Raw genomic sequence first — 55391 nt, 5'->3', positions numbered from 1 at the left:
CCTCGGGTGTCCCTGCCACTTCGAGCACGCGGGCCCAGAGACGGCGGAGCGCTCGGAGCTTCGCCACGCCGAGGAAGAAATCGGCGTCCACGGCGAGTGCCATGCCGATCTGGCGGGCGGCTTCGGCGGCCGGGATACCGGCTTCGACCAGCGCTCGCAGGTAGAAGATGCCGCTCGCGACGGCGCAGGCGAGTTCCTGCGCCTCGGTGGCGCCGCCCGCGTGGTAGGGACGGCCATCGGCGAGGAAGGCGCCGACCTGCGGCCAGCGGGCCGCCACGGTGCGGGCGAGCACCAGCGCCCGGTCGTGCGCCGCCGCCGGGTCGAGGGCCTCGCCCTGCGCCAGAGCGCCCAGCGGATCGGCGTCGAGGTCGGCGCGGACCGCAGCCGGATCAAGCCCGCGGCGCTCGACCAGGGCGAGCAGCAGCTCGGCGGCTTCCGCAAAGCGCGCACCGGCATCGAGGCCGACCGGGGCGAGGTCGAGATAGACGCCTTCGAGCGTGCGTTCGAGCGCTGCGAGATCGTAGGCGACGATCCCGTCCGGTGTGGTGCCGCCGGCCGCGAGCGCACGATCGAAACGAAGCTGGATCGAGGTCACGCCGCGCTCGAGATCCTCCAGGATCTCGGCGTTGGCGATGGCAGGGTCGGGATGAGCGTGGCGCTGGCGCACGTCCCAGCCGCCGGCGACCGTGCCGGCGGCGGTGGCGCCGCGAAGGAAGGGAGCGCTGCCGGGCAGGCCCGCTGCGGCCCGTAAAGGAGCGGTCTCGTCGATGTCGTAGAGCGGCCGGACCGGAATGCCGTCGTAGGTCGTGCGCACGAGCCGGCGCTCGAAATCGGCGCCTTTCAGCACCTTGTCGACCAGCGCGCGCCATTGGGCGCGGTCGGCGGCGGGAAAGTCCGCTGTCAAGCTCAAGCCTTCGTCACTGTCCACCTGATCCATCCTGCGCTTGCCACGGGTCCTTTGGCCGGGACGATGCCACGCGCACGGCACCCGCTCCAGGGGACGTGCGGTCGCAAGCGCCGCAGGCGGCCGGAGAGGATGTGCGCTGCAGCAGGAAGATGGCTGCAGCAGGAAGATGAAGGCGAGGTCCTATCCAGAAGCAGGAACCGAAGCAAGCCGGCTGTCGGTAGTGCGTCACTCCGTCTCAAATCACCCGTTAGTGCCAGAATGTCGCAACGCTAGTCAGCCTGCGCGAGAGTATGTCACGCCCAAGGCGTTCGGGTTAGAGATTTCCGTACCTAATGCGATGGTATATATAGCCAGTCGATTGCATGCTGCCGGCAGCGCTCCTGCCAACGGCAACACCGCCATAGCTGGACGGACATGACCACCTCGCCTGCCCAAACCTACCAGCCTGCACCAGAATATTACCTACCGCAGGATGCGGGTATCGACATCAAGGATCTGCTCGCCATCCTGCGGCGTCGCCGCTGGGTGATCCTCTCGACGATCCTGGTGCTGACGACCCTGGCCGTGCTCATCGGCTTCCAGCTCACGCCGAAATACACGGCGAAAGCGCTGGTCATGATCGACCCGCGCCAGACCAAGGTGGTCAATGTCGAGCAGGTGCTGCAGGGCCTCGGCACCGACGCCTCGACGGTCGAGACCCAGATCAAGGTGCTGAAGTCGCGCGATCTGGCCGACCGGATCATGCAGAAGCTGGACCTCTACCAGGATCCCGAGTTCAATCGGGCTCTGGACCGCAAGGCCGGCGACCTGGCGCTCAACGTGGACGGGCCGTTCGCGACGGTCCTCGGGCTCCTGCCCAAGGAGTGGCTGATCGCGACCGGGCTCGCCGACGAGCCGCTCGATGCCACCGCCGAAGCCAAGCCGGCGCTCGAGCGCGAGGCGGCGATCGACAAGTTCGACGACAACCTGAAGGTCACGCAGGAGGGCCGCTCCTACGTGATCGGACTCTCCTTCACCTCGAAGGATCCCGAGAAGGCCGCGAAGATCGTCAACACCGTGGCCCAGACCTACGTCCAGGACCAGATCGACACCAAGCGCGCGGCGACGTCCAAGGCGAGCGGCTTCCTCGGCGAGCGGCTCCAGAGCCTGCGCGACGAGGTGCAGAAGGCCGAGGCCGCCGTTCAGGAGTTCCGCAAGAAGAACCAGCTCGTCAGCGCCGATGGCGTCTCGTTGAAGGAGAAGGACCTCTCCGATCTCAGCAAGGCGCTGATCAGTGCCCGGGCCGAACTCGCCGAGAAGCAGGCGAAGCTCAAGCTCGTGCGCGATCTGCGCGCGCGGGGCGGCGAGGAGCTCGACACGGTGGGCGACGTCATCGACTCGCAGGTGATCATCAACCTGCGCCAGCAGGAGGCGGCGCTGACCAAGGAGGAGTCCGAGCTCAAGACCCTCTACGGCGAGAAGCACCCGCGGATGCAGACGCTGCTGACCGAGAAGCAGAACCTGCAGAGCAAGATCGCGCGCGAGGTCGACCGGATCGCAAAAAGCCTCGAGAACGAGGTGAAGGTGCTGGCCTCGGGTGTCGCCACCATCGAGGGCGAGATCAACGATCTCAAGAAGCAGACCACGGCCGACAACGAGGCCAGTGTGCGCTTGCGCGAGCTCGAGCGGCAGGCGCAGGCGAGCCGGCAGCTCTACGAATCGTTCCTCGAGCGGTTCAAGGAGACCAAGGAGCAGCAGGACATCGTCGAGGCCGATTCGAAGGTGATCTCGGTCGCGACCCCGCCCGACAAGCCGAGCACGCCGGGTCCCGTATTGTTCGGTGCCGTGGGTTTCACCGCCTCCGCCATGCTCGGCACGCTCCTCGCCCTCCTGCTCGAGCGGCTCGACAATGGCCTGCGCGGCGCCAAGCAGGTCGAGCAGCTCATCGGCCTGCCCACCTTGGGCCTCGTGCCGCGGCTCGAGCGGCTCAAGCGCAACCAGAAGCCGCACAACTATCTGATCGCCAAGCCGCTTTCGGCCTACGCCGAATCGCTCCGCGCCATCTACACCTCGCTCCAGCTCTCGGATGTCGACCATCCGCCGAAGATGGTGCTCGTGACCTCCTCGCTGCCGCAGGAAGGCAAGTCGACGCTCTCGCTGAGTCTCGCCTGCTTCGCCGCCAACTCGGGGCAGAAGGTGCTGCTCATGGACGTCGACCTCCGGCACCCGAGCGTGCACCGCGACCTCGGCACCCAGCCGACCGCGGGCCTCATCGAGTACATGGCCGGCGAGAAGACGCTGGACGAGGTGCTGGTCCGGGACGAAGCGAGCGGCATCTGGTATCTGCCCATCAAGCGCCAGACGGCGAACCCGACCGATCTCCTCGGCAGCCAGAAGATGAAACAGCTCCTGGCCGAGCTCAGGGAGCGGTTCGACTTCATCGTGCTCGACTCGGCACCGCTCCTGGGTGTTACCGACAGCAAGGTCGTCGCCCGGCTGGTCGACAAGGTCCTGTTCGCCGTGCAGTGGGAGAAGACCAGCAAGGATACGGTGGTGAACGCGCTCGCCCACATGCGCGAGGCCAAGGCCAGCGTCGCGGGCGTGGTCCTGACCCAGGTGGATGTGCGCAAGCACGCCCATTACGGCTACGGCGACGTCGGCCAGTACTACGGCAAGTACCAGAAGTACTACGTGAACTGACGTCCCGGCGGTCCGAGCCGCCGCAGCGCCCGCCGCGAGCCCCGCTCCGGCGGGCGCCTTTCGTTCGGGAAGGCCGGAACGGGCCGGTAGTCGGCAAGGCGCTCGAAACGAGCTATAGCGGCAGAGCCGAGCGGATCGTCCGCCGGCATCCTGTTCGGTGCCGGCCACAGCCATGTCCGCCCGGCCCGAGAACGGAGGAACCGGTTCGATGCGTCTCTACGATTTCGGCGCCACCATCATCCTGGCCGCCGCCGTCGCCGCGGCGATCGCGCTCATCGTCGCCGCCCAGGTGACCTGAGGAGACCGTGGGCGGCGCTGCCGAGCGCCGCCCACGAGCATCCGGAGCGGCTCGTTCCGGCGCGAGGCTCGGGCCGGCAGGCAAGGGCCCGCCCTCGAAGGTGCGGGTCCGGAATCCTGCTAGGTACGAAGGAAAGGCGCTCCGCGGATCCGTTGAAGGCGCGGCGTGTAGATACATTTGGACTTACATGATCGGTCGGGGCTAGTCCATGCGCGCTTCGCTGGTACGGATCGGAAACTCGAAAGGCCTGCGCACCCCGAAGCCTGTCCTGGAGCAATGTGGATTCGGCAACGAGGTGGAGCTCCAGGTCGAGCCCGGGCGGCTGATCGTGCTGCCGGCGAAGGCACATCCGCGCGAGGGCTGGGAGCAGGATTTCGCGCAGGCCGAGGCCGAGCCGCCGCTGTTGCCCGAGGACATGCGCGCACGCTTCGAGGAGAAGTGGACCTGGTGGGTTTCGACCCGCCGGCGCGGTTCGAGGTGTGGCTCGTGAACCTCGATCCGACCGTCGGGGCGGAGATCCGGAAGACGCGGCCGGGGGTGGTGATCTCGCCCGACGAGATGAACCGCCATCTGCGGACGGCGATCGTGGCTCCCGCAAAGTGAGGGGCGGCAGCGAGGCTGCCGCCCCGGAGCGGATTAGGCCGCGCTCATACGGGCCTTCAGGTTCTCGTCGAGCTTGTCGAGGAACTGGGTGGTGGTGAGCCAGGGCTGGTCGGGGCCGATCAGGACGGCGAGGTCCTTGGTCATGAAGCCGGCCTCGACCGTGTCGATGCAGACCTGCTCCAGCGTGGCCGCGAACTTCTCGACCTCGGGCGTGCCGTCGATCCGGGCTCGGTAGGTGAGGCCGCGGGTCCAGGCGAAGATCGAGGCGATCGGGTTGGTCGAGGTCTGCTTGCCCTTCTGGTGCTCGCGATAGTGGCGCGTCACCGTGCCGTGCGCCGCTTCGGCCTCGACGGTCCTGCCGTCGGGCGTCATCAGTACGGAGGTCATGAGGCCCAAGGAGCCGAAGCCCTGCGCCACCGTGTCGGACTGCACGTCGCCGTCGTAGTTCTTGCAGGCCCAGACGAAGCCACCCGACCACTTGAGCGCCGCGGCCACCATATCGTCGATCAGGCGGTGCTCGTAAGAAAGGCCCTTTGCCTGGAACTTGTCCTTGAACTCGCTGTCGAAGATTTCCTGGAAGATGTCCTTGAACCGGCCGTCATAGGCCTTGAGGATCGTGTTCTTCGTGGAGAGATAGAGAGGATAGTTGCGCATCAGCGCGTAGTTCATCGACGCGCGGGCGAAGTCGCGGATCGAGTCGTCGAGGTTGTACATGGCCATGGCCACGCCCGAGCCCGGGAACCTGAACACCTCGATGTCGATCGGCTGCGAGCCGTCCTCGGGCTCGAAGCGGATGGAGAGCTTGCCCTTGCCCGGCACTTTGAAGTCGGTGGCGCGATACTGGTCGCCGAAGGCGTGACGGCCGATGACGATGGGCTGGGTCCAGCCGGGCACGAGGCGCGGCACGTTCCTGCAGACGATGGGCTCGCGGAAGATGGTGCCGCCCAGGATGTTCCTGATCGTGCCGTTGGGCGACTTCCACATCTGCTTGAGACCGAACTCCTTCACCCGCGCCTCGTCGGGCGTGATCGTGGCGCACTTCACGCCCACGTTGTGCGCCTTGATCGCCTCGGCGGCCTCGACCGTGACCCGATCGTCGGTGGCGTCGCGATTCTGGATGCCGAGATCGAAATAGATCAGGTTCACGTCGAGGTAGGGCAGGATCAGCTTGTCCTTGATCATCTGCCAGATGATGCGGGTCATCTCGTCGCCGTCGAGCTCGACGATCGGGTTCTTGACCTTGATCTTCTGCATCGGAAGCCTCCGCGCCCTAGCCGGGGTGAGATGGATATGAAGCCGCGCGGTGTGTAGCCCGTGGGTGGAGCCGCCGCAAAGCGGTGGTGCGTCGCAGCGAAGCAGGCCGAAATGCCGCTCAGCTATTCCAGACCGGGTTCTCGAGCTTGGCGACGAAGGCGGCATGTGCCGCCAGCTCCTCGGGCGAGGGCGCATGCGGCCGCGGCGGGCGCACCTCGCGGACGATGCCGCGGCCGGCGCTGCGCACGCCCGGACGGTCGAGCCCGAGCGCGGTCTGCCGGCCGCCGATCAGGTGCAGGTAGACCTCGGCCAAAAGCGCGCAGTCCACGAGCGCCCCGTGCAGCGTGCGCGCCGAGTTGTCGACCCCGAAGCGGCGGCAGAGCGCGTCCAGGTTGTTGGGAGCGCCGGGGAAGCGGCGCTGCGCCATGAGAAGCGTGTCGATCGCCCTGCCCGGCGCCAGCACCTCGCGGCCGTGGCGCGCGAGCTCGGCATTGAGGAAGCGGACGTCGAAGGTGGCGTTGTGGATGACGAGCGGGCTGTCGGCGAGGAACTCGAGGAACGGGTCGATCACCTCCCGGAACGGCGGGTAGTCGGCCAGGAACTCGGCGCTGAGGCCGTGAACCCGGAACGCCTCCTCGGGCATGTCGCGCTCGGGGTTGACGTAGCTGTGGAAGGTCTTGCCGGTAGGCAGGTGGTTGACGAGCTCGAGCGCCGCCACCTCGACGATGCGATGGCCCTGCTCGGGGTCGAGGCCGGTGGTCTCGGTATCGAGCACGATCTCGCGCAGCATCAAGAAGCCCTTGCCGCAAGTCGGACATTCCCGTACCGCAGCCAGCGCTCCGGCCAGGCCTTCGGCCGGAGCGTCAGCGCCGCACGGATCACCTCGCCGATCCGCTCGGCGAGGGCGCCACTGTCATAGCCCGATGCGATCACGAAATCAGCCCGCTTGCGCTTCTCGGGATCGGGAAGCTGCTTGGCGCGGATCTGGGCGAGCTTCGCGGGTGTCATGCCGGGCCTTCGCAGCGCTCGCTGCTCCTGCAGGATCGGGCTCGCCGAGACCACGGCCACGGCATCGACGCGGTCTTCCCCACGAGTCTCGAACAGGAGCGGGATGTCGAGGACCACGAGCGGCGCTCCCGCCCGGCAGGCGCGGCGCAAGAATCGGCCCTCGGCCGTGCGCACGAGCGGGTGGACGATGGCCTCGAGCCGGCGCAGCGCCGCTGCGTCGCCCAGGACATGCCGGCCGAGCGCCCCGCGGTCGATGGACCGGTCGGCGGCGAGGACACCCGGAAAGGTGACCGCGACGGGAGCGACCGCCGCGCCGCCGGGGGCGAACAGCGCATGGACGACGGCATCGGCGTCGAACACGGGCACGCCATAGGCCCGGAACATGGCGGCGGCCCGGCTCTTGCCCATGGCGATCGAGCCGGTGAGCCCGAGCACGATCATCGCAAGAGCACGCCCTGGTCGCGCAGGAACTGGAGCAGCGGCAGGAGCGGCAGGCCCAGGATGGTGAACCAGTCGCCCTCCACCCGCGCCATGAGCTGCGCCCCCAGCCCTTCGAGCTGGTAGGCGCCGACACAGGCCAGGATGTCGGGACCGGCGGCTGCGACGTAGCGGTCGAGGAACGCGTCCGAGCAGTTCCGTACCCAGAGCCGGGCCACGTCGACGTGCTGCCAGATGCGGGAGTTGCCACGGAACGCCACCACGCCGCTCACGAGCCGGTGGCGCCTGCCGCGCAAGGCGGCGAGCTGGGCCCGCGCGGCCGCGGCGTCCTTGGGCTTCTCGAGCCACGCCCCCTCGAGCTCGAGGAGCTGGTCGGCGCCGACGACGATCGCGGGCTCCGGGGCCTGCCGGGCGACGAAGGCGGCCTTGAGCCCGGCAAGAGCGATGGCCGCCTCCTCGACCGGCACGGCCTCCGCCTGCAGCGCCTCGCGCGCCGCGGCCTCGTCGACCAGCGCCTCGGCCTGGGTGAAGGGCACGCCCGCAGCCCGCAGAAGCTGCGCCCTGGCAGCGCTCTTCGAGGCCAGGATCACGGGCGGCGCGGCCGCCAAGGTGATCTCCATGCCGGATTCCTCCATTCTCAGCCGGGCATGCGTAAGATGGCCTTGAGCCCGCCCTTGCGCGACCGGCTCAGCTTCAGATCGCCGCCGTGCGCCAGCACCACGTCGCGGGCGATGGTGAGGCCGAGGCCAGTGCCCTCGCCGGCCTTCTCGTCGAGGCGGACGAAGGGCTCCAGCACCTTCTCGCGCCAGGCCTCCGGGATGCCGGGGCCGTCGTCCTCGACCGCGATCTCGACCATGTCTTCCTTCTGCCGCACCGAAATACCGATCCAACGCCCGTAACGGCAGGCATTGTCGACGAGATTGCTCAGGCAGCGATGGAACGCGGTCGGCCGCAGCGGCATGACGATGGGCCGGTCCAGCATGATCTCGAGGGTCGCGCCGCTGCGCTCGGCCCGCTGCCGCATGCTCTCGAGGATGGGGCCGAGGTCGGTGGGCTCGACGCTCTCCCGGCCCTCACCACGGGCGAAGTCGAGATAGACCTCGACCAGCTTCGACATCTCCTCGACGTCCTGCTTGAGGCCCGCCAGCACCGGATCGTCGCCCGTCCCCATGAGCTCGAGCTCGAGCTTCATACGGGTCAACGGCGTCCTGAGGTCGTGGCTCACCGCCGCCAGCATCTCGGTGCGCTGGCTGATGTGGCGCAGGATCCGGTGGCGCATGAGGTTGAAGGCGTGCGCCGCCTGGCGGATCTCGGCCGCTCCGCGCAGGCGGAAGTCGCCGACGTCGCGCCCCTTGCCGAAGCTGTCCGCAGCCTTGGCGAGCTGGCGGATCGGGCGGACCTGGAGGCGGAGGAAGTAGATCGAGATGGCGCTCAAGACCACGGAGCCGCCGACCATCCAGCTGAACAGGAGCCAGGCCGTGGTGCTGGTGAGGCGCTTTCGCGCCACGACCACCTCGAGGAGCCCCGGCGCTATCTGGACGAAGACGGTGGCTCGGTCGGGATCCTCGGTCTCGAGGTCGACCGCGAACGGGTAATGCAGCCGTTCGGCGAAGGATTCCAGGATCTTGTTGTCGATGTGGCCGACATTGGGGTTGATGTCGGCTGCCGCCACCGCATCCTCGAGCCGGCCGCCGGGCACGAGCGTGATGGTGAGATCGGTGTTGCGGCTGGCATGCTCGATCAACGCCTGACGTTCGGTCGCATCGGGCGCGTTCTCGATCATCTCGGCGAGCATCGCCACCTCGCCCGCCACACCGAAGGCGAGCCAGCGGGTCACGGTGTCCCAGTGGCGGTTGTAGAAGACGAAGGTGAGGATGATCTGGAGGATCAGAAGCGGGACGACGATGATCAGGAGCGACCGCCAGAACAGGCTGCGCGGCACGATGAGCCGGTTCAGGAGCCGGCGAAGCTGCCTGATCTCTGCCAGCACGACGCTCAGCTCCCGAGCCTGAGCACGTAGCCGGAGCCGCGCATGGTCAGGATGTAGCGCGGCTGGCGCGGGTCGTCTTCGATCTTGCGCCTGAGGCGTGCCATCTGCACGTCGACCGCTCGGTCGGATCCGGCCACGACACCTTTCTCGCCGAGCTCGGCCCGGCTCAAGGCCCGGCCGGGCTTGGCCGCGAGCGCCTGGAGCAGCGAGATCTCGCCGGTGGTGAGATGGATCACCTCCTCGTCGCGCTTGAGCTCGGCCGTGCGCCGGTTGAAGGTGAACGGGCCGAAGCGGATCACGTCGTCAGTGCGGGCGGCCTGCACGCGCCTGAGGATGGTCGCGATCCGGAGCAGGAGTTCGCGCGGCTCGAAAGGCTTCGGCAGGTAGTCGTCGGCCCCGGCCTCGAGGCCGGCGATCCGATCCTCGGGCGTTCCTCGCGCCGTCAGGAGCAGGATCGGCACGTCGCTCTCGCGCCGCAGCTCCTCGGTGAGCGAGAGCCCGTCCTGACCCGGCATCATGATATCGAGCACGACGAGGTCGAAGGCGAGGTTCTTGAGCTTGGACTTGGCCTCGACGGCATCGGCCGCCGCGGTGGCGTAGTAGCCGTTCTGGACGAGGTAGCGGTGCAGGAGCTGACGCAGCCGCGCATCGTCGTCGACCACCAGAATGTGAGGCGCTTCCTCTTCCGCCGCTGTGCTCATCGCGTCCTCATCCCCGCCGTCAGTCGCCGCAGGAGGTCGCGCCGCGGCTCGCCCAGAAGATCGAGGAGCACGCGCTGGAAGCCCTCGACCGCGGTAGCGCCGGCACTCTTGAAGGCGAGCCTGAGGCGCCGTTTCTGCAGCGCCTTGATCTCGGCCAGGAGCGCCGCCGCCTTGTCGGTGAGGCGCAGAGGCCGCTTGCGCCGGTCCTGTGTGGTCGTTTCCTGATCGATCAGGCCGCTCTCGGCAAGACGCTTCAGATGGCGCGAGAGGGTCTGCTTGCTGACGCCCAGGACGGCGCTCAGCTCCGCCAGGGTGATCCCGGGCTGGCGCTCGATCAGGAAGAGCGTATGATGATCGATCTCGTCGATGGCGCCTTGCGCGCGCAACGCCTGGGCATCGAGATTGAGCTGATGGCCGACGAAGTAGAGCAGCTCGAGACCGCGATCGAGCTCCTCCTCGCGCAGGAACAGGGGGTTCGGTGAAGCCATTTTCCAGCAGGTGCAGGCTGCGGCGCCGTTGATTGACACATATGAGGGGCGGTGATAGCGATCGCAATCCTCAAATCTTGCAGCATTTTAACCTCAACGTCGCCTTCCCGCGCAGGGGCCTTGCCATGTCGCAGCTAGTTCCGTTCGACGATCGTGACGGCTTCATCTGGATGAACGGCGAGATGGTGCCGTGGCGCGAGGCGAAGATCCACGTGCTCACCCATGGCCTGCACTACGGCTCCTGCGTCTTCGAGGGCGAGCGCTGCTACAACGGCAAGGTGTTCAAGAGCACCGAGCACAGCCAGCGTCTGATCGACAGCGGCCGCATCCTGGGCTTCGAGGTCCCCTACTCGGTGGAGGAGCTCAACGCCGCCAAGGACGCGCTGATCCAGAAGATGGGCTTCAAGAACTGCTATGTCCGCCCGCTCGCCTGGCGCGGCTCGGAGCAGATGGGCGTCTCGGCGCAGAAGTCCAGGATCAACGTCGCGATCGCCGTCTGGGAGTGGGGTGCCTACTACAGCGATCTGCGTCTCACCAAGGCGGTCTACGACCGGCCCGCCCCCAACACCGCTCCGGTGCACGCCAAGGCCGCGGGTCTCTACATGATCTGCACGATCAGCAAGCACGCGGCCGAGGCCAAGGGCTTCGGCGATGCCTTGATGCTGGATTATCGCGGCTACATCGCCGAGACCACGGGTGCGAACATCTTCCTGGTGAAGAACGGCGAAATTCATACGCCGAAGCCCGACTGCTTCCTCAACGGCATCACCCGGCGCACGGTGATCGATCTCGCGAGGAAACGCGGCTACGAAGTGATCGAGCGGCACATTCTGCCCGATGAGGTCCGTGACGCGCAGGAGATCTTCGTCACCGGCACCGCCGCCGAGGTGACGCCCGTGCGGGCGATCGACGATCTGAGCTACCAGGTGGGCCCCGTCACCCGGCAGCTCATGGAAGACTTCCACAATCTCACGCGCGGCGACGCCAAGGCCGCCTGACGCGCCGCTTCCGTCCTTCTCGCTCATAGGGGAGCGGCGTCTCGTGGCCTCCGCTTTCGGCAGCGGCGCCGGCTCCTCCGGCGCCGTGTTCAGCGTCGGCGTCTTTTGCGGCTCGCGACCGGGCAGCAACCCGGTTTACGCTGCGGCCGCGGAGACCCTGGGCACCGGGCTCGGCCGCCGGAGCTGGCGGCTCGTCTATGGCGGCGGCGATGTCGGGCTCATGGGAACCGTGGCGCGCTCGGCGATGGCGGCAGGTGCCACGGTGCTGGGCGTGATCCCCCAGCGCCTGCTCGATCGCGAGGTCGGCAAGCGCGACATCACCGAGCTCCACGTCACCCGCAACATGTTCGACCGCAAGGAGCAGCTCATCGACGAGTCGGACGCGTTCGTGGCGCTGCCGGGCGGCCTCGGCACGCTGGACGAGATCCTGGATGCCGTAACGCTGCGCCAGCTCGGCTATCACGACAAGCCGATCCTGCTCGTCGATATCGACGGCTTCTGGCGGCGCGTCCGCGTCGTGCTCGAGCATTTCGTCGCCGAGGCGTTTGCGGACGCCAGCGTTCTCGCGCTCTGCGAGCTCGTGCCGGACGTGCCCGGGACGCTGGCGCGGCTCGAAGGCATCGCCCGCGGGCGTTGACGGCTTGCGGCATGCCCCTCCCCGCCCTCCCGGGGAGGGGCGGAGGGAAAGCTCAGGCCTGGGCTTCGCCCGCCTGCTGCACGCGCCGGCGATAGAGCGTCACGAAGTCGATCGGGTCGATCATGAGCGGCGGGAAGCCGCCGTCGCGGGTGCAGTCCGCGACCACGCGCCGCGCGAACGGGAACAGAAGGCGCGGACACTCGATCAAGAGCAGCGGCTGCAGGCTGTCCTCGGGGATGTTCGCGAGCGCGAACAGGCCGCCATAGACGAGCTCGATCAGGAACACCGCATTCTCGCCCGACTTCGCCTCGATGTGCAGATCGAGGATCACCTCGAACTGCTCATCTCCGATCTGGCCCGCGCGCACATCGACGTTGATCTGGATCTCGGGCCGCGGCTGGTTGGGCTGAAGGCCGAACGGTGCTCTCGGGTTCTCGAACGAGAGGTCCTTTACGTACTGGGTGAGGATGGCGAGGCGCGGGCCCTGCTGCGCCGCGGCATCGTCCTGGCCGCCGCCATTGCCGCCTTGGGTCTGATCGGTCATCGAGGCTGCTCCTTCAGGTAAGGGATGCCGCCTCGGCCAGATCGAGGCGGATGAAATCGGTGTTGTGGAGCTCCGCACCGGTGAGGCCGCGGATAAAGCCCCAATGGCTTACCACGGCGACTTCGTGCCGGTCCGGCAGGAGACGCATCTTGGCACGGAAGGCGGCGCAGCGCGCACCCAGGCTCTCCCAGCTCTCGATCACCCCGCCCCACCACACCTCGTCGAGACCGGAGAAGTCGAGCTGCGGCCAGAGCCGGGCGAGCTCCGCGGGCGGGCTGCCGAGGTCGCAGGAGAAGGCGCAGCGCTCCCGTACCAGAGGATCAACGGTGATCGGCAGATCGAGCGCCTCGGCGATGATGAGCGCGGTCTGCAGCGTGCGTCGGTAGGGGCTCGCGATCAACCGGCGCACGCCTTCGTGACGCAGCCGCTCGACCGCCCGGCGCGCCTGCTCGATTCCGGCCGCGGTGAGGGGAGGATCGGGCAGGCCGACATCGATCCGGCTCCAGCCGAAATGCTCGTTCCACGCCGATTCCGCGTGCCGGATCAGCAGAGTCATGCGGTCGAGATCTCCTGCGACGCCCTCCGCCAGGATCGGGCGCCGGCTGCTCACGGCCCGCGAGCGGTCGGCGGTTTCGCCGTGCGCCCTGCGGTGGCCGTGCGTGGGCCTTGTAGAGAAGGGAACGGAGGCGACGCAAGAGGAGCCGACCCCCCTTGCCGCCCGGCCGGTTGGTTTTTGCGGCACGGGGACTATATAGTGAACGAGCACCGGGCCGCACGGGTGTCGTGCGCGGGCGGCCTTCCTCGCCACCCTCCGCCCTCGGCGGTCAGTGATCCAGCGTGATGTCCGACGGCTTCGCTTATCTCGACATCCTCTTCTTCGCGATGATTGCCGCGTTCATCGCGTTCCGTCTGCGCAGCGTGCTCGGCCGCAAGACCGGACACGAGCGGCCGCGGGTCGATCCGATCAGCCAGCGTACGGCTGCCCGGGCCGGCGAAGGCCGGAGCGCCCCCGACAACGTGGTGCCGCTGCCGGAGCGGACACCCGCCTCGCCGGTCGAGGAGCCGGCCCCGGGCAGCATCGCTAGCGAGACGGTCCGGGCCGAGCTCGCCGCCATTCGGCGTGCCGACCCGAGCTTCGATCCGCAGCATTTCCTGCAGGGTGCCAAGGCGGCGTTCGGCATGATCGTCGAGGCGTTCGCGAAGGGCGACAAGGCCACGCTGCGTCCGCTCCTGGCCGACGAAGTGTTCATGCAGTTCGCCGGTGCCATCGATGCGCGCGAGCAGGCAGGGCGCGTCCTCTCGACCGAGCTCGTCGCCACTCGCGATGTCGAGATCGTCGCGGCGGTGCTCGTGGGTACGCGAGCCAGGATCACGGTCCGGTTCACGAGCGAGCAGATCAACGTCACCCGTGATGCCGCCGGCGAGATCGTCGAGGGCGACCCGCGGCGGATCGACACGGTCGTCGACGTTTGGACCTTCGAGCGCGACGTCCGCTCGCGCGATCCGAACTGGCAGCTGGTCGAGACGGGCGTGTCGATCTGATCCGATCCGACGTGATCGGCCGGCTTCCCCTCTCCGCACGACTCGTCGTGGCGCTCGCAGTGCTGCTCGCGCTCGCCGTGGCCTGCACCGAGCGGAAGAAGGGGCCGCCCGCCCTCGAGCTCGAGCCCGTGAGCTTCACGGCCCTCCCCGGCTGGGAGGACGACGATCCGCGCGAGGCGCTGCAGGCCTTTCGCGCGAGCTGTGGCCAATTCGCGCGCCAGGCGCCGGAGACGCGCCTCGGTGGAGCCGGCGGCTTCGCCGGCAGCGTCGCCGACTGGCTGCCCGCCTGTGTGGCGGCGGATGCTGCCGCCCGGGTCGGGACGCCCGAAGCGGCGCGCGCGTTCTTCGCGGCCGAGTTCGTTCCCTTCCGGGTGACGGACCGCGGTGACCCCGAGGGCCTGTTCACGGGCTACTACGAGCCGCTGCTCTCGGGCTCGCGCACGCCCGATGCGCGCTTTCGCTACCCGCTCCTGAAGCGGCCGGCCGATCTCGTCACGGTCGATCTGGGTGCCTTCGATCCCGAGCTCGCCGGGCGCCGCATCGCCGGCCGGGTCGAGAAGGGCAGGCTCGTTCCCTATCCCGATCGGGCGAAGATCGAGAGCGGTGCCCTTGCCGGCCGCGACCTCGAACTGCTCTGGGTCGACGATCCGATCGCGCGCTTCTTCCTCGAGATCCAGGGCTCGGGCCAGATCCGCCTCACGGACGGCGAGACCGTCCGGGTCGGCTACGCCGATCAGAACGGTCATCCCTATCGTGCCATCGGCAAGGATCTCCTGGAGATGGAAGCGATCCCCAAGGAGCGGATGTCGATGCAGGCGATCCGGGAATGGCTCGAGGCCCATCCCGACCAGGCACCCGAGGTGATGGCGAAGAACCGCTCCTACGTGTTCTTCCGCGAGCTGCCGGACCTCGCGCACGCTTCCGGCCCTCTGGGTGCCCAGGGCGTGCCGCTCGTTCCCGGCCGGTCGCTCGCGGTCGACCGCAAGTTCCTGCCGCTCGGAGCACCGCTCTGGCTCGACGCGACCGCCCCCTATCCCGACGGCAACCGGCCGCTGCGTCGTCTCGTCGTGGCCCAGGACACCGGGGGCGCCATCCGCGGGCCCGTGCGGGGCGACCTGTTCTGGGGGGCCGGGCCTCTGGCCGAGCATCTCGCCGGCCACATGCAGAGCCAGGGGCGCCTGTTCATCCTCCTGCCGCGGCGGCTGGCGCCGACGAGCTGAGCGTCGGCTGTCCCTCGCGCGAGGAGAAACCGATCCGGAGCGCTCCTTGGTATGCTGACGGGTCCGGCACCGGGCAGGCTCCGACCGGTTATGCTCCGCAGCCACCACGATTAGGGAGCTTTCCCCATGAACAGGCTCTGCCACCGCTCGGTGGTGCGGCTCGCCCTGTTCGTCGCACCGCTGGCGCTCGCCGCCTGCGCTGGCTCGTCCTCGGATCACGGCCGCGGTATGTTCGGCCTCGGCTCGCTCACCGGGAGCGACGAAGGCCGCTCCATCAGCTACCGCTGCAACGACGACCGGAGGCTCCGCGTCACGCTCAACGAGGATCGTGACCGCGCCACCGTCGAAGCCGGCGACAGGACCTACCGGCTCCGGCTGCGGGACCGGGAGGGTGACGAGCGCCGCTACGGTGAGGACAACGTGCAGCTCACCGTGGGTGACGGAAGAGCCTATCTGCGGGTCGCGGGCGGGCGCGACTATGCCGATTGCAGGGAGATCTGAACGGGTGCGAGCAGCTGCGGCGGGCGCGGCCGACAGGCGGCGAAAGGGCACGCGCCGGAGACCATGGCAGTAATCGCGTACCCGGCGCTTCGTCTCCTGCGTCGGGCCGAACCCGCCACTGGCCCGAAGAGCCGAGGAAAGCTCGCCGGCTGAAGCCTCGACCACCTCGACCGTCTCATCCGCGGCCGAACGCTGGCCCGTTCACCCGATTGTCCCGGGCAGAGCGCGCCGCGCCATTGCCAGCCGCAGCCTGCCTCTCTACATAAGGTCGCATCTCATCGGGGTGTCCGGACATTCCGTCCGGGCTGAGAGGTGCTGCGGCACGACCCGTCGAACCTGATCCGGCTCATACCGGCGAAGGGAATTGAGATGCCGAATGCCGCCTTGGTCACCGATCCCTCGCCTCTTCGTCGCGCGAGGGAGGCATGACGGTCCCATCTGTGCCCGAACCGGCCGCGGCGGCGCCCGCCGCCGTGTTCCCGGCCGCAGCCGGGCTCCTCGCACGGGTGCGCGAGGAGCGGCCCATGGTCCATTGCCTCACCAATCCCGCAGCGCTGACGCTTTCGGCCAACGTGCTCCTCGCCGTCGGTGCCGAGCCCAGCCTGAGCGCCGATCCCGAGACGGTCCGCGACTTCGTCGCCGGAACGAGCGCTCTCGTCGTCAATCTCGGTATGCTCGATCCCGCACGCGAGGCGGCGATCCTCGCGGCGACCGAGGCGGCGCCAGAGCTCGGCCGGCCCTGGCTGCTCGATCCCGTCAAGGTCGAGCTGAGCCCGAGCCGGCGGAAGTTCGCCCGCCGCCTGCTGGCGCGCCGCCCGGCCCTCGTCCGTGGTAACGCGGCCGAGATCGCGTGCTTCGCCGAGGGTGGGGATCCCCGAACGCTCGCCTGCGCCGCCGGCACGGTCGTCGCCCGGACCGGACCTTCGGATCTCGTCACGGACGGGGCGCGCACGGCCGAGATCGCGAACGGCAGCCCGCTCATGGCCGCGGTCACGGCGGTGGGCTGCGCCGCTTCGGCGCTGGCCGGCGCCTTCCTCGCCATCGAGCCCGATTCTTGGACCGCCGCCGTGGCAGCGCTCCTCGTCATGGGCGTCGCGGGCGAGCTCGCCGCTGCCCGCGCGCGCGGCCCCGGCAGCTTCGCGGTCGAGCTTCTGGATGCGCTCTACCGGCTGGACGAGCGCGATCTCCTCGAACGGGGACGGGTGCGATGAGCCCACCGCTCGATCTTCGCGTCTACGCCGTGCTCGACCCGACCCGCTGCCGGGAACGGCCACTCGCCGCGATGGCGGCGGCCGCAGCACGGGGTGGCGCCACCCTCGTCCAGCTCCGCGACAAGCGCACCCGGACGCGCGAGGTGGTGGCGGCGGCGCGGGCCGTGCGGGCGGCGCTCGAGCCCTTCGCCGTGCCGCTCCTGATCAACGATCGGGTCGACGTGGTGCTCGCCGTGGGTGCTGCGGGCGTGCATCTCGGCCAGGACGACATGGCGCCCGAGGATGCGCGGCGCCTGCTCGGACGCAAGGCGATCATCGGTGCGACGGTCCATCATCCGGACGAGGCCGACCGGATCGAGTCCGGCATCGTCGACTATGCCGGCATCGGGCCCGTGTTCGTCACCACCAGCAAGGCGAGCGAGGACCCGCCGATCGGACCCGCCGGGCTCGCCCGGCTCGTCGCCCGGCTGCACGGCAGGCTGCCGCGCTTTCCCTGCTGCGGCATCGCCGGGATCACGCACCTGAATGCCCATGAGGTGATCGCCGCCGGCACCGACGGCGTCGCCGTGATCGCCGACATCTTCATGGCCGACGACGTCGAGGCCGCGACGCGGCGTCTGCGCGGCGTGGTCGACGAGGCCCTTGCCCGCAAGGAGAGCGCATGACCCCGGTAGCCCTCACCATCGCCGGCTCGGATAGCGGCGGCGGCGCCGGTATCCAGGCCGATCTCAAGACCTTCTCGGCGCTCGGCGTCTACGGTTGCTCGGTGATCACCGCCCTCACCGCGCAGAACACGCTGGGCGTGCAGGGCATCCATGCCGTCGATCCCGCCTTCGTTCGCCAGCAGATGGATTCGGTGTTCGGCGATCTCGCCGTGGTCGCGGTCAAGATCGGGATGCTCGGCACGCCCGAGATCATCGCCGCCGTGGCCGAAGGGCTCGCGACCTGGAAGCCGCGCTGGATCGTACTCGATCCCGTAATGGTGGCGAAGAGCGGCGACAAGCTCCTGCTCGACGAGGCCGTAGCAGCCCTGCGTGAGCGCCTGCTACCCTTGGCCAGCCTGATCACGCCGAACCTGCCCGAGGCCGGTGTGCTCCTGCACGAGCCGCCGATCGGCGAGCGGCGGCAGATGCCATCGGTCGCGGCCCGCCTGCAGGGGCTCGGCCCCAAGAGCGTGCTCCTCAAGGGCGGGCATCTGCCGAGCAGCGAGGAGAGCCCCGACCTGCTCCTGCACGGCGGCGAGCTCTACTGGCTGGAATCGCCCCGCATCCACACCCGCCACACCCACGGCACGGGCTGCACGCTCTCGGCCGCGATCGCGGCCCTTCTCGCCCGCGGCCGGCCGCTGCCGCAGGCGGTGGCCGAGGCCAAGGAATGGCTCGCCGCCGCCATCGCCGCCGGCGACACGCTCGGCATCGGCCACGGTGTCGGTCCCGTGCACCACTTCCATGCCCTCTGGCCACAACTGGAGATCGCCCCGTGAGCGCTGCCACCCGTCGCCGGCTGCTCGCGGCCGGTACTGCCGCCGGCACGCTCGGCGCACCCGCGGTGTTGCGGGCGCAAACGCCCTTGCGCTGGCGGATGGTGACCTCCTGGCCGCGCAATCTGCCCGGCCCCGGCATGAACGCGCAGCGCCTGGCCGACCGGATCGCCCGGATGAGCGGTGGCCGGCTCATGGTCCAGCTCTATGCCGCGGGCGAACTCGTACCGGCGCTGCAGGTGTTCGATGCGGTCTATTCGGGTGCGGCCGAGATGGCGCACACGGCCTCGTTCTACTGGGCCGGCAAGGTCAAGGCCGCCTCGTTCTTCACGACCGTGCCGTTCGGGCTCACCCCTGCCGAGCACGCCGCCTGGATCGAGCACGGCGGCGGGCAGGCGCTCTGGGACGAGCTCTATGCGTCTTTCGGCATCAAGCCGTTCATGGCCGGCAACTCGAGTTTCCAGATGGGCGGCTGGTTCAAGCGCGAGCTGAAAGGTCTCGCCGATCTCGAAGGGCTGAAGCTCCGCAGCGCCGGGCTCGGCGGCGAGCTGTTCCAGCGCTTGGGCGCGGTCACGGTTGCCATGGGCGTCCCCGACATCTACCCGGCGCTGCAGAACGGCACCATCGACGGGGTCGAGTTCCTGGGTCCGGCGAGCGACCTCGCCGCCGGCTTCCACCAGGTCGCGAAGTTCTATTACTGGCCCACCTTCACGAAGCCCAATGGTACCGCCGAGTGCCTGGTCGGCCTCGGAGCCTGGCAGAGCCTCCCGGACGACCTCAAGGCGGTGGTCGCCAACGCCTGCGCCGCCGAGAATGCCTACACGCTGGCCGAGGCCGACTGGCGCGACGGCCAGGCGCTCGCAACGCTGGTCGAGCAGCACGGCGTGCAGCTCCGCCGCTGGCCCGCCGATATCGTGGCAGCGGCGCGGCGCGCGAGCGAGGAGATCCTGGCCGGCTTCACCGCCGGCAGCGACCTCGACCGGCGGATCCAGCGCTCCTATCAGGAGGCGCGGCAGCGCATCGAGTCCTGGTCGCGCGTCTCGGCCGAAGCCTATCTCGGCTCGCGGGGTGGCGGTGCCTGAGCCCGGATCGGGAGCATCCGCTCCTACCGCGCCCGGCCTCACCGTGGGTGTGCGCAGGCTCGTCTACGACGGCACGGTTCTGTTCGAGAACATGCGCTTTCGGCTCGAGGGAGCTCTTTGGACCTGCCTGCTCGGGCCTTCGGGTGTCGGCAAGACCAGCCTCCTTCGCCTGATCGCGGGCCTCGCTCCCGGTGCCCTCGTCGTCACCGACGATGGCCGTGGGCTCGAAGGCCGGGTGGCGCTGATGGCGCAGCAGGATCTGCTCCTGCCCTGGCTGCCGGTGATCGAGAACGTCATCCTGGGCTACCGCCTGCGCGGCACCACGCGCGCCGAGCGGCGGCGCTTGCGCGACCAGGCGCGAGAGCTCCTCGCCCGTGTGGGCCTCGAGCGCCATGCCGAGGCGCTGCCGGCGGCCCTCTCGGGCGGCATGCGCCAGCGCGCGGCACTCGCCCGCACGCTCATGGAGGACCGCCCGATCGTCCTCATGGACGAGCCGTTCTCGGCGCTGGACGCCATCACCCGCCATCGGCTGCAGGAGCTGGCGGCCGGGCTCCTCGCGGGTCGCACCGTGCTCCTCGTCACCCACAATCCCCTGGAGGCGCTGCGGCTCGGCCACCGGCTCTACGTCCTGAGCGGCCGCCCCGCCACGCCGCGCGGGCCGCTCCTGCCCAAGGGCCCCCCGCCGCGCGATCCCGCCGATCAGGCACTCCTGGCGCTCGAAGCCGAGCTCCTGAGGGAGCTGACCCGCTCTGCGGCGCTTCTGGAGGAAGCGTCGTGAGTCGATTCTTACGCCCGCTCGTCACCGCCGCCGGCATCCTCCTCGCCTGGGAGCTTCTGGTCCGGGCGGCGGGCCTGCCGCCCTTCATCCTGCCGGGCCCCGGCCGCGTGCTCACGGCACTTGCAGCACAGCACGAGCTCATTCTGCGCCATGCCGCCGTGACGCTGAGCGAGATCGTGTTGGGCATCCTGCTCGGCAGCCTGTTCGGCGCGGCCAGTGCCGTGCTCATTGCCGCCTCACGTCATGCCCGGCGCTGGCTCATGCCGCTTCTGGTCGTGAGCCAGGCGCTGCCGGTGTTCGCGCTCGCCCCCCTTCTCGTGCTCTGGCTCGGCTACGGCATGGCCTCCAAGGTCGCGATGGCGGTCATCATCATCTTCTTCCCGGTCACGGCCGCCTTCCTCGACGGGCTGCGCCGCACCGAGCCGGGGTGGATCGAGCTTGCCCGCGTCATGGACGCGAGCGCTTTCGCCATCCTCACCCGCATCCGCATCCCGGCGGCGCTGCCCGCCCTCGCCTCGGGCCTGCGCGTCGCCGCCGCCGTGGCACCGATCGGGGCCGTGGTCGGCGAGTGGGTCGGCTCCTCCGCCGGTCTCGGCTACCTCATGCTCCACGCCAACGCCCGCATGCAGGTCGACCTCATGTTCGCGGCGCTGCTCGTGCTCGCGGTCATGGCGCTGGCCCTGTGGCTCGCCGTCGATCGGGGGGCTCGGGCGGTCGTGCGCTGGCAGCCCGAAACCCTCGCCCACGATCATCAGGGATGACCGAGAATGGCATCAGCCATTATCACGAAACGCCTGGCATTCGCTCTCGCCTTGTGTCTCGCGGCTCTTCCCGCCGCGGCGGCCGACAAGCTCACCGTCGTCCTCGACTGGTTCGTGAACCCCGATCACGCGCCGCTCGTCGTCGCCCGCGAGAAGGGCTTCTTCGAGGGCGAAGGGCTCGACGTCGAGCTCGTCGCCCCGGCCGATCCCAACGACCCGCCCAAGCTCGTCGCGGCGAAGCAGGCCGACATCGCGGTCTCCTACCAGCCGCAGCTCCATCTTCAGGTGCAGGAGGGCCTGCCGCTGGTCCGGATCGGCACGCTCGTCGCCACCCCGCTCAACAGCCTCGTCGTCCTGAAGGACGGTCCGGTAAAGCGGATCGAGGATCTGAAGGGGCGGAAGGTCGGCTTCTCCGTCGGCGGCTTCGAGGATGCGCTCCTGGGCGCCATGCTCGCCAGACATGGCCTGAAGCTCGACGACGTCGAGCTCGTCAACGTCAACTTCTCGCTCTCGCCCTCGGTGATCGCGGGCCAGGTCGACGGCGTGATCGGCGCCTTTCGCAATTTCGAGCTCAACCAGATGGACCTCGCCGGCCATCCCGGCCGCGCTTTCTATCCCGAGGAGGAAGGGGTGCCGGCCTATGACGAGCTGATCTATGTCGCGCATAAAGACGGCCTCGCCCGGCCCGAGCTGCGCCGCTTCCTCGCCGCGGTCGAGCAGGCGACGCTCTGGACCCTGAACCACCCGGACGAGGCCTGGAACCTGTTCAAGGCCACCGACAAGGCGCTCGACGACGAGCTCAACCACCGGGCCTGGAACGCCACCCTTCCTCGTCTCGCCCACAGCCCGGCCGCCCTCGACGACGGCCGCTACCGGCGGTTCGCCGTCTTCCTGAAGGCGCAGGGACTGCTGAAGGCCGAGCCGCCGGTCGCGAGCTACGCCGTCGACCTGCTCGCGGAGAAGCAACCATGACCGGCTTCGTCGCCGAAGGGGTCGAGCGGGTGCGCCGCGAGGCCCCGCTCGTCCACAACGTCACCAACCTGGTCGCGATGACGCTTTCCGCCAACGTGCTGATCGCGGCCGGCGCTTCGCCGATCATGTCGGCGGCCCCCGAGGAGGCGGGCGAGCTCGCGGCCCTCTCGGGTGCGCTCGTCGTCAACATGGGTACCCTCACCCGCGACTGGGTGGAGGGGGCCGAAGCCGCCGTCGCGGGTGCTCGCACCGCGGGGAAGCCCTGGGTGCTCGACCCCGTAGGCGCGGGTGCCACCGCCTACCGGCGCGAGATCGCGGCCCGCCTCCTCGCCGGCCGGCCCCGGATCGTGCGCGGCAATGCGTCCGAGATCCTGGCCCTCGAGCGGGGTGCGAGCGGCGGCAAGGGGGTGGACAGCACCGCGGGCAGCGATGCGGCCGCCGAGGCGGCGATGGCGCTCGCCAGCCGCGCCCGTGCGGTCGTCGCCGTCACCGGTGCGGTCGACCTCGTCACCGACGGCAGCCGCACGTTTCGGATCGCGAACGGCCATCCGCTGCTCACCCGCACCACCGCCTCGGGCTGCGCGCTCACCGCTCTGATCGGGGCCTGGGCCGCCGTGCTCCCTGACCCGCTCGAGGCCACCGCCGGCGCGATCGCGGCCTATGGCATTGCCGCCGAGCGCGCGGCCGAGATCGCCCAGGGCTGCGGCAGTTTCGTTGCGGCTCTCCTCGATGCGTTGGGCTCGCTCGACGGTCCCACCGCGGCACGGCTGGCGCGGATCGCATGAGACGCCGCTTCGCCCTCGATCTCTATCTCGTCACCGACCGGGCGATGTGCGCCCGGCTCGGCATCGAGCGCGTGGTCGCAGACGCGGTCGCGGGTGGCGTCACGCTGGTTCAGCTTCGCGACGACGTCACGCCCGCGGCCGAGCTGGTCGCGATCGGCCGCCGCCTCAAGGCGCTGCTGGCACCTGCGGACGTGCCTCTCATCGTCAACAACCGGCTCGACGTGGCGCTCGCCTGCGGCGCCGACGGCATCCATGTCGGCCAGTCCGACGCGCCGCCGGCCGAGGCGCGGGCCCGGCTCGGCGAGCGCGCCATCCTGGGCCTCAGTATCACCGACCCGGTCCAGCTCGGCAGTGTCGATCCCGCCCTGGTCGACTATCTCGGCGTCGGCCCGATCTTCGCGACCGCCACCAAGGAGGACGCTGCCCCTGCGATGGGTCTCGCGGGCCTTGCCGCCGCCCGCGCTGCCACGACGCTCCCCATCGTCGCCATCGGCGGCATCGCGGAAGGCAATGCCGCCGAGGTCGTCCGCGCCGGTGCGGACGGAATCGCGGTCGTCTCGGCGATCTGCGCCGCGGACGAGCCGCGCGCCGCCGCCGAACGGCTCGCCCGCACGGTGGTGGAGGCCAGGCGTGGTCGCTGAGCCGCTGCCCGCCCTTCCTGCGAGGCATGGCGATGATCCTGACGGCTGGTATCTTACCGGGGGCACGTCATGGCCGGAACCCGCCTTTCCGCCACGGGGCAGTTGATCGTCCCCAAGGAGATCCGCGAGCGACGCTGGGTCTGCCCTGCCTGCCCGTCGACGAGGCCGGCACGGTGACCCGAGCGCTCGCCTGGTACAAACAGGGCCTCGACTTCGCCGATTCGCTGCATCTGGCCTCGGCTGCGCCTGCCGAGAGCTTCGCGCCGTTCGATGCCGGCTTGATCCGCCGGGCAAGGAGGCTGGGTTCCACGATTCCGGTGCATGAACCGTAAAGCTACGATTCCGCGCTATGCCGCCGCCACGGTCTGCCGATCCGCCCCTTCCACGCGGTCGCCGGCGGCGAGCGTCACCATGCGATCCGCCAGCTCGTGCTCGGCCAGGAGCACGGTCTGGGCGCCCTGCTCGCGCAAGTGCTCCGCTTCCGCGTCGGAGTGGGCGCGGGCGATCACCGCGATGGCCGGGTTGAGCTCGCGAGCCAGCGTCACGATGCGGCCGGCCTCGTAGCCGTTCGGGATCGCCACCAGGATCGCGTGCGCCTGCCGGATGCCGGCAGCGGAAAGGGTTTCCGGCCGCTCCGCACCGCCGACGATCGCCCGTCCGCCCGGTCGCTCCGGCGCGCCGCCTAAAAGTTCTGCCCGGCGTTCCACGACCACGAACGGCAGGCCGCGCGCAGCCAGGGCCTGCGCCGCACGCCTTCCCACCCGACCGTAGCCGACGACGATCACATGGCCCGCGAGGTCGAGCGCCACCGGGGTGGCGACCGGCTCCGCCTCCATGGCGGCGCGGAGCGAGCGCGCCTCGAGCCAGGGCTCGAGCCGGCCCAGGAGCCCGAACAGCACCGGGTTGAGCAGGATCGAGACGATGGCGCCGGCCAGGATCAGATCCTGGCCCTCCTTGGGCAGGAGACCGAGGCTCATGCCCAGACCAGCCAGAATGAAGGAGAACTCGCCCACCTGAGCCAGGCTCACCGAGACGGTGAGCGCCGTGCGCAAGGAGTGGCCGAAGGCCAGCACGATCAGGAGTGCGGCCAGCGACTTGCCGACCACGATCGTGAGCACCACCGCCAGCACCGGCAGAGGCTGCTGCACCAGCACCAGCGGATCGAACAGCATCCCGACCGAGACGAAGAACAGGACGGCGAACGCGTCGCGCAGCGGCAGGATCTCTTCGGCCGCATCGTGACTGAGATCGGAGCTGCTCAAGACCATGCCGGCGAAGAAGGCGCCGAGCGCGAACGAGGCGCCGAACAGCTCGGCGGCGGCGAACGCCACCCCCAGCGCCACCGCGAGGATCGCCAGCGTGAACAGCTCGCGCGAGCCGGTCAGGACGATGCGGGCCAGAAGCCACGGGATCGCTCGCCGGCCGACCACGAGCATGATGGCGACGAACAGCGCCACCTTGCCGAGCGTCAGCGCCAGAGCGAGCCAGAGGCCGGGGTCGGCCAGACGCTCCGCCAACGTTCCAGGGCCACCGCCGTCGAGCGAGCCCGCCAGCGCCGGTAGAATTACGAGCGCCACCACCATGGCGAGATCCTCGACGATCAGCCAGCCCACGGCGATGCGGCCGCGCCGGGTCTCGACCAGCCCGCGCTCCTCGAGCGCGCGGAGCAGCACGACCGTGCTCGCGACCGAAAGGCACAGGCCGAACACGAGGCCCGCACCGAGCGACCAGCCCATGAGCTCGGCCAGACCGACGCCCAGTGCCGTCGCGGCCGCGATCTGCACGACGGCGCCCGGAATCGCGATTCCCTTCACCGAAAGGAGATCCTCGAGCGAGAAATGCAGCCCGACGCCGAACATGAGCAGGATGACGCCGACCTCGGCGAGCTGCGGCGCCAGCTCGGTGTCGGCGACGAAGCCCGGCGTGAACGGGCCGACCGCGATGCCGGCCAGGAGATAGCCCGCGATCGGCGAGATCCGCAGGCGATTGGCCAGAGCACCCAAGAGAAAAGCCAGCACGATGCCTCCGGCCAGCGTGGTGATGAGGGGCGCGTCGTGCGGCATGCGGCGGCCTTTCTTGCTGGGGAATGGAGGCAGGAGCGGGCGCAGGGCCTGGAGCATAGCCGCCATCGGCTGGCGATGCCGGCCGGCGCCACCGATCGTGATCACCGCGGGCATGCGGGTGATCCCGTTTCCGTGCTACGGGGCAGGTGCCCTCTCGGCAAGGTGGAATCGATGTCAGGACAGGCGAGAGGCGATTTCCGATTCCGGTCGGCCGCGACTGCTCTCGTGCTGGGCGGCACGCTCGGGGCTCCCTGGTCGGCCGTTGCCTGCCCCGGCCTCGATCCGTGCGCGATTCCGGGTGGCGGCTACTATGCTCTGCCGCCGCCCGGCTGGAACGGCGACACGCCGTTGCCGACCATGATCTTCTTCCACGGCTACGGGATGAAGGCGCTGGAGCTGGCACAGGATCCGGATTTCACGAGGCCTTTCGCCATGGCCGGCGTGCTTCTGGTCCTGCCCGATTCGCTCGGGCCGGGCTGGGGCCGCGACCGGCCGACACCGCGCGGCCGCGACGAGATCGCTTTCAGCGATGCGCTGCGTGCCGATCTCGTCCACCGCTTCCATGCCGATCCCGGCCGGCTGCTCGCGAGCGGCTTCTCGGCCGGCGGCATCCTCACCCTCGAGCTCGCCTGCCGGCGCGGCGGGGGCTATGCCGGCTTCGTCGTGATCGCCGGCACGTTCCGCGAGCCTCTGCCCGCAAGCTGCCCGACCGGACCCGTCGACCTGCTCCAGATCCACGGGCTCGCGGATACGGTGGTTCCGATCGACGGAACCCCGCCCGACGATCCGATCCGGCTCGTCGGTGTGGAGGACGGGCTCGCGACCTTGCGTGCGCTCGACGGCTGCGGGAGCGCTCCGGACCGGACGACCGACGGCCCGTCCGGACAGCGCTGCTCGGTCTGGGACCGCTGCACGAGCGGCCGCGAGCTGCGCTTGTGCCTGCATCCGGGTGGTCATCTCGTGCCCGAGGGCTGGGTCGCGCAAGCGCAGGCCTGGCTGCGTGGCCTGAAGGGGGTGACGCGGACGGCGCGCTGAAGCCTCACGTCTCGGCCGTGCAGCCGAGCGGCAGGCGGATCGCGCAGCGCAGCCCTTCGGGACGGAAGTCGAGGGTGGTCTCGCCGCCGAGGCTGTGCCGGATGCTGTGCACGATCAGCATCCGCCCGAAGCCCTGCCGGGTGGGTGGCTCGACCTTCGGGCCACCGCTCTCGATCCAGACCAGCGTCAGCCAGGAGCCTTTCGGGCCGGGCTCCGTCGTCCACGACAGTTCGACCCGGCCTTGCGGAGCGGAAAGGGCGCCGTGCTTGGCGGCGTTGGTCACGAGCTCGTGCAGCACCAGCACCAGAGCCTGCGCCGCCTCGGGCCGCAGCATCACATCGGGACCGGCGATGACGGTGCGCGGCGGTCCGGTGGCCCGGCCACCATAGGGCGCCAGCTCGGTCGCCACGATCCGGGCGAGGCTCGCTCCTTTCCAGCGGGTCTCGGCCAGGAGGGTGTGGGCATGAGCCAGCGCCTTCAGCCGCCCGAAATAGGTTTCGCGTTCCGGACCTTGGGGCAGCGTGGCGGAAGCGAGCGCCTGTACCAGCGCCAGCGTGTTGCGCACGCGATGATCGAGCTCCGCCATGAGGACGCGCTTCTGCTCGTCCGCCTCCTTTTCCGCGGTGATGTCGAGGATGACGCCGTCCCAGACGACGGACCCGTCCTCGCCCCGGTGCGGGAGCGCCATGCTCCGTATCCAGCGCACCTCGCCGTCCTTGGTGAGGACCGTTCCCTCGACCTCGTAGGGTGTCAGCGTCTCGGCCGAGCGCAGCATCTCTCGGCCGACATCCGCGCTCTGCTGGTAGCGAACGACGTCGCCGAGCTCGGCCAGCGGCCGCGGCCGGCGCAGATCCTCCGCCGAATCGTGGAACAGCCGCTCGACCCCGCCGCTCACGAAGGGATAGCTCACCGTGCCGTCGGGGTGAAGGACGCGACGGTAGATGACGCCGGGAAGGTTGGCGGCGATCTCGGACAGGCGCCGCTCGGTCGCCGCTTCGGCGGTGAGCGCCGCGAGCTGCACCTCCGCCGCCTGCCGCCGCTCGTGATTGCGCACGAGGAAGAAGGCGAGCAGGCCCGCGATCAACACGGTGCTGCCGCCTGCTCCGAGGAGCGAGAGCCGCAGCAGGAACAGCGGCTGCTCGACCACCGCCGCCGGCGCTCCGATCGCGACGGTCCAGCCGGTAGCAGGCGAGCGCGTGAACAAAGTGTAGACCCGATCGCCCTCCTTGTTGAGCGAGAAGAAGTAGCCCGCCTGCGCGCGCTCGATCTCGGCCCGTAGCGAAGGCGTGATCGGGGTGCCGACATAGATCTCGCGGTTGCGGTTGCGCCCGGCGATCCGGAACTGGCCGTCGATCGCGGCGACCGTCCAGCCCTCGGGCACGGCCGAGCGTTCCAGGAGGTCGCTCAGCACGGCGGAATCGAGGCTCGCCACCAGCACGCGCCCTTTCTCCCCGCTGCCCGGCACCGGTGCCGCGAGAACCAGTGGCGGCAAGGAGTCCGCGACGTCGCGGGGCAGGATCGCGGCGGTGGGCTGCCGGATCGTCGTCAGCTCGGCGAGTATTCCCGGAGCCCGCCCGAGATCGCCCACACCGGCCACGACCTCACTGGCGTCCGCCTCGATCAGCGCGATTCCCCGCCAGCCGTGCTGTCCCCGCAGGTGGTCCGCCGGACCACTCCGGATCGCGGCGGGGGCACCTCCTTCTTCCGCCACGAAGGCTGCGAGCGCTTCGAGCGCCGCGAGCTCGCGGCCGAGGGTCGTGTCGACCACAGCCAGCGAGTCGCGCGACGCGCGCCACTGCTTCTCCTCGAGCGAGGCGCGCTCGGCGGCGATGCTCCGGTAGGCGAGCGTCGCCGCGAACAGGAGGATCGGGACCGCCGCCACCGCGGCGATCGCGAGGAGACGCGGCCTGGACCGTCTAATAAGTGGCACCCTGCTCGACCGGCTCAGGTCAAGGCATCCGGCGCCGGCCGGCCGGCGAAGAACGCGTCGAGATTGTCGAGCGCGCGAAAGCCCATGGCGTTCCTGGTCTCGATCGTGGCGCTGCCGATGTGCGGCAGGAGAAAGCAGTTCGGCAGATCGTAATAGCCGGGATGGATGTTCGGCTCGCCGGCAAAGACGTCGAGGCCGGCCGCGAACAGGCGGCCCGATCGTAAGGCGGCGATCAGCGCCTCGTCGTCGATCAGCGTGCCGCGGGCGGTGTTGACGACGACGGCACCTTGCGGAAGGAGCTCGATCGTCCGCGCGTCGAGAAGGTGATGGGTCTCCGCACCTCCCGGGGCGTTGAGCGACAGGAAGTGGCAGTGCGGCAACAGCTCCTCGAGCGTCGCGTGGTACACGGCACCTTCCTCCTTGTCCGCGGGCAGCCGGCGGCGGTTGTGGTAGTGGATGACCATGCCGAAACCCCGAGCCCGCCTTGCGGTCGCGAGCCCGATCCGCCCCATGCCGACGATGCCGAGCACGCGGCCCGAAAGCTCGAGGCCCAAAAGCTCGGTCGACTTCCAGCGCTCCCAGCGCCGCTGCCGCAGCATGGTCTCGGCCTCCCAGGCGCGGCGCGCGGCGCCGAGCAGGCACAGCATGGCGATGTCGGCCGTGGCCTCGGTGAGCACGTCCGGCGTGTTGGTCGCGACGATGCCGCGTTTGCGGCAGGCCTCGAGGTCGATATGCTCGTAGCCGACCGAGAACGAGGCGATGATCCGCACCCGTTCGGGCAGCCGTGCGATGATCTCGGCCGGCCACTTCTCGGCGCTGGTGGTGAGAATCCCGTCCACGCCGGCGGCCAGGCGGACGAGGTCGTCCGGGGTGTAGGGCCGGTCCTCGGGGTTGAGGATGGCGTCGTAGTCGCGGCGGATGCGCTCCTCGACCGCATCCGGCAAGAGGCGTGTCACGAACAGTCTGGGTTTGGCCATGTCCCTCGACCCCCTGTTTCTCCGAGCCCGGCGCGCCGATCTCTTATCCCAGGCCATGCGGCCCCGTCATGTACCGGAGTGAACCGTTCGTGGATCGCACCTTCCGTTTTTCGTCCCCTCTCGCGGGACCGGCGGCTGCCGCCCTGGTCCTCCTCGCGATCCATGGATCCGTAGCCGAAGCGGCACCGGCGGTCGAGCTGCTGTCGCACCGGGCCGCCTACCGCTTGAGCCTGGGCGGATCGGAGGGCAGCACGAAGCTGTCGCAGGTGAGAGGCGGGCTCGTGCTCGAGTTCCGCGCCGCCTGCGACGGCTGGCTCAGCCAGCAGCGGCTGGGATTCGTGGCCGAGGCGGCGGAGGGCCCGGGCTTCACCTACGACGTCCGCTTCTCGAGCTGGGAATCGCGCGACAAGACCCAGCTCCGCTTCCATGTCCGCTCGTTCGACGGCAGGGAGCTGCAGGAGGAATTCCGCGGCCTCGCCAGGCTCGATGCTCCCGGCGCCAAGGGCAAGGCCCGCTACAGCCAGCCCAAGGGCACGGAGGTCGAGCTGCCGCCCGGCACCATCTTCCCGACCGAGCACGTGCAGGAGCTGATCGAGGCCGCCCGCGCGGGAGAGAGGTTCGTGACCCGGCAGGTGTTCGACGGCTCGGGCGAGGATGCGCTCATGATCGCGACCGCGGCGATTGGCGAGTCCAAAACCGCGACCCGGCCGGGCGGGGGAACGGAGCGGCGCTGGCCGGTGAGCCTCGCCTACTTCCCGCTCGCCAAGGAGGACATGCTGCCGGAATCCGAGATGACGTTCGAGCTCGCCGAGAACGGTGTCTTCTACGACGTCACCCTCGATTACGGCGACTACACGCTGAAAGCCGAGCTCGAGCAGCTCGAAACGTTCGATCCGCCGGTCTGCAAGTGATCGCCACGAAGCACGGGCTCAGCTCGCGCCAGCGAGCTCGCGGCCGAGCCAGGCGGCACCTCTCGCCCCCGAGCTGTCGCCGTGGAGCGGCGGCAGAAGCTTCGTCCGCACCTGGTCGGAGAAGACGTAGCGCTGCCAGCGGACGGCGACGTTGGCGTAGAGCCGCCTCACGTTCGAGAGGCCACCGCCCAGGACGATCACATCGGGATCGAGGATGTTGATCACACCGGCGAGCGCTCGCGCCAGCCGGTCCTCGTAGTGACGCAAGGTGGTGAGCGCCGCATGGTCGCCCGCCTTGGCACGGTCGATCAGCTCCGGTGCGGTGAGGTTCTCGCCGAAGCGGCGGCGATGGTCCATGGCGAGCCCGTAGCCCGAAAGCCAGTTCTCGAGGCAGCCGTGCCGGCCGCAGTAGCAGGCCGGTCCCGGCCGTTCGTCTGCGAGCGGCTGCGGCAGGGGGTTGTGACCCCACTCGCCGGCGATGCCGTTGGCGCCCCCGAGCACGCGCCCGTGGACGACGATGCCTCCGCCGACACCGGTGCCGAGAATGGCGGCGAAGACCACGGCGGCACCCGCGCCGGCTCCGTCCCTGGCCTCCGAGAGCGCCAGGCAGTTGGCGTCGTTGGCGAGCGCCACCGGCCGGCCGAGCGTCTCCGCGAGCTCCCGGTCGAACGGGCGGCCGTTGAGGGCCGTGATGTTGCAGTTCTTGAGGAGACCCGTCACGGGCGAGATCGCGCCCGGATGGGCCACACCCACCGTGCAGCGCTGCCCGAGCTCGACTTCGACCTCGCGGACGAGGCCGGCGATCGCGTCCGGGACGGCATCGCGGCGCGGTGGCGGGGTGGGCCGGCGGCGACGCAGGAGTTCCCGTCCGTCCTCGTCCAAGGCCACCGCCTCGATCTTGGTGCCGCCGAGATCAACCCCGATCGCGATCGCCATCCTTCTTCCCCGAGCCATCTTGCTCGCGTGGGCTCATGGGTGCTCCGGGCTCCCCGGTCACGCTCTGCGCCGGCAGAAGAAGATGCGCCCGGACGGCGACGCGGCCGGGAGGAGCGCCCTCGACGAGCGTACCGCGCACCCGCACGTCGCGGAAAGGGGCGTTCCGCTGCAGCCATTCGGTGATCCGCGCGAGCCGCCGCCCGGCGAGCCAGCGCTGGAAGCGACGAGCGACGTCCGGATCGGCGTCGTCGGGTGCGGGCTCGTCCACCGTCGCCGCGAGCTCGAACTGGTAGCCCTGCCCCTTCCCGAGGCCGCTCACGAACCGCTTCAGCGTCGCCTCGGCGCCTGCGGGAAGATGGCTGTTCTTGGGCTCGAACAGGATCTCGGCACCGGCCACGGGCGCACCGGCGGCAGGCGGCGGGAGGGGCGCCGGGGGGGCCGGTGTGGGAGCCGCTGTGGCGGGATGGAAGGTGCGCGACGCGGCCGCCTTCGGCTTCACGGGACGGGGTGCTGGCGGATCCACGGCCCGTGCCAGAGCCACCCCGCCGCATTCCTCGCCTTCGATCAGGCGGAAGATCCAGAGCGTGACCCCGGCCTCGTGCACCGTGAAGCGGTAGTCCGAGAGCGCTGCCACGGCGTCGGCGGGAAGGCCCGCCCGGCCCAGGCGCTTCTTCACGAGCTCGCTTCTCGCCTGGGCTAGCCCTTGTGCCCCGACCGCATCGCCCCCGGCTTCGGTCTCGGGGCGTACATGACCGATCGCCTGCGCCGTGAGGAAGCAGTCGGTGGCGATCGTCTCGACGAACCGCTGCAGTGCCGCCTCGACCGGTGCGGTCAGCTCCCGGCTGCCGGGTGCGAAGGGGATGGTGTGCACGCTGACCGTGGCGATCCGGCCGTCGCGGATGGCGAACGGCAGCCGGTCCCAGGCCGGGATGGGAAGTTCGCCTCCCTCAGCGCGAGCGGGCGATGCTGAAAGCAAGGCGGACAGAAGAAGCGAGCACCCGACCGCCGTCGGGCCGACGATCCGCCACCTGTTGCGCATGCGGTCATTCTCGCGCTCAGCCGACGACCGGTTTATCTACCACAGATAGAAACGATCATCCACGGCTTCGCGATCGGGCGTCGGGAAACGACAAAGCCCGCGCCGGGGCACGGGCCTTCGTCGTGCGAGACGGCGGGCGGCGCGGACGCGCCGGCCCGGAGCCTACTTGATCTTGGCTTCCTTGAACTCGACGTGCTTGCGCGCCTTCGGGTCGTACTTGCGCAAGGTGAGCTTCTCGGTGGTTTTGCGGGGATTCTTCTTCGTGGTGTAGAAGTATCCGGTCCCCGCCGAGCTGACGAGCTTGATCAACACGGTAGCGGGCTTCGCCATGGGCGGCAGTCCTCGAAATCGGCAATAGGCTGGCGGCGCACCATACGGAGCCGTGCCCGCCTGTCAAGGATCGGCTTGCGATGCCGGGGCACGGGCATGGCCGGCCACGAGCAGCACGGCGAGAAGTACCAGAAGAGGTGGGACCAGTGCCAGCGGAAAGCTCGCGCTCCCGGCCGTGTCCATGACCGCACCCGTGAAGGGCGGCCCGGCGATGGCGCCGAGCTGGAAGGTCATCACGAAGGCGGTGTTGGCCTTGGTGAGATCGGCACCGCGGAAGCGCTCGCCCACCAGCACCAGCGGGAGCGTGTAGAGCGCACCCATCGCCCCGCCGAGGAGCACGAGGAGCGGCCAGAGCAGGAAGACGTGTCCTGCCGCCCGCGGCACCAGCAGGAGCCCGGCCACGGCGAGGCTTGCACAGACCAGCATGACCCGTTGCCGCTGCCAGCGGTCGGCGAGCCAGCCCACCGGGTACTGGAAGAGGATGTTGCCGGAGAGCCAGACGGCGACGAGGGCGGCGGCCGTCCGCTCGCCCGTGCCGAGATCGAGGGCATAGACCGGGAGCAGCGCGAAATGGGCGCTCTCGAGGAGCGCGTAGACGAACACGCCGGCCATGGCGACGGGGGCGATGCGCCAGGTGTCGAGGAGTCGGAGCCGGCCGTGGCCTTCGGGCAGCATCCGACCTTCGACGGCGCGCAAGCACGCAGCCGGAACGAGACCCAGCAGGAAGAGGGCGCTCGCCAGCGCGAACGGCAGGACGCCTTCGCTGCCCGCCAGCATCAGCAGGAGTGGTCCGGCGGCGAAGCCCAGGCTGAAGAGCGTGGCGTAGAGCCCGAGCACGCGGCCGCGTAAGCCCTTGGGGGCGAGCGTGTTCACCGAAGCCTCGCTCAGCACGAACAGGAGCGCGCCGGCGCAGCCGAAGACGAGCCGGACCGGTGCCCAGAAGACGGGCTCGACCCATAAGGGGAAGACGAGCATGCAGCCGGCCGTGACGACGAGGGCCGAGCGTATGCACCGCACCGGGCCGAGCCTTCGCACCAGCCGGTCGACGAAGGGTGCCACGACGAAGATGCCGAGCCCGCCCGCCGCCGTGTTGAGTCCGATCGCGAACGGATCGACCCCTTCCCGCTCGAGCACGAGCGAGAGCAGCGGGACGGCGAGCGAGAACGTCATGCCGACGAGGGTCGCCGTCGCCATGACGAGCGCGAGGTCGCGCCATGCGGCCGGAACGAGAGGCATGGCTCGGCTCAGTGTCGGCGCCGCGGCCTGGCCGACCGGCCGATCCGCCGGAGGCTGCCTTTTCGGGGCGGCCCGGCCTTGCGCCAGGCGGTGCTGGCGAGCTGCGCTCCCCGGCCGGGCTCGTGCTCCTCGAGGCGGAAAAGGAGCGTGCCCTGCACCGGATCGGCCTCGACCAGCTCCACCTTGACCCGATCGCCCAGCGCGAAGCTCTCGCCGGTGCGCTGGCCGACCAGGGCCTGGTGCCGCTCGTCCAGAAGGAACGCCTCGTCGCCCAGCGTGGAGACCGGAACCAGGCCCTCGGCCCCGATCTCGTCGAGCGTCACGAACAGGCCGAAATAGACCACGCTGGTGACCTGGGCGTGGAACACGGCCCCCACCCGCTCGACCAGGAACTGCGCCACCAGCCGCTCGAACGCACGCCGCTCGGCCTCCATCGCCCGGCGCTCCATGCGCGAGAGATGATCGCCCAAGCTCGCGAGCTGCGCTTCGTCGATCGCAGGATGGAGCCCGTCGGGGCCGAGCCCCAGGTGCCGGATGAGGGCGCGGTGAACGACGAGGTCGCTGTAGCGGCGGATCGGCGAGGTGAAATGGGCGTAGCGCTTCAGGTGCAGGCCGAAATGACCGATGTTCCTCGGGCTGTAGACCGCCTGTGCCTGGCTCCTGAGCACGAAGGCCGAGACCATCTCGCGCAGCTCGTGCTCGGCGAGGTTGCGCAAAAGGCGCGTGAAGTCGCCCGGCTGCTTCGCGGTGCGGCTCCAGGGCATGCCCAGATGCTCGAGGAACTGGGCGAGCGCTTCGAGCTTCACGGGATCGGGCTTGTCGTGGACGCGGTAGAGGCAGGGCCGGTCGTGCTCGGCGAGTTCGCGCGCCGCCGCCACGTTGGCCGCGATCATGAACTCCTCGATCAGCATGTGGCTGGCCAGGCGCTCGCGTGCCTCCACCCCATGGATGCGGCCCGTCTCGTCGAACACGATCTTCCGCTCGGGAAGCTCCAGCTCGATCGTGCCGCGCCGGTGCCGTGCCTCCAGAAGCCGCTCGAAGGCCGCATAGAGCGGCCCGATCACCGGCTCGAGCAGCGGCTCCGTCACCGCATCGGGGTTGCCGTCGCGGGCGGCCTGGACCTGCCGGTAGGTGAGCCGTGCGCGGCTGCGCATCAGCCCGCGGCAGAACCGCCAGCTTTTGATCTCGCCCCTTCGGTCGATCGTGATCCAGACCGCGAGGCAGGCCCGATCCTCGTTCGGCCGCAGCGAGCAGAGATCGTTCGAGAGCGCCTCGGGGAGCATCGGGATGACGCGGTCGGGGAAATAGACCGAGTTGCCGCGGTTCCTGGCCTCGCGGTCGAGCGCGTCGTTCGGCCGGACATAATGCGCGACGTCCGCGATGGCGACGAGGAGCGTGTGCCCACCCGGATTCCCGGGGCTGGGGTCGGGTGCCGCCCAGACCGCATCGTCGAAGTCGCGCGCGTCCTCGCCGTCGATCGTGACGAGATCGACGTGCCGCAGATCCTCGCGCCGGCCGAGCGCCACCGGCCGGGCGGCCGCCGCCAGCGCTGCGGCCTCGGGTGGAAAGGTCATCGGCAGACCCATGGCCACCGCCGTCATCAGACTCAGGACGCGCGGATCGTCGGGCCGACCGATCCGCTCCTTCACCCGGGCGCGTGCCAGGCCCAGCCGCCGGCTGGGCACTATCTCGGCGACGACCAGATCGCCCACGTCGGCCCCGCCGAGTTCACTCGCCGCCACCATGAACTCGGCCCGTGCCCGGCGGTCCGCCGAGCGGATGCGATAGCCGTCGTGCGCCGCCTCGACCACGCCCGTGACGCTCGTGGGCCGGTGCGGCAGGAGCCGGAGCGGTCGTGCCTCCAGCTCGCCCTCACCCGAGGGCACGAGCCGGGCGAGCAGCCGGTCGCCGACACCGGGCGCCATGTCGCGCAGGCGCTCGGCCGGCAGCACGATCCGCAGATGCGGCAGCTCCGGATGCTCGAGCAGGAGGTCGCCGTTGTGGTCGATGCCGGCGACGTCGACCACCGCCGTGCGCGGCCTGTCCGCCTCCTCTTCCGTCCCCGCTGCCGCCTTGCGCCGGCGCCGGCCGAACAGGCCTTCGGCCGCAAGCTCGCGCAGGATGTCCTTGACGATCGCCCGGTCGCCGCGCTCGCGCGCGAGTGCCTTCAGGATCTCGTTGCGGCCGAGACCCTCGCCGTGCCGCTCGAGGAAGCGCACGACCTCCTCGCGGGTCGGGGGCGGCAGGGCGCTCCGGCGGCGGACGGCCAAGAGGGCGGCTCTCAGGACCGTTTGCGGGCAGGAGGGGCGGGCGCTTCGGCCTTGGCCGCCGTCCGCGATGCCGGCTTCTCGGCCGTCCGCCTGGCACCTGCGGCGCTGGCCTTACGCGGCGTAGGCGCGGCCTTGGCCTCGGCCGCCGGCTTCTTTTTCGCCGTCGAGATCTTCCTGACGCGCGGCGGCCGCCCGCCGCCTTGCGCCACCTTCTCGGCACGCTGGGCGAGGAGCTGGATCGCCTGCTCGATCGTGAGCGTTTCGGGCGTCATGCCCTTGGCCAGGCTGGCGTTGAGCTTGCCGTGCTTGACGTAAGGTCCGAACCGGCCGGCATGGACCGTGATCGGCTCGTTGTCCTCGGGATGCGGCCCGAGCTCGCGCAAAGGTCCGGCAGCAGCCGCGGCGCGCCTGCCCTTGGGCGGCTCGGCCAGAAGCGCCAGCGCCCGGTTCATGCCGATCGTGAACACGTCGTCGTCGGGCTCGAGCCGGACATAGGTCTTGCCCCGCTGGACGTAAGGTCCGAACCGGTTGATGCCGGCCAGGATCGGCTCCTTCGTCTCGGGGTCCCTGCCGACCTCGCGTGGCAGCGAGAGCAGCTTCAGCGCGAGGTCGAAGTCCACCTGCTCCGGCGTTACCCCGGCCGGCAGCGAGCTGCGCTTCGCCTTCTTGCCCGCACCCTGCTGCACGTAGGGCCCGAAGCGGCCGATCTTCAGCCAGACCTCCTCGCCCGAGGCGGGCTCGGTGCCGAGCAGCCGGTCGCCGCTCTCGGCCTCGATCCTGGTCTCGCCGTCGCTGCCCACCGTGAACGGCCGGGTGTAGTTGCAGTCGGGGTAGCGCGAGCAGCCGATGAACGGCCCGAAGCCGCTGAGCTTGAGGCCCAGCCGCCCCTCGTGGCAGCGCGGGCATTCCCTGGGATCGCTCTCGCCGTTGCCCGGAAAGAGGAGCGGGCCCAGCGCATGGTCGAGCGCATCGATGATCTCGCGCTGGCGCTGCTCGCTCACCTCGTCGAGCCGCGCCTTGAACGGCTCCCAGAACTGCCGCAGCACCTCTTTCCAGAACAAAGCACCCGCCGCCACGTCGTCGAGCTGGTCCTCGAGCTGGGCGGTGAAGCCGTACTCGACCCAGTGGCCGAACTTCTCGACCAGGAAGGCATTGACGAGCCAGCCCTTGTCCTCGGGCACGAAGCGCTTCTGCTCGAGCCGGACGTAGGAGCGGTTCTGGAGCACCGAGATGATGCTGGCATAGGTGCTGGGCCGGCCGATGCCGAGCTCCTCCAGCTTCTTGACCAGGCTCGCCTCGGTGAAGCGCGGCGGCGGCTCGGTGAAGTGCTGGAGCGGCGTCACCGCCCGTTTCCGCGTGGGATCGCCCACGGCGAGCGGCGGCAGGATGGCGCCCTCCTCGTCCTCCTCGCCGGAAGGATCGTCCCGGCCCTCCTGGTAGAGCTTGAGGAAGCCGTCGAACGCCACCGTCTGCCCGGTCGCGCGCAGGCCCACCACCCCGTCGGCCGAGCCGATGTCGACCGTGACCCGGTCGAGCAATGCTGCCGCCATCTGGCTCGCCACGGTGCGCTTCCAGATCAGCTCGTAGAGCCGGCGCTCGTCCTCGCCGAGATGGCCGCGCAGCTCGGAGGGCATGCGGAACAGGTCGGTCGGCCGGATCGCCTCGTGGGCTTCCTGCGCGTTCTTGGTCTTGGTCTTGTACTGCCGCGGCTTCTCCGGGAGATAGTCCTCGCCGAAGCGCTGCCCGATCAGCCGGCGGCAGGCGCTCAAGGCCTCGCTCGAGAGCTGGACGCTGTCCGTGCGCATGTAGGTGATCAGGCCCACGGTCTCGCCGCCGATGTCGACGCCCTCGAACAGGCGCTGTGCGGTCTTCATGGTGCGATCGGCCGAGAAGCCCAATTTGCGCGAGGCTTCCTGCTGCAGGGTCGAGGTGCTGAAGGGCGGTGCCGGGTTGCGGCTCACCTGCTTCTTCTCGACATGGTCGACCAAGAGATCGCGCGCCTCGACCTCGCGCACGGCGCGGCGCGCCGCCGCCTCGTCGCGAAGCGCGAACTTGTCGAGCCGCTTGCCGTCGAGCTGGGTGAGCCTTGCCTTGAAGGGCTTGCCCTCGGGATTCTCGAGCAGCGCCTCCACCGTCCAGTACTCGATCGGCTCGAAGGCCTGGATCTCGGCCTCGCGCTCGCAGATCAGCCTGAGCGCCACCGACTGCACCCGGCCGGCCGAGGAGCCCGACTTCGGCAGCTTGCGCCAGAGCACGGGCGAGAGCTTGAAGCCGACGAGATAGTCCAGCGCCCGGCGCGCGCGGTAGGCGTCGATCAGGTGCTCGTCCAGGGAGCGTGCATGCTGCACCGCCTCGGTGACGGCGGGCTTCGTCACCTCATAGAACACGGCGCGCTGCACGTTGACGTTCTTCAAAGCCTTCTTCTGGCCCAGGACCTCGAGCAGATGCCAGGAGATCGCCTCGCCCTCGCGGTCGGGGTCGGTCGCGAGGATCAGGCGATCGGCGGCCTTCACCGCCTGGGTGATCCGCTCCAGCGCGTCCTTCTTCTGCTGGAGGACACGCCAGTGCATCTCGAAGTCCTTCTCGGGCTCGACCGCACCGTCCTCGTCGAGCAGGTCGCGGACGTGACCATAGCTCGCGAGGACCTTGTAGTTTCCGCCCAGATACTTCTCGATGGTCTTGGCCTTGGCAGGCGATTCGACGACGACGACGTCCATAGGTCACGCGATTTCCGAAGTGCGGGCCCGCCGGTCGAGGTTCGCCCGCTGGCCTCTAGATGCTCCCTTGCGCGGCCCGGTCAACCGGCGCGCAGCGAGACCCGGTTGCCGGGATGACGATCGATGCGCCCCAGCAGCTCGAGCTCCAGAAGGGCGGCCTGAACGTCCGGAGCCGGTGCATCGCATTCGCGGATCAGTTCGTCAACCGCGAGCGGCTCGGCCCCGAGTGCTTGCGCCACGCGCGCGGCGAGCGAATCCGGCGCTTCGGGCGGGTTCGTCCTCGGATGCTCGGATGCCGCCTTCGGCCGTTCCGCCGTGGCGGGGCAGCGCGCCCGGCGCTGCTGCCGCGGCATCGGCGGCTCGCGATCCACGAGCGGCTGCAGCACCGCCAGGACGTCGGCGGCGCTCTCGACGAGGTGCGCCCCCTCCCGCAGGAGCTGGTTGGTGCCCTTGTGACGCGGGTCGAACGGGCTGCCCGGCACCGCCATCACCTCGCGTCCGTAATCGGCAGCGAGCCTCGCCGTGATCAGGGAGCCCGATTGCGGCGCCGCCTCGACCACGACGATGCCGAACGTGAGCCCCGCGATCACCCGGTTCCGGCGCGGGAAGTCCTTGGCCCGTGCCTGCGCCCCGAGCGGCCGCTCGCTCACGATGGCGGCTTCCGCCGCGATCCGCGCCATGAGCGCCTCGTTCTCGGGCGGGTAGGCCACGTCCACCCCGGCCGCGATCACCGCCACCGTCGCCCCGCCCGCCTGCAGCGCGCCTTCGTGTGCCGCCGTGTCGATCCCGCGCGCGAGTCCGGAGACCACGACCAGCCCCGCTTCTGCCAGCTCCCGCGCCAGCGCCCGCGCGAAGAGCCGGCCGTTGCCGCTGGCATTGCGTGCACCCACGATCGCCACCGCCGGCCGCTGCAGGAGGCCGGCATCGCCGCGCACGGCGAGCACGGGCGGCGCGTCCGGCAGAACGCGGAGCAGCGCCGGATAATCCTCCTCCGGCTGCGCCAGCATCCGCCCGCCGAGCCCTTTCAGCGCCGCGAGCTCGGCCGCGAGCGCATCCTGCGTCGGAAAGCGCGGCGGCCGCCCGTCCGTCCCGGTCCGCTGCCGCAGCGCCGCGAGCACCGCTTTCGCCGAGCCGTGGCGCTCGAGCAGTGCCGCGAACCCGATCGGCCCGACCCCCTCGCAGCGGGCGAGCTGCAGCCAGGCCAGTCTTTCTTCCGGCGATAGATCGGGCATGGCGACGACCATGAGACAGTGTGGCTACGGCTCGAATGGCGCATATCTCTCTTCCTGTGTCAACTTATAGGATAGAAAGCGGCTCTCCCCGTCGACTGGATCGAGAGCAGTCGATGCCTCTCGGGCTGTGATTCTCGGGCTTGCGACACTTTGTCGGTTGGAGTCCGTCCATGCAAAGCGATCTCAACTAAAAAGATAATAAGTCTGTCGAGATGCTCTCCTCGCCGGCAGGGCCCAAGGACGGCTTTCCCCGGCCACTCGAACCAACCGGCAATGCTCTCGGCCATGATCAGCCTCCACGCCATCCGCTCGGGTCACTCCTGTCTCCTCGTCGCCCTCCTCTGGTTCCATGCCGCGCTCGCGGCTCTGGTCGGATGGACGCAGCATGCGGAAACGACCCTGCTCGGTACCATCATCGACGTCGCGATCGCCCTCGTCGCCACGCTGCAGCAGCGTCGCACCTCGCCGTGGCTGCACCTCACCTTGAGCGTCGGCGCGATGGCCGGCATCGCCGTCCTGCTGGCGGAACTCGCCGTCCTGGCGCTGCTCATCGGCCTGTGCGACTGGCGCGCCATCGTGACGGCAGCCACGGTCGTCGCGGGCCATCACCTCGTTCTCGGCCTGACAGCGCCTCACTATGTCTTCCACGGCGGGTCCCATCTCGGCCGCATCGTCCTGCATGCCGTCATTCTCGCGGTCGAGGCTGGAGCCGCCATCTTCCTGTGCCGGAAGCTGGTCGCGCTCGTCGGCTCGATCGAGCAGTAGACCGCTGCCGCGAACGAGGAGCGACATCACGCCGAGGCGCTGGCGCGCCAGGCCACCCGGCTGCGGCAGGAGGCAGCCCGCTTCCAGCTCGAGCAGCCGGTCGGGGAAGCGGCATCGGCCTCGGGGGAAGAGGCGAAGGATCTGCTGCACCTCACCGCCGTTCCGGAGGTCGGGGAACGAGCGCCCACCTTCGCGGAGCCGACCCGTCCCAGGAGCTCGCAGGGCAGGAGCAAGGTCCCCGCGCTCGCCCACGCGTCGCTCGAGCATCTTCCGGCGTGAGCGCTCCTCATGAATCTCGGACCCGACTCGGAGGGTGGGAACCATCGCCAGCCCAGCCGCTTCTCGACGGCTGCCGTCCCCCCTCGCCGCGGAGACGGGGACGTGCCTCGCGATCCCGTTGCGGCTCGCCGGATCGGCTTCTGCCGGACAAGGGCGGCAGGATCGCGGCACGCAGGTGCCGCTTCGAGCCGGCTAGGCCCGGCCGGTCAGGACAACGCCCGCAAGACCGCCTCGGGCTCGCGCTCGATCACCTTGAGCAGCACCCGCGCCGGTCCCTCCGGCTTGCGGCGACCCTGCTCCCAGTTGCGCACGGCATCGACCGTGAACCCGAACCGGGCCGCGAACTTCGCCTGCGACAGGCCGGTCTTGCGCCGGATCGCGCGCACGTCGACCGATGGCGGCTCGTGCACGACGAAGCCCTCCACGGCCTCGCCGCGCGCAAAGGCAAGGGCCTGGCGCGCGCCCTCGAGGATTTTCTCGCCCGCCTTGATCATGTCAGCGCCTCTTCCGGTAGGCATCCTCGATCTGCCCCAGCATCACCCGGAGCTCGTTGCGCTCGGCCTGCGACAGGTCCGACCGCTCACCCTTCGAGAACAGCGCGATCAGGAATACCAGGATCGCGCCGCCGCCGAAGCAGGTGATCACACGGTAGCCGCCGCTCTTGCCTTTGCCGCGCCCGGCGAAGCGAACCTTCCTGGCACCACCCGTGCCGACGATCAGATCGCCCGCCTCCGAGTTGGCGGCGAGGAAGGCGACCATGATCTTGCGCTCATCCTCGCTCACACCCGCAGCCTTGCAGTGGGCGAGAAAGGCTTGGGTCTCGACGGCCGTATGCAGGGCTTCATCGGTCATTGACGTACATACGTCAACGGCGCAGCAAGAGACACCGTACCGACTTGATCTCTTTATAGTTGGGCAGATAATCTCTGCCCAGAAACTAAACGGCCCTCGGCGTGCGCTCACGATGTGGAAGGATCGCATGCCGGATGCTCTTTACGCCCACACCCGCCCGGACCGCCCGTCGGACGAGTGGGAGCCGTTGGCACGCCACCTCGGCGAGGTCGCGGCGATGGCCGGTGCCTTCGCGGCCACCTTCGGCGGCGAAGAGCTGGCGCGCACGCTCGGCCTTTTGCACGACCTCGGCAAGGCCAGCGAGCGCTTCCAGGCCTACCTGCGCGGCGAGGCACCCAGCACGGATCACTCCACGGCCGGAGCGCAGCTCGCTCATGCGCGCTACGGCGAGCGGATCGGCAAGCTCCTCGCCTTCGCCATCGCCGGGCACCATGCGGGCCTCCCGGACGGGGCCGGAGCCGAAGGGTCGACCCTGGCCGCACGGCTGAAGAAGGCAGTCGCCCCTTACGAGCGCTGGCAGGAGCTGGGTCTCGCCCTGCCGGCGAGCCTGTCGCCGCCGGCCGGCTTCGCCTTCCGCCCGGACCGGCATGGCTTCCAGGGCGCCTTCCTGACGCGGATGCTGTTCTCCTGCTTGGTCGATGCCGACTGGCTCTGCACCGAGCGCTTCGTCAACGGCGGCGTCGAGCGCGAAGCTTGGCCGGATCTCGCCAGCTTGAAGCCGAAGCTCGATGCTTGGCTCGCCAGAAAGCAGGCCGAAGCCGACGACACCCCGGTCAACCGGCAACGGCGGCGCATCCAGGAGCACGTGCGCGCGAACGCCGGCCTGGCACCCGGCCTGTTCTCGCTCACCGTGCCGACCGGCGGCGGCAAGACCCTCATCTCGCTCGCCTTCGCCCTCGATCATGCCGAGAAGCACGGGCTCGCGCGCGTGATCTACGTCATCCCCTTCACCTCGATCGTGGAGCAGACGGCGGCCGTGTTCCGCGAGGTTCTGGGTGAGGACGCCGTCCTCGAGCATCACAGCGCGTTCGATCCCGACAAGCTCCGGCACGACCCCGAGCACGAGGAGGAGCCGAGCGGCGCGGAACGGCAGCGGCAGGCGGCCGAGAACTGGGACGCGCCTGTCGTCGTCACCACGGCCGTGCAGTTCTTCGAGAGCCTGTTCGCCGCCACACGCGGCCGCTGCCGCAAGCTGCACAACATCGCGAACAGCGTCGTCATCCTCGACGAGGCGCAGACGCTGCCGCTCCACCTGCTGCTCCCCTGCGTCGCCGCGATCGACGAGCTGGCCCGGAACTACCGCGCCAGCATCGTCCTCATGACCGCGACCCAGCCCGCGCTGCGGGAAGGCGAGCTTCCGGGCGGGCTCGCCGGCGTGCGCGAGCTCGCACCCGAGGGCCTGGACCAGGAGCCAGCGTTCCGCCGCGTGCGGATCGCCCACGCCGGGCCGCTCGCCGACGATGTTCTCGCTGAGCGGCTCGCGGCCGAGCGGCAGGCCTTGTGCATCGTGAACGTGCGCCGCCACGCCCGCGAGCTGTACGAGGCGATCCGGGAGCAGGAAGGTGCTTTCCATCTCTCGACCCTGATGTGCGCCGCGCACCGGAGCGCCGTGCTCGCCACGATCCGCGAGCGCTTGCAGGTCGGGGCACCGGTGCGGCTGGTCGCTACCTCCCTGATCGAGGCCGGTGTCGACATCTCGTTCCCGCTGGTCCTGCGCGCCGAAGCCGGGCTCGACCAGATCGCCCAGGCGGCCGGCCGCTGCAATCGCGAGGGCGAGCTGGGCGAGGCGCTCGGGCGGGTGGAGACCTTCGAGAGCCCGGAACGGCGTCCGCCGCCCGAGATCGCGCAGCGCGCGGCGGCCGGGCGTGCGGCCTTGCGGCGGATGGAGGACCCGCTCTCGAGCGCTGCCGTCGCCCTGTTCTTCCGGGAGCTCTACCGGCTCAAGGGTGAGCCGGCCGTGGCCCTGGACCCGCACGGGATCATGGTGAGCATCGACGAGCGCACCCGCAGCTTCGACTTCCCCTTCGCCACCGTCGCCGGGCAGTTCCGCATGATCGAGGACGTCATGGTCCCGATCATCGTCCCCTGGGACGACGAGGCCCACCGGCTTGCCCGGGCGCTGGAGTATGCGCCGCGCATCGGCGGGCTTCTGCGGCGGCTGCAACGCTACACGGTGGGCGTGCCGCGCCGGGTGAGGGCGGAGCTGATCGCCGCCGGCGCCGTAGTGCGAGCCCGCGAGCCGGACTTTTCCGACCAGCTCGCCGTGCTCGCGAACATGGACCTCTACCGGCCGGACATCGGGCTCACCTGGAACGACCCCAGCTTCATGACGGCATCGGACCTGATGTTCTAAGCTGTTGCATTATATATGTCATGAGATACTATACCGTAAATTGAAATAACGTGAGCGACTGCTTGCAGGGGGGAGATGACCCTGTGACCTACGGCGTCCGCCTCCATGTCTGGGGTACATGGGCCTGCTTCACGCGGCCCGAGATGAAGGTAGAGCGGGTCTCCTACGACGTGATGACGCCCTCGGCGGCGCGCGGCATCCTGGAGGCGATCCACTGGAAGCCGGCGATCCGCTGGGTGGTCGATTGCATCCGGGTGCTGAAGCCGATCCGGTTCGAATCGCTCCGCCGCAACGAGGTCGGAAGCAAGGCCTCGGCCGCGAACGCCGAGCGGGCGATGCGCGCCGGCCGCCTCGACGGCCTGCACCTTCTCGTCGACGAGGACCGGCAGCAGCGCGCCGCCACCATCCTGCGCGACGTGGCCTACGTCATCGAGGCGCATTTCGAGCTGACCGCCAGAGCCGGCCCCGACGACAACCCGGCCAAGCATCTCGACACCTTCAGCCGCCGCGCCCGCAAGGGCCAGTGCTTCCACCAGCCCTGCCTCGGCTGCCGCGAGTTCCCGGCGAGCTTCGCCCTGATCGAGCCCGGCGAGCCGGCACCGCCACCCCACCCGGCGCTGATCGGCACGCGCGATCTCGGCTGGATGCTGCTCGACATCGACTACGCCAACGACAGCGCATCCCGCTTCTTCCGCGCTACGATGGTGGACGGCGTCATCGAGGTGCCGCCTCTGGATGCCGCGGAGGTCGTGGCATGACCGGTCCCCTCCAGGCCCTCGCCGCACGCTACGAGCGCCTCGCCGCCAAGGGCGAGCTGCCGGCTTTCGGCTATTCTTCGGAGAAGATCTCCTACGCCCTGGTCCTCTCCCCTGCGGGCAATCTCCTGGACGTGCAGCCTCTCCTGGACACGACCGGCAGGAAGCCCCAGCCACGGGCCATGCTCGTGCCGCAAGGGGTCAAGCGGACCTCGGGCATCGCCAGCAACTTTCTCTGGGACAAGACCTCCTATGTCCTCGGCGTGAGCGCCAAGGAAGGCGGACGCCTCGCGCAGGAGCACGCCGCCTTCCGCAAGCTGCACGAGGACCTACTCGTCGGCAGCGACGACGAGGGCCTGCAGGCGCTCCTCGCCTTCCTGCGCGGCTGGTCGCCCGAACGCTTCGCTGTCCCGCCCTTCGCGCCCGAGATGCTGGACACCAATCTCGTCTTCCGCCTCGACGGTGACGTGTTCCTCCACGACCGTCCGGCGGCGCGCGACATCTGGCTGTCGTATCTCGGCAGCGCCGACGCGCCGAAGGCCATGTGCCTCGTCACCGGCCGATCCGCCCCGGTCGCCCGGCTGCACCCGGCGATCAAGGGTGTGATGGGTGCGCAGAGCGCGGGCGCCTCCCTCGTTTCCTTCAACCTCGACGCCTTCACGAGCCACGGCAAGGAGCAGGGCGCCAACGCTCCCGTCTCCGAGGCCGCCGCCTTCGGCTACGGCGCCACCCTCAACGCGCTCCTCGCCAAGGGCAGCCGCAACGTCGTCCGGATCGGTGACGCCACCGTCGTGTTCTGGGCCGACGTGCCCGAGGCCGAGGTGATTGTGCATGGCCTGTTCGATCCCCCGCCGCCCGACGAAAAGAGCGAGGCGGCCGCCGTCCGCGACGTATTGGAGCAGATGGCGCGCGGCCGGCCCATCCGGGAAGTCAGGCCCGACATCGCCGAGGATACGCGCTTCTACGTGCTGGGCCTCTCGCCCAATGCCGCCCGCCTCTCGATGCGTTTCTGGCACGAGACCACGTTCGGCGATCTCACGCGCCACTTCCAGGAGCACTGGCAGGACCTCAGGCTCGAGCCGTCGCCCTGGGGTGGATCGCCGCCGGCGCTTTGGCGCCTGCTCATGGAGCTCGCCCCACAGGGCAAGGCCGAGAACGTCCCGGCCCACCTCGCGGGCGAGCTCACCCGCAGCGTGCTCACCGGCGGCCGCTACCCACGTGCGCTCCTCGCCGCCGCCCTCATGCGCATGCGCGCCGACCGCGCCGTGAACGGCCGTCGCGTCGCGCTCTGCAAGGCCGTCATCGTGCGTGAACTGCGCTGCAACAGTTCGTCATCAGCGGAGGACCATCTCGTGAGCCTCGATCGGGACGAGACCAACCCCGGCTACCGCCTGGGCCGCCTGTTCGCGGTCCTGGAGGATATCCAGCGCGCAGCGCTCGGCTGGAGCGTCAACGCCACCATCCGCGACCGCTACTACGGCGCCGCCTCGGCCACCCCGGCCTCGGTGTTCCCGCTCCTGATCCGGAACGCCAACCATCACCTCGCGAGCATCCGGAAGGTGAGGGGCGGCGGGCTCGCCTACGCCCTCGAGAAGGAGATGGGGCAGATCCTCGACGGCTTCGGCACGGTGCTGCCGAGAAATCTGGGCATCGAGGACCAGGGCCGCTTCGCCATCGGCTACTACCACGAGCGCTTCGGCCGCCCATCCGGCCTGCCCGACGACGAGACTTCGCCCGACGCCACCGACACCGACTCGGAGAGCTGACCCATGGCCGCCCTCAAGAACCGCTACGAGTTCGTCTACCTGTTCGACGTCACGAACGGCAACCCGAACGGCGACCCCGACGCCGGCAACCTGCCGCGCCTCGACCCCGAGACCAACCAGGGCCTCGTCACCGACGTCTGCCTGAAGCGCAAGGTCCGGAACTTCGTCCAGATCGAGAAGGCGGGCCAGCCCGGCTTCGAGATCTACATGGCCGAGCGCGCCATCCTCAACAACCAGCACAAGCGCGCCTACGAGGCATGCAAGATCAGCTACGAGAAGAAGGAAGACTACAAGAAGCTGCCAAAAGACGAGGCGAAAGCGCGCGAACTGACCGACTGGATGTGCGCGAACTTTTATGATGTCCGCACCTTCGGCGCCGTGATGAGCACCGGCTACAACGCCGGCCAGGTACGTGGTCCCGTCCAGCTTGCCTTCGCCCGCTCGATCGAACCCATCGTCCCGCTCGAGATCTCGATCACCCGCATGGCCGCCACCACCGAGGAGGATGCGGCCAGCAAGGGCGACATCCGCACGATGGGCAGGAAGCACGTCGTGCCTTACGGCCTCTACCGCGCCCACGGCTTCGTCTCCGCCAGCCTCGCCGAGCGCACCGGCTTCTCCGAGGCCGACCTCGACCTGTTCTGGTACGCGCTCCAGAACATGCTCGACCACGACCGCTCCGCCGCCCGCGGCGAGATGGCGGCGCGCCGGCTGATCGTGTTCCGCCACGAGAAGCCGCTCGGCAACGCCCCGGCCCACAAGCTGTTCGACCTCGTGAAGGTCGGCCGCAAGGATGCGGGCGATCCCGCTCCCGCCCGGCGCTACGACGACTACGACGTGACGGTCGGCACGCCGCCCGCAGGTGTGGAGATCCTCGAGCTGATCCAGTAGCCGCCATGATGCCCTCGGCCGCGGCGGGCGAGGGGGAGGACGACCCCGTCCCCCTCTCCGCCCTCCAGCACTGGCTCGTCTGCCCGCGCCAGTGCGCCCTCGTCCACCTCGAGCGCGTCTGGGCCGAGAACGCGCTCACCGCCGAGGGCCGCCTCGCCCACGAGGCCGTGCATGCGCCCAAGGGCGAGCGGCGCAAAGGGGTGAAGACCATCACCGGCATGCCGCTGCGCAGCCATGCCCTCGGCATCGCCGGTGTGGCCGACGCGGTCGAGCTGCACGCGACACCGACCGGTGTGGTGCCCTTCCCGGTCGAGCATAAGCTGGGCCGCCCCAAGCCCCACCGCGCCGACGCGGTCCAGCTCTGCGCGCAAGGCCTGTGCCTCGAGGAGATGTTCGCCGTCCCGGTCCCGGCCGGCGCCCTCTTCTACGGCCGCACGCGGCGCCGTCAGGACGTCGCCTTCGACGCCGACCTTCGAGTCCTCACCCGGCGCACGATCGAGAACGTGCGCTCCCTTCTCGCCGCCGGCATCACCCCGTCCCCGCATTACGATCCCAAGCGCTGCGACGCCTGCTCGCTCGTCGAGCTCTGCCGGCCCAAGTCGTTCGAGCGGCCGCGCAAGGTCGCAGCTTGGCTCGCCCGTCTGGTCGAGGAGAAGGCATGAGGCGCTACCTCAACACGCTCTTCGTCCAGACCGAGGGCGCCTGGCTCAGGAAGGACGGCACCAACCTCGTCGTCGAGGTCGACGGCGTCGAGAAGGGCCGCGTGCCCGCCCACCTCCTGGGCGGGCTCGTCTGCCTCGGCCGGGTCGGCGTCTCGCCGCCGCTCCTGGCCCATTGCTGCGAGAGCGGCGTCACCGTCACCTTCCTTTCCGAGCAGGGCCGCTTCCTCGCCCGCGTCGAGGGCCCGGTCGCCGGCAACGTTCTCTTGCGCAAGGAGCAGTACCGCCGCAGCGACGACCTCACCGCCACCGCCGCTCTCGTCCGCAGCTTCGTCCTCGCCAAGACCCTGAACCAGCGCGCCGTTCTGCGCCGCGCCCTGCGCGACCACGGCGACGGTATGGCCGAGGAGGCAAGGGCGGCGGTCGAGGCGGCCGAGCGCCGCCTGACCGACATCGCCCGCCGCGCCGAGAAAGACCAGGGGGCCGATGCTCTACGCGGCCTCGAAGGCGAGGCGGCGGCCGCCTACTTCGCCGTCTTCGATCACCTGATCCGCGCCGACGAGCCCCTGTTCCGCTTCCGCGGCCGTTCGCGCCGCCCGCCGCTCGACCCGGTCAACGCGCTCCTCTCCTTCCTCTACACGCTCCTCACCCACGACTGCCGCTCCGCGCTCGAGACCTTCGGCCTCGACCCGGCGATCGGCTTCCTTCACCGCGACCGCCCCGGCCGCCCGTCGCTCGCCCTCGACCTGCTCGAGGAGTTCCGTCCCGTCCTGGCCGACCGCCTGGCCCTTTCCCTCGTCAACCGGCGCCAGCTCGCGGCCGGGGACTTCCGCCGCCTGGAAAACGGGGCGGTGCTGCTGACCGAGGAGGCGCGCAAGACCCTCCTCGTCGCCTTCCAGGAGCGCAAGAAGGAGGAGCTTCTCCATCCCTACTTGCAGGAGAAAGCGCCCATGGGCCTGATGCCGCAGCTCCAGGCCCAGCTTCTCGCCCGCCATCTCCGCGGCGAGCTCGACGCCTACCCGCCCTTCGTCTGGAGATAGCGGCCTTGCTGGTCCTCGTGACCTACGACGTCAGCACCGAGACCGCCGCCGGCCGCCGGCGCCTGCGCCGCGTGGCCAACGCCTGCAAGGACTGGGGCCAGCGCGTCCAGCTCTCGGTCTTCGAGTGCGACGTCGATCCGGCGCAATGGGTGGCGCTCAAGGCCCGCCTCGTGGCCGAGATCGACCCGAAGGCCGACTCGCTGCGCTTCTACTATCTCGGCAGCAGCGGGAGGCGCCGCGTCGAGCACGTCGGCGCCAAGCCGGAGCTCGATCTCGACGGCCCGCTCGTGCTCTGAGGCGCCTTGCGCGAATCCGAAGCATCCGGCCGGGTCCCGGGAAGCCGCCGGTTTCTCAAGTACTTGCCGGCGACACGCTCTTTCTCGTTCCCGGTCCGGCATCGAGCCATCGCGCGCAGTTCGCGCGCCCGAGTCGATTTTCTGCTGCCCGACAATGTGTTACGGTCAGATGAACGCAGTCGCCTTCCGCTGTGCAGAGGGGGCGTGGATTGAAACCTTCCCGGTCATCCGGATCTTCGGCACGCCATTGGCGTCGCCCCCGCGAGGGCGTGAAGCGAGATGCCGACCGCGCCCTTCAACCCGCCGGCTGCACCTGGGCCGGCATCGGCGCGTCGTCGATCGCGCGTGCCCGTATCGCTGCCGGGCGATTGCCGACCCGCTCCCAATAGCGCTCGAAAGCCGGCCGCCGCTCGAGCGAGCCGGACGCCATCCCCCAGCCGATGTGGGCGCCGACATAGACGTCGGCCGCGGTGAAGCGGTCGCCGGCGATGTAGTCGCTGCCCGAGACTGCCTGCTCCAGTGCGTCCGTCACCTCCTCGAGCGAGCCGCAGCCCACCATGCCGCGGCGCTCCTCCGGCACCACGACGCCGAGCATCCGGTTCGTCGCCGCGGCCTCGAGCGGACCGGCGGCGAAGAACAGCCAGCGGTAATAAGGCCCGCGCCGCCGGTCGCCGGGCGGAGGCGCCAGCCCGGCTTCCGGGAACGTGTCGGCGAGATAGGCGCAGATCGCGGCCGTCTCGGTCACCACCACCTCGCCGTGGCGGATCGCCGGCACCTTGCCCATCGGGTTGATCGCCCGATAGGCCGGTGCCTTCATCGTGGTGCCGTACTCCAGAAGCTCGGTGCGGTAAGGTCGCCCGATCTCCTCCAGCATCCAGCGCACGATGCGCCCGCGCGACATCGGATGGGTGTAGAAGACGAGCTCGTCGGTCATGTCCTGCCTCCCTCTCGGCTGCCGCCCGCCACGGGCCGGCCGATCGTTCCCGCGCGGCCGGCAGGCCGTCGCACCGGCCGCGAGGCTATCGTGCCATCGACGAGATGTCGACGGCGGCCGGACCGCGTTGCGGCCCGCCACCGTCTGGCCGAAGATGAGGCCGACGGCACAGCGAACGCGGCAGGATCACGCGATGTCCGACAGCGAGACCTCCGATGAGGGTGCGACGACGCCTTCCCGCGACTGGCAGCGCTATTATTGCGCCACCGAAGGCCGTCCGCCGCGGCCGACGCTGCTGCGAGCGCTCGCGGCGTTCGCGCGCGAGGGTCTGGGTGCCGGCGGGCTCGCGGTCGATCTCGGCTGCGGCAGCGGGCGGGACGCGCTGCCGCTCCTGCGCGCCGGCTGGCGGGTCTGGGCGCTCGACAGCGAGGCCGAGGGGCTCGCCCGGCTGCAGCGGCAGGCCGCGGCCGAAGGGCTCGAGGGCCTCACGGCCGTGCTCGGCCGGTTCGAGGACACGCCCCTTCCTCCTTGCGATCTCGTCAACGCCTCGTTCTCGCTGTTCGCCTGCCCGCCTGCGCACTTCCCGGCCTTGTGGTCCGGCATCGTCACGGCACTCCGGCCGGGCGGCCGGTTTGCGGGTCAGCTCCTGGGCCCGCGCGACAGTTGGGCCGCACGGCCCGAGACGAGCTTCGTGACCAGAGACGGGCTCGATGCGCTGCTCGCACCCTTCACGGTCGAGCATCTGGAAGAGGAGGAGACGGACAGTGTGACGCCCATGGGCGAGGCGAAGCACTGGCACATCTGGCACGTCAATGCGCGCAGATCCTCATGAGGCGGGCCTGCCGCCGAAGCTCAGCCGGTTCTCCTGGCCGCGCAGGAGGCGGCCGATGTTCTCGCGGTGCTTCAGGATCACGATCGCCGCGATCAGGACGTAGAGCCCGGCCGCTGTCGGATCGCCCACGAGCCAGGCCACGATCGGAGCGAGCGCCGCTGCGGTGATCGAGCCCAGAGACACCCAGCGCGTCGCCCAGACGATGGCGACGAAGGCGACGAGGATCAGGACGAGGACGAGCGGGGTGAGGACCAGGACCACGCCCGCCGCGGTGGCGACACCCTTGCCGCCCTTGAAGCCGAGCCAGACCGGGAAGCAGTGGCCGACGATGGCGCCGGCCCCTGCCACGGCCGCGGCTTCCGGCCCGGCCCAGGCGAGGGCGAGTGCTACGGGCAATCCGCCCTTGGCGGCATCGAGCAGAAGCGTGGCGAGGGCGAGGCCCTTCCTGCCGGTGCGCAGCACGTTGGTGGCGCCGATGTTGCCCGAGCCGATCCGGCGGATGTCGCCGGCACCGGTGAGCCGGGTCAGGACCAGCCCGAACGGGATCGAGCCCAGCACGTACCCGATGAGGAGGGCCAGCGCCAGCGGCCACCAGCCGCCCGAGGGCTCGATCATTCCTTGGTCTCCGAAGCTGCCCATCCGCCGCTTGCCCTGCTCCTAGCACGCGGCGGCCCGGAAAGGCAAAGCCGGGCCACTCGTAACGCGCACTCAGGGCGGTGCCGGCTCCTCGTCGAGCCAGCTCAGGAACAGCGTGTAGCCCACGCCGAGGAGCGTCGTGCCGATGAACAGGCCGATGAAGCCGTAGGCGAGCAGGCCGCCGATCACGCCGACGAAGATCAGGAGGAGCGGCAGCTTCGCCCCCTGGCTGATGAGGTAGGGACGGATGAAGTTGTCGATCGTGCTGACGACGAAGAAGCCCCAGACGAAGAGAAAGATCGCGAGTCCGGTCTCGGCCTTGTAGCCGAGCCAGACGACGATCGGCAGCCACACGAGCCAGTTGGGGAGCTGCAGGACGAGGAGGAAGAAGGTGAGGAAGCCCAACACGATCGGCCCCGGCGCGCCGACGACGAACAGCCCGAGGGCCAGCAGCACGGCCTGGATGAAGGCCGTGAAGATGATGCCGGCGGCCACGCCACGGATGGTCTGGGCGGCGACGTCGATGAGGCCGATGTGATCCGTGCCGCCGATCCGGGCCACGAAACGGCGCAGCACGTCCGTGGCGCTCTCACCGGTGACGTAGAGGATGGCGGCGATGATCACGGCGATCATGAACTGGATGGCGGCGACGCCGAGATCCGCCCCCCAGGAGAGGGCCAGGCTCGCGGCGGTGCCGATATAGGGCCGCAGCCGCTCGAGCGCCGCCGGCAGGTCGACCATGGCCTCGCGCCAGCGCTCGTCCAGCGGCGGCCCGATCACGGGCAGCTCCCGCAGCCAGTCGGGCGGCGGCGGCAGGTGAACGGTGGTGAGGTCGCGCAAGAGGCCCGCCAGCGCCGTGATGCCTTCGGCGAGCGAGCTCACCAGCATCGAGATCGGCACGACCAGGATCACGACCAGGCCCACCGACATGATGGTGGCGGCGACCTTCCGGCGCTCGCCCAGACGCTGGGCGAGCCAGCGGTAGAGCGGCCAGGTCGAGACCGTGATGATGATGCCCCATAAGAGCGGCCCGATGAACGGGCGGACGATGTTGAGGCAGGCGAAAGCGAGGAAGGCGAGCAGGGCCAAAAGGATCACCCGCTCGATGAACCGGTCCTTGAGAAAGCTGCCCGCTTTGTCCATGCCGGCCCACCGCCCGTTCCGCCGCTCGCCGAAGCTAGCACGCCAGCGCCGGCACGTGATCGGCAAGCGGCGGCCGGCGCTGCGCCATCTTGCCCCGGACGGCTCAGGCCACGGCCTCGTCGTGGAAGACGGTGCGGCCGTCGACCAGCGTGCGCACGACCCGGCCCTCGACCAGACGACCCTCGAAGGCCGTGTTCTTGGACAGGCTCTTGAGACTGGCCTCGGTGATCTTCCAGGGTGCCTCGGGGTCGAACAGGACGAGATCCGCAGGCGCACCCTTCTGGAGCCGCCCGGCCTCGAGTCCCAGAATCCGCGCCGGGGCCTCGGTCATGGTGCGTAAGAGCGGCAGCAGGCCGAGCTCGCCCTCGTGGAACAGCCGCAGGCACACCGGCAGCATGGTCTGCACGCCGATGACGCCGAAGGCGGCCTGGGCAAAGGGCAGGCGCTTGCTGTCCTGGTCCTGCGGGCAGTGGTCGCTCGCGATCGCATCGATCGTGCCATCCTTGAGGCCTTCCACCACCGCCCGGCGGTCGTCCTCGCTCCGCAGCGGCGGCGAGACCTTGGCGAAGGTGCGATAGCCCTCGACCTCGAGCTCGTTGAGGGCGAGGTAATGGGGCGCGGTATCGCAGGTGACGCGCAGGCCCCTGGCCTTGGCGGCGCGGATCGCCTGGATCGCCTCCCTGGTCGAGACGTGGGCGAAGTGCAGCCGGGCGGAATCGGAGAGCTCCAGCAGGCGCAGGTCGCGCTCGACCATGATCGCCTCGGCGGCGGGGCTGATGCCGGCAAGGCCGAGACGCGAGGCGAGCGGGCCTTCGTTCATGACCCCGTGCTCGGCCAGGGTCGGCTCCTCGGGGTGCTGGACGATGAGCGCATCGAAGCAGGCGGCATAGGCCAGTGCCCGGCGCATCACGCGTGCATTGGCGAGCGCCCGCTCGCCGTCGGTGAACGCGACGGCTCCTGCAGCCTTGAGAAGGCCGATCTCGGCCAGCTCCTCGCCCTCGATGCGCTTGGTGATCGCGGCGTAAGGGTAGACCTTGCCGAGCTTCACCTGCCGGGCACGCCGCGCCACGAACTCGACCATCGCCGGATCGTCGATCGGCGGGTCGGTGTTGGGCAGGACCGCCATGCTCGTGACCCCGCCCGCGGCCGCGGCCAAGGCACCGCTGTCGATCCGCTCTTTATGCTCCGCACCGGGCTCGCCGAGCTGGACCCGCATGTCGACGAGGCCGGGTGCCAGGCACAGGCCCTTGGCGTCGATCACCTCGGCCCCGCCCGGCGCCATGGCGGCCGTGACGGCGGGGCCGACCTCGGCGATCCGCCCGCCCACGGCGAGGAGTCCGCCCTTGGCGTCGAGCCCGCTCGCGGGATCGAGCAGCCGGGCGTTGACGATGAGGACCGGCCGGATCATGCGGCCTCCCCCCGCAGATGGCGGGTGAGCACGTCGAGCACCGCCATCCGCACGGCGACCCCCATCTCGACCTGGTCCAGGATGGCGCTCCGGTCGATGTCGTCGGCCACGACGCCATCGATCTCCACACCGCGGTTCATCGGCCCGGGGTGCATGATGAGGGCATCCGGCTTCGCGGCACGCAGCTTGTCGTAGGTGAGGCCGTAGAAATGGAAATATTCGGAGAGCGATGGCACGAAGCTGCCCTGCATCCGCTCCATCTGCAGGCGCAGCATCATGACGATGTCGGCGTCCTCGAGCCCGCGCTGCATGTCGGTGAACACGTCCACGCCGAAGCTCGCGATCCCGGCGGGCAAGAGCGTCGTGGGCGCCACCACCCGCACGCGCGCCCCCATCGCCAAGAGCAGGAGGATGTTGGAGCGCGCCACCCGGCTGTGCAGGATGTCGCCGCAGATCGCGACCGTGAGGCCCTCGATCCGGCCCTTGCGGCGGCGGATGGTGAGGGCATCGAGAAGGGCCTGTGTGGGGTGCTCGTGGGCGCCGTCGCCGGCGTTGATGACCGCACAGCGCACGTGGCGGGCGAGGAGC

At 69.9% G+C, this 55391-nt stretch carries 55 protein-coding genes, 1 pseudogene and 1 riboswitch (2 of these 57 only partly in view); of the genes and pseudogenes, 29 read left to right on the top strand and 27 right to left on the bottom strand.

Features of this window, described 5'->3' with window-relative positions:
• Positions 1-904, bottom strand: the 5' portion of a protein-coding gene (locus U1T56_RS06195; RefSeq protein ID WP_418158567.1) for a methylmalonyl-CoA mutase family protein. The gene continues 1046 nt to the left of window position 1, outside the view; only the first 904 of its 1950 coding nucleotides appear in the window; it begins with the start codon at positions 902-904; the stop codon falls past the left edge of the window.
• Positions 905-1321: 417 nt separating this feature from the next.
• Between U1T56_RS06195 and U1T56_RS06190 the strand changes: the two genes are divergently transcribed.
• From U1T56_RS06190 to U1T56_RS06180, 3 genes and pseudogenes are all read left to right on the top strand, one after another.
• Positions 1322-3586 (top strand): GumC family protein, encoded by a 2265-nt coding sequence (locus U1T56_RS06190; protein WP_418158566.1) that lies wholly within the window; start codon positions 1322-1324, stop codon positions 3584-3586.
• A gap of 506 nt (positions 3587-4092) precedes the next feature.
• Entirely contained in the window at positions 4093-4374 is a 282-nt protein-coding gene (locus tag U1T56_RS06185) for an AbrB/MazE/SpoVT family DNA-binding domain-containing protein (RefSeq protein ID WP_418158605.1), read from the top strand.
• Positions 4332-4478: pseudogene (locus tag U1T56_RS06180) on the top strand (type II toxin-antitoxin system PemK/MazF family toxin); the annotation flags it as partial. The gene U1T56_RS06185 and the pseudogene U1T56_RS06180, both read left to right, overlap by 43 nt.
• A 42-nt stretch (positions 4479-4520) precedes the next feature.
• Here U1T56_RS06180 and U1T56_RS06175 read toward each other — a convergent pair.
• The 7 genes from U1T56_RS06175 to U1T56_RS06145 all read right to left on the bottom strand — a co-directional run bounded on the left by U1T56_RS06175 (position 4521) and on the right by U1T56_RS06145 (position 10366).
• A complete protein-coding gene (locus U1T56_RS06175; protein ID WP_418158565.1) occupies positions 4521-5741 on the bottom strand; it encodes an NADP-dependent isocitrate dehydrogenase in 1221 nt (406 codons plus the stop codon).
• A gap of 118 nt (positions 5742-5859) precedes the next feature.
• Positions 5860-6528, bottom strand: a complete 669-nt coding sequence (gene dnaQ, locus U1T56_RS06170) for a DNA polymerase III subunit epsilon (protein WP_418158603.1) — start codon at positions 6526-6528, stop codon at positions 5860-5862.
• A 2-nt stretch (positions 6529-6530) separates the two neighbouring features.
• Positions 6531-7190 (bottom strand): dephospho-CoA kinase, encoded by a 660-nt coding sequence (coaE, locus tag U1T56_RS06165; RefSeq protein ID WP_418158564.1) that lies wholly within the window; start codon positions 7188-7190, stop codon positions 6531-6533.
• Complete coding sequence (locus U1T56_RS06160) at positions 7187-7807, bottom strand: Maf family protein (RefSeq protein ID WP_418158563.1); 621 nt, start codon at positions 7805-7807, stop codon at positions 7187-7189. Before U1T56_RS06160 ends, coaE begins: the two co-directional genes overlap by 4 nt.
• 17 nt (positions 7808-7824) lie before the next feature.
• Positions 7825-9177 (bottom strand): ATP-binding protein, encoded by a 1353-nt coding sequence (locus U1T56_RS06155; RefSeq protein WP_418158562.1) that lies wholly within the window; start codon positions 9175-9177, stop codon positions 7825-7827.
• Positions 9178-9182: 5 nt separating this feature from the next.
• A complete protein-coding gene (locus U1T56_RS06150; RefSeq protein ID WP_418158561.1) occupies positions 9183-9878 on the bottom strand; it encodes a response regulator in 696 nt (231 codons plus the stop codon).
• On the bottom strand, positions 9875-10366 hold the full coding sequence (locus U1T56_RS06145) for a MarR family winged helix-turn-helix transcriptional regulator (RefSeq protein ID WP_418158560.1): 492 nt from the start codon (positions 10364-10366) through the stop codon (positions 9875-9877). Before U1T56_RS06145 ends, U1T56_RS06150 begins: the two co-directional genes overlap by 4 nt.
• A 125-nt stretch (positions 10367-10491) precedes the next feature.
• Here U1T56_RS06145 and U1T56_RS06140 point away from each other — a divergent pair, with 125 nt between their 5' ends.
• Entirely contained in the window at positions 10492-11364 is an 873-nt protein-coding gene (locus U1T56_RS06140) for a branched-chain amino acid aminotransferase (RefSeq protein ID WP_418158559.1), read from the top strand.
• Between the two features lie 43 nt (positions 11365-11407).
• Positions 11408-12001 (top strand): LOG family protein, encoded by a 594-nt coding sequence (locus U1T56_RS06135; protein ID WP_418158558.1) that lies wholly within the window; start codon positions 11408-11410, stop codon positions 11999-12001.
• Between the two features lie 52 nt (positions 12002-12053).
• Here U1T56_RS06135 and secB read toward each other — a convergent pair whose 3' ends face one another.
• Positions 12054-12545 carry a protein-export chaperone SecB gene (secB, locus tag U1T56_RS06130; protein WP_418158557.1) on the bottom strand — a complete coding sequence of 164 codons (492 nt, stop codon included), beginning with the start codon at positions 12543-12545 and terminating at the stop codon, positions 12054-12056.
• A gap of 13 nt (positions 12546-12558) precedes the next feature.
• Positions 12559-13101: a histidine phosphatase family protein gene (locus tag U1T56_RS06125; protein WP_418158556.1), complete on the bottom strand. Its 543-nt coding sequence runs from the start codon at positions 13099-13101 to the stop codon at positions 12559-12561.
• 284 nt (positions 13102-13385) lie between these two features.
• Between U1T56_RS06125 and U1T56_RS06120 the strand changes: the two genes are divergently transcribed.
• The 13 genes from U1T56_RS06120 to U1T56_RS06060 all read left to right on the top strand — a co-directional run bounded on the left by U1T56_RS06120 (position 13386) and on the right by U1T56_RS06060 (position 23850).
• A complete protein-coding gene (locus U1T56_RS06120; protein WP_418158555.1) occupies positions 13386-14087 on the top strand; it encodes a Tim44/TimA family putative adaptor protein in 702 nt (233 codons plus the stop codon).
• An 11-nt stretch (positions 14088-14098) separates the two neighbouring features.
• On the top strand, positions 14099-15307 hold the full coding sequence (gene mltA / locus U1T56_RS06115) for a murein transglycosylase A (RefSeq protein WP_418158554.1): 1209 nt from the start codon (positions 14099-14101) through the stop codon (positions 15305-15307).
• A gap of 126 nt (positions 15308-15433) precedes the next feature.
• Positions 15434-15808, top strand: coding sequence for a hypothetical protein (locus U1T56_RS06110; protein WP_418158553.1), 375 nt, complete (start codon positions 15434-15436; stop codon positions 15806-15808).
• Between the two features lie 269 nt (positions 15809-16077).
• Positions 16078-16189, top strand: a riboswitch (TPP riboswitch).
• Positions 16190-16233: 44 nt separating this feature from the next.
• Positions 16234-17019 (top strand): hydroxyethylthiazole kinase, encoded by a 786-nt coding sequence (gene thiM, locus U1T56_RS06105; protein WP_418158552.1) that lies wholly within the window; start codon positions 16234-16236, stop codon positions 17017-17019.
• Positions 17016-17684, top strand: a complete 669-nt coding sequence (thiE, locus tag U1T56_RS06100) for a thiamine phosphate synthase (RefSeq protein ID WP_418158551.1) — start codon at positions 17016-17018, stop codon at positions 17682-17684. The genes thiM (U1T56_RS06105) and thiE (U1T56_RS06100) overlap by 4 nt, the downstream gene beginning before the upstream one ends.
• Positions 17681-18502 carry a bifunctional hydroxymethylpyrimidine kinase/phosphomethylpyrimidine kinase gene (gene thiD / locus U1T56_RS06095; RefSeq protein ID WP_418158550.1) on the top strand — a complete coding sequence of 274 codons (822 nt, stop codon included), beginning with the start codon at positions 17681-17683 and terminating at the stop codon, positions 18500-18502. The genes thiE (U1T56_RS06100) and thiD overlap by 4 nt, the downstream gene beginning before the upstream one ends.
• On the top strand, positions 18499-19581 hold the full coding sequence (locus tag U1T56_RS06090) for a TRAP transporter substrate-binding protein (RefSeq protein ID WP_418158549.1): 1083 nt from the start codon (positions 18499-18501) through the stop codon (positions 19579-19581). Before thiD ends, U1T56_RS06090 begins: the two co-directional genes overlap by 4 nt.
• The gene (locus U1T56_RS06085; protein WP_418158548.1) at positions 19574-20359 is read left to right on the top strand and encodes an ABC transporter ATP-binding protein; all 786 of its coding nucleotides are present in this window, start codon (positions 19574-19576) and stop codon (positions 20357-20359) included. The genes U1T56_RS06090 and U1T56_RS06085 overlap by 8 nt, the downstream gene beginning before the upstream one ends.
• Positions 20356-21120 (top strand): ABC transporter permease, encoded by a 765-nt coding sequence (locus U1T56_RS06080; RefSeq protein WP_418158547.1) that lies wholly within the window; start codon positions 20356-20358, stop codon positions 21118-21120. The genes U1T56_RS06085 and U1T56_RS06080 overlap by 4 nt, the downstream gene beginning before the upstream one ends.
• Positions 21121-21126: 6 nt before the next feature.
• Positions 21127-22092, top strand: coding sequence for an ABC transporter substrate-binding protein (locus tag U1T56_RS06075; RefSeq protein ID WP_418158546.1), 966 nt, complete (start codon positions 21127-21129; stop codon positions 22090-22092).
• Positions 22089-22877 carry a hydroxyethylthiazole kinase gene (gene thiM, locus U1T56_RS06070; RefSeq protein ID WP_418158545.1) on the top strand — a complete coding sequence of 263 codons (789 nt, stop codon included), beginning with the start codon at positions 22089-22091 and terminating at the stop codon, positions 22875-22877. The genes U1T56_RS06075 and thiM (U1T56_RS06070) overlap by 4 nt, the downstream gene beginning before the upstream one ends.
• Complete coding sequence (gene thiE / locus U1T56_RS06065; protein ID WP_418158544.1) at positions 22874-23518, top strand: thiamine phosphate synthase; 645 nt, start codon at positions 22874-22876, stop codon at positions 23516-23518. The genes thiM (U1T56_RS06070) and thiE (U1T56_RS06065) overlap by 4 nt, the downstream gene beginning before the upstream one ends.
• A 26-nt stretch (positions 23519-23544) precedes the next feature.
• Positions 23545-23850, top strand: a complete 306-nt coding sequence (locus tag U1T56_RS06060) for a PIN domain-containing protein (protein WP_418158543.1) — start codon at positions 23545-23547, stop codon at positions 23848-23850.
• A gap of 15 nt (positions 23851-23865) precedes the next feature.
• Here U1T56_RS06060 and ybaL read toward each other — a convergent pair whose 3' ends face one another.
• On the bottom strand, positions 23866-25581 hold the full coding sequence (gene ybaL, locus U1T56_RS06055; RefSeq protein ID WP_418158602.1) for a YbaL family putative K(+) efflux transporter: 1716 nt from the start codon (positions 25579-25581) through the stop codon (positions 23866-23868).
• Between the two features lie 171 nt (positions 25582-25752).
• On the opposite strand from ybaL, the gene U1T56_RS06050 reads away from it, so the two are divergent.
• Complete coding sequence (locus tag U1T56_RS06050; RefSeq protein WP_418158542.1) at positions 25753-26616, top strand: CE1 family esterase; 864 nt, start codon at positions 25753-25755, stop codon at positions 26614-26616.
• A 4-nt stretch (positions 26617-26620) separates the two neighbouring features.
• On the opposite strand, the gene U1T56_RS06045 is transcribed toward U1T56_RS06050, so the two are convergent.
• Positions 26621-28498, bottom strand: a complete 1878-nt coding sequence (locus U1T56_RS06045; RefSeq protein ID WP_418158541.1) for an HWE histidine kinase domain-containing protein — start codon at positions 28496-28498, stop codon at positions 26621-26623.
• Positions 28499-28560: 62 nt separating this feature from the next.
• Positions 28561-29523 carry a 2-hydroxyacid dehydrogenase gene (locus tag U1T56_RS06040; protein ID WP_418158540.1) on the bottom strand — a complete coding sequence of 321 codons (963 nt, stop codon included), beginning with the start codon at positions 29521-29523 and terminating at the stop codon, positions 28561-28563.
• An 89-nt stretch (positions 29524-29612) separates the two neighbouring features.
• Here U1T56_RS06040 and U1T56_RS06035 point away from each other — a divergent pair, with 89 nt between their 5' ends.
• Positions 29613-30434, top strand: coding sequence for an EipB family protein (locus U1T56_RS06035; protein WP_418158539.1), 822 nt, complete (start codon positions 29613-29615; stop codon positions 30432-30434).
• Positions 30435-30452: 18 nt separating this feature from the next.
• On the opposite strand, the gene U1T56_RS06030 is transcribed toward U1T56_RS06035, so the two are convergent.
• The 7 genes from U1T56_RS06030 to dprA all read right to left on the bottom strand — a co-directional run bounded on the left by U1T56_RS06030 (position 30453) and on the right by dprA (position 40194).
• On the bottom strand, positions 30453-31364 hold the full coding sequence (locus tag U1T56_RS06030; RefSeq protein ID WP_418158601.1) for an ROK family protein: 912 nt from the start codon (positions 31362-31364) through the stop codon (positions 30453-30455).
• Positions 31348-32409: an OmpA family protein gene (locus U1T56_RS06025; RefSeq protein ID WP_418158538.1), complete on the bottom strand. Its 1062-nt coding sequence runs from the start codon at positions 32407-32409 to the stop codon at positions 31348-31350. The genes U1T56_RS06030 and U1T56_RS06025 overlap by 17 nt, the downstream gene beginning before the upstream one ends.
• A gap of 162 nt (positions 32410-32571) precedes the next feature.
• Positions 32572-32739, bottom strand: coding sequence for a 50S ribosomal protein L33 (gene rpmG / locus U1T56_RS06020; protein ID WP_418158537.1), 168 nt, complete (start codon positions 32737-32739; stop codon positions 32572-32574).
• A 63-nt stretch (positions 32740-32802) separates the two neighbouring features.
• Positions 32803-33975, bottom strand: coding sequence for an MFS transporter (locus U1T56_RS06015; RefSeq protein WP_418158536.1), 1173 nt, complete (start codon positions 33973-33975; stop codon positions 32803-32805).
• Positions 33976-33983: 8 nt separating this feature from the next.
• The gene (gene rnr, locus U1T56_RS06010) at positions 33984-36245 is read right to left on the bottom strand and encodes a ribonuclease R (protein WP_418158535.1); all 2262 of its coding nucleotides are present in this window, start codon (positions 36243-36245) and stop codon (positions 33984-33986) included.
• Positions 36246-36256: 11 nt separating this feature from the next.
• A complete protein-coding gene (gene topA / locus U1T56_RS06005) occupies positions 36257-38962 on the bottom strand; it encodes a type I DNA topoisomerase (RefSeq protein WP_418158534.1) in 2706 nt (901 codons plus the stop codon).
• Between the two features lie 80 nt (positions 38963-39042).
• Positions 39043-40194, bottom strand: a complete 1152-nt coding sequence (dprA, locus tag U1T56_RS06000) for a DNA-processing protein DprA (protein ID WP_418158533.1) — start codon at positions 40192-40194, stop codon at positions 39043-39045.
• A gap of 285 nt (positions 40195-40479) precedes the next feature.
• Here dprA and U1T56_RS05995 point away from each other — a divergent pair, with 285 nt between their 5' ends.
• Positions 40480-40959, top strand: a complete 480-nt coding sequence (locus U1T56_RS05995) for a hypothetical protein (protein ID WP_418158532.1) — start codon at positions 40480-40482, stop codon at positions 40957-40959.
• A gap of 485 nt (positions 40960-41444) precedes the next feature.
• Here the strand turns inward: U1T56_RS05995 and U1T56_RS05990 are convergent, their stop codons facing one another.
• Both U1T56_RS05990 and U1T56_RS05985 read right to left on the bottom strand, forming a co-directional pair.
• On the bottom strand, positions 41445-41732 hold the full coding sequence (locus U1T56_RS05990; RefSeq protein WP_418158531.1) for a helix-turn-helix domain-containing protein: 288 nt from the start codon (positions 41730-41732) through the stop codon (positions 41445-41447).
• 1 nt (position 41733) lies between these two features.
• A complete protein-coding gene (locus U1T56_RS05985) occupies positions 41734-42090 on the bottom strand; it encodes a type II toxin-antitoxin system RelE/ParE family toxin (protein WP_418158530.1) in 357 nt (118 codons plus the stop codon).
• A gap of 127 nt (positions 42091-42217) precedes the next feature.
• Between U1T56_RS05985 and cas3 the strand changes: the two genes are divergently transcribed.
• The 7 genes from cas3 (at position 42218) to cas2 (ending at position 49850) form a co-directional block, all read left to right on the top strand.
• Positions 42218-44443, top strand: coding sequence for a CRISPR-associated helicase Cas3' (gene cas3, locus U1T56_RS05980; RefSeq protein WP_418158529.1), 2226 nt, complete (start codon positions 42218-42220; stop codon positions 44441-44443).
• A gap of 83 nt (positions 44444-44526) precedes the next feature.
• Positions 44527-45201, top strand: coding sequence for a type I-C CRISPR-associated protein Cas5c (gene cas5c, locus U1T56_RS05975; protein WP_418158528.1), 675 nt, complete (start codon positions 44527-44529; stop codon positions 45199-45201).
• A complete protein-coding gene (gene cas8c / locus U1T56_RS05970; RefSeq protein WP_418158527.1) occupies positions 45198-46964 on the top strand; it encodes a type I-C CRISPR-associated protein Cas8c/Csd1 in 1767 nt (588 codons plus the stop codon). Before cas5c ends, cas8c begins: the two co-directional genes overlap by 4 nt.
• 3 nt (positions 46965-46967) lie before the next feature.
• Positions 46968-47855 carry a type I-C CRISPR-associated protein Cas7/Csd2 gene (gene cas7c / locus U1T56_RS05965; RefSeq protein WP_418158526.1) on the top strand — a complete coding sequence of 296 codons (888 nt, stop codon included), beginning with the start codon at positions 46968-46970 and terminating at the stop codon, positions 47853-47855.
• Positions 47856-47860: 5 nt separating this feature from the next.
• Positions 47861-48517: a CRISPR-associated protein Cas4 gene (gene cas4, locus U1T56_RS05960; protein WP_418158525.1), complete on the top strand. Its 657-nt coding sequence runs from the start codon at positions 47861-47863 to the stop codon at positions 48515-48517.
• On the top strand, positions 48514-49554 hold the full coding sequence (gene cas1c, locus U1T56_RS05955) for a type I-C CRISPR-associated endonuclease Cas1c (RefSeq protein WP_418158524.1): 1041 nt from the start codon (positions 48514-48516) through the stop codon (positions 49552-49554). The genes cas4 and cas1c overlap by 4 nt, the downstream gene beginning before the upstream one ends.
• A gap of 5 nt (positions 49555-49559) precedes the next feature.
• On the top strand, positions 49560-49850 hold the full coding sequence (cas2, locus tag U1T56_RS05950) for a CRISPR-associated endonuclease Cas2 (protein WP_418158523.1): 291 nt from the start codon (positions 49560-49562) through the stop codon (positions 49848-49850).
• Between the two features lie 295 nt (positions 49851-50145).
• Here cas2 and U1T56_RS05945 read toward each other — a convergent pair whose 3' ends face one another.
• Positions 50146-50784, bottom strand: coding sequence for a glutathione S-transferase family protein (locus U1T56_RS05945; RefSeq protein WP_418158522.1), 639 nt, complete (start codon positions 50782-50784; stop codon positions 50146-50148).
• A gap of 193 nt (positions 50785-50977) precedes the next feature.
• Between U1T56_RS05945 and U1T56_RS05940 the strand changes: the two genes are divergently transcribed.
• Positions 50978-51616 (top strand): class I SAM-dependent methyltransferase, encoded by a 639-nt coding sequence (locus U1T56_RS05940; RefSeq protein ID WP_418158521.1) that lies wholly within the window; start codon positions 50978-50980, stop codon positions 51614-51616.
• Here U1T56_RS05940 and plsY read toward each other — a convergent pair.
• The 4 genes from plsY to U1T56_RS05920 form a co-directional block, all read right to left on the bottom strand.
• Positions 51611-52231: a glycerol-3-phosphate 1-O-acyltransferase PlsY gene (gene plsY / locus U1T56_RS05935; RefSeq protein ID WP_418158520.1), complete on the bottom strand. Its 621-nt coding sequence runs from the start codon at positions 52229-52231 to the stop codon at positions 51611-51613. The genes U1T56_RS05940 and plsY overlap by 6 nt on opposite strands.
• 93 nt (positions 52232-52324) lie before the next feature.
• On the bottom strand, positions 52325-53395 hold the full coding sequence (locus U1T56_RS05930; protein WP_418158519.1) for an AI-2E family transporter: 1071 nt from the start codon (positions 53393-53395) through the stop codon (positions 52325-52327).
• Positions 53396-53498: 103 nt separating this feature from the next.
• Positions 53499-54803, bottom strand: coding sequence for a dihydroorotase (pyrC, locus tag U1T56_RS05925; RefSeq protein ID WP_418158518.1), 1305 nt, complete (start codon positions 54801-54803; stop codon positions 53499-53501).
• Positions 54800-55391 carry the 3' portion of an aspartate carbamoyltransferase catalytic subunit gene (locus U1T56_RS05920; RefSeq protein WP_418158517.1) on the bottom strand. It continues 362 nt past the right edge of the window, so 592 of the gene's 954 nt are visible here — the last part of the coding sequence; the start codon falls outside the window, past its right edge; it ends in the stop codon at positions 54800-54802. Before U1T56_RS05920 ends, pyrC begins: the two co-directional genes overlap by 4 nt.

Source organism: Benzoatithermus flavus, assembly GCF_037908215.1.
Taxonomy (GTDB): Bacteria; Pseudomonadota; Alphaproteobacteria; order Geminicoccales; family Geminicoccaceae; genus Benzoatithermus; species Benzoatithermus flavus.
This window is presented reverse-complemented; position numbering and strand designations above follow the sequence as displayed.

Bases quoted from the DNA above. Each gene is read 5' to 3' on its own strand.
- U1T56_RS06110 (WP_418158553.1), top strand. From the start codon at position 15,434: ATGAACAGGCTCTGCCACCGCTCGGTGGTGCGGCTCGCCCTGTTCGTC.
- U1T56_RS06060 (WP_418158543.1), top strand. From the start codon at position 23,545: ATGGCGATGATCCTGACGGCTGGTATCTTACCGGGGGCACGTCATGGC.
- pyrC (WP_418158518.1), bottom strand. From the start codon at position 54,803: ATGATCCGGCCGGTCCTCATCGTCAACGCCCGGCTGCTCGATCCCGCG.
- rpmG (WP_418158537.1), bottom strand. From the start codon at position 32,739: ATGGCGAAGCCCGCTACCGTGTTGATCAAGCTCGTCAGCTCGGCGGGG.
- ybaL (WP_418158602.1), bottom strand. From the start codon at position 25,581: ATGCCGCACGACGCGCCCCTCATCACCACGCTGGCCGGAGGCATCGTG.
- thiM (WP_418158545.1), top strand. From the start codon at position 22,089: ATGACCGGCTTCGTCGCCGAAGGGGTCGAGCGGGTGCGCCGCGAGGCC.
- topA (WP_418158534.1), bottom strand. From the start codon at position 38,962: ATGGACGTCGTCGTCGTCGAATCGCCTGCCAAGGCCAAGACCATCGAG.
- U1T56_RS05995 (WP_418158532.1), top strand. From the start codon at position 40,480: ATGATCAGCCTCCACGCCATCCGCTCGGGTCACTCCTGTCTCCTCGTC.
- thiE (WP_418158544.1), top strand. From the start codon at position 22,874: ATGAGACGCCGCTTCGCCCTCGATCTCTATCTCGTCACCGACCGGGCG.
- thiD (WP_418158550.1), top strand. From the start codon at position 17,681: ATGACCCCGGTAGCCCTCACCATCGCCGGCTCGGATAGCGGCGGCGGC.
- U1T56_RS06015 (WP_418158536.1), bottom strand. From the start codon at position 33,975: ATGCCTCTCGTTCCGGCCGCATGGCGCGACCTCGCGCTCGTCATGGCG.
- U1T56_RS06185 (WP_418158605.1), top strand. From the start codon at position 4,093: ATGCGCGCTTCGCTGGTACGGATCGGAAACTCGAAAGGCCTGCGCACC.
- U1T56_RS06150 (WP_418158561.1), bottom strand. From the start codon at position 9,878: ATGAGCACAGCGGCGGAAGAGGAAGCGCCTCACATTCTGGTGGTCGAC.
- cas1c (WP_418158524.1), top strand. From the start codon at position 48,514: ATGAGGCGCTACCTCAACACGCTCTTCGTCCAGACCGAGGGCGCCTGG.
- U1T56_RS06025 (WP_418158538.1), bottom strand. From the start codon at position 32,409: ATGCGCAACAGGTGGCGGATCGTCGGCCCGACGGCGGTCGGGTGCTCG.
- U1T56_RS05940 (WP_418158521.1), top strand. From the start codon at position 50,978: ATGTCCGACAGCGAGACCTCCGATGAGGGTGCGACGACGCCTTCCCGC.
- U1T56_RS06190 (WP_418158566.1), top strand. From the start codon at position 1,322: ATGACCACCTCGCCTGCCCAAACCTACCAGCCTGCACCAGAATATTAC.
- U1T56_RS06160 (WP_418158563.1), bottom strand. From the start codon at position 7,807: ATGGAGATCACCTTGGCGGCCGCGCCGCCCGTGATCCTGGCCTCGAAG.
- U1T56_RS06145 (WP_418158560.1), bottom strand. From the start codon at position 10,366: ATGGCTTCACCGAACCCCCTGTTCCTGCGCGAGGAGGAGCTCGATCGC.
- dprA (WP_418158533.1), bottom strand. From the start codon at position 40,194: ATGCCCGATCTATCGCCGGAAGAAAGACTGGCCTGGCTGCAGCTCGCC.
- U1T56_RS06050 (WP_418158542.1), top strand. From the start codon at position 25,753: ATGTCAGGACAGGCGAGAGGCGATTTCCGATTCCGGTCGGCCGCGACT.
- thiM (WP_418158552.1), top strand. From the start codon at position 16,234: ATGACGGTCCCATCTGTGCCCGAACCGGCCGCGGCGGCGCCCGCCGCC.
- U1T56_RS05930 (WP_418158519.1), bottom strand. From the start codon at position 53,395: ATGGACAAAGCGGGCAGCTTTCTCAAGGACCGGTTCATCGAGCGGGTG.
- cas4 (WP_418158525.1), top strand. From the start codon at position 47,861: ATGATGCCCTCGGCCGCGGCGGGCGAGGGGGAGGACGACCCCGTCCCC.
- U1T56_RS05985 (WP_418158530.1), bottom strand. From the start codon at position 42,090: ATGACCGATGAAGCCCTGCATACGGCCGTCGAGACCCAAGCCTTTCTC.
- secB (WP_418158557.1), bottom strand. From the start codon at position 12,545: ATGACCGATCAGACCCAAGGCGGCAATGGCGGCGGCCAGGACGATGCC.
- U1T56_RS06040 (WP_418158540.1), bottom strand. From the start codon at position 29,523: ATGGCCAAACCCAGACTGTTCGTGACACGCCTCTTGCCGGATGCGGTC.
- U1T56_RS06125 (WP_418158556.1), bottom strand. From the start codon at position 13,101: ATGACTCTGCTGATCCGGCACGCGGAATCGGCGTGGAACGAGCATTTC.
- cas3 (WP_418158529.1), top strand. From the start codon at position 42,218: ATGCCGGATGCTCTTTACGCCCACACCCGCCCGGACCGCCCGTCGGAC.
- U1T56_RS05990 (WP_418158531.1), bottom strand. From the start codon at position 41,732: ATGATCAAGGCGGGCGAGAAAATCCTCGAGGGCGCGCGCCAGGCCCTT.
- U1T56_RS06175 (WP_418158565.1), bottom strand. From the start codon at position 5,741: ATGCAGAAGATCAAGGTCAAGAACCCGATCGTCGAGCTCGACGGCGAC.
- U1T56_RS06075 (WP_418158546.1), top strand. From the start codon at position 21,127: ATGGCATCAGCCATTATCACGAAACGCCTGGCATTCGCTCTCGCCTTG.
- cas7c (WP_418158526.1), top strand. From the start codon at position 46,968: ATGGCCGCCCTCAAGAACCGCTACGAGTTCGTCTACCTGTTCGACGTC.
- thiE (WP_418158551.1), top strand. From the start codon at position 17,016: ATGAGCCCACCGCTCGATCTTCGCGTCTACGCCGTGCTCGACCCGACC.
- U1T56_RS06120 (WP_418158555.1), top strand. From the start codon at position 13,386: ATGTCCGACGGCTTCGCTTATCTCGACATCCTCTTCTTCGCGATGATT.
- cas8c (WP_418158527.1), top strand. From the start codon at position 45,198: ATGACCGGTCCCCTCCAGGCCCTCGCCGCACGCTACGAGCGCCTCGCC.
- plsY (WP_418158520.1), bottom strand. From the start codon at position 52,231: ATGATCGAGCCCTCGGGCGGCTGGTGGCCGCTGGCGCTGGCCCTCCTC.
- coaE (WP_418158564.1), bottom strand. From the start codon at position 7,190: ATGATCGTGCTCGGGCTCACCGGCTCGATCGCCATGGGCAAGAGCCGG.
- U1T56_RS05945 (WP_418158522.1), bottom strand. From the start codon at position 50,784: ATGACCGACGAGCTCGTCTTCTACACCCATCCGATGTCGCGCGGGCGC.
- U1T56_RS06140 (WP_418158559.1), top strand. From the start codon at position 10,492: ATGTCGCAGCTAGTTCCGTTCGACGATCGTGACGGCTTCATCTGGATG.